The sequence below is a fragment of the Pseudomonas sp. Irchel s3a18 genome (assembly GCF_900187535.1).
GTDB lineage: Bacteria > Pseudomonadota > Gammaproteobacteria > Pseudomonadales > Pseudomonadaceae > Aquipseudomonas.
Map to the genome: position 1 here is coordinate 633,597 of NZ_FYDV01000001.1, position 57,303 is coordinate 690,899.

General features: G+C 59.8%; 52 protein-coding genes and 1 pseudogene (2 of these 53 running past the window's edge). 31 read left to right on the forward strand and 22 right to left on the reverse strand.

Annotated features, from left to right (window positions below; genetic code table 11):
• The 6 genes from CKW29_RS02605 to CKW29_RS02630 form a co-directional block, all read left to right on the forward strand.
• A protein-coding gene (locus CKW29_RS02605; protein WP_095147872.1) for a sigma-54-dependent transcriptional regulator crosses the window boundary here: on the forward strand, positions 1-589 show its 3' portion. Its footprint begins 947 nt before the window's first position; 589 of the gene's 1,536 nt are visible here — the last part of the coding sequence; its start codon lies off the left edge, out of view; its stop codon occupies positions 587-589.
• A 413-nt stretch (positions 590-1,002) separates the two neighbouring features.
• Positions 1,003-1,386, forward strand: a complete 384-nt coding sequence (gcvH, locus tag CKW29_RS02610; RefSeq protein ID WP_095146599.1) for a glycine cleavage system protein GcvH — start codon at positions 1,003-1,005, stop codon at positions 1,384-1,386.
• Positions 1,387-1,442: 56 nt separating this feature from the next.
• Entirely contained in the window at positions 1,443-2,699 is a 1,257-nt protein-coding gene (gene glyA, locus CKW29_RS02615; RefSeq protein WP_095146650.1) for a serine hydroxymethyltransferase, read from the forward strand.
• An 86-nt stretch (positions 2,700-2,785) separates the two neighbouring features.
• Positions 2,786-3,757, forward strand: coding sequence for a lipoyl synthase (gene lipA, locus CKW29_RS02620; protein ID WP_095146600.1), 972 nt, complete (start codon positions 2,786-2,788; stop codon positions 3,755-3,757).
• Positions 3,758-3,996: 239 nt separating this feature from the next.
• Positions 3,997-5,655 carry an arylsulfatase gene (locus CKW29_RS02625; protein ID WP_095147873.1) on the forward strand — a complete coding sequence of 553 codons (1,659 nt, stop codon included), beginning with the start codon at positions 3,997-3,999 and terminating at the stop codon, positions 5,653-5,655.
• 188 nt (positions 5,656-5,843) lie between these two features.
• On the forward strand, positions 5,844-6,821 hold the full coding sequence (locus tag CKW29_RS02630) for a TerC family protein (RefSeq protein WP_095147874.1): 978 nt from the start codon (positions 5,844-5,846) through the stop codon (positions 6,819-6,821).
• Between the two features lie 66 nt (positions 6,822-6,887).
• Here CKW29_RS02630 and map read toward each other — a convergent pair whose 3' ends face one another.
• Both map and CKW29_RS02640 read right to left on the reverse strand, forming a co-directional pair.
• Positions 6,888-7,682, reverse strand: coding sequence for a type I methionyl aminopeptidase (map, locus tag CKW29_RS02635; RefSeq protein ID WP_095147875.1), 795 nt, complete (start codon positions 7,680-7,682; stop codon positions 6,888-6,890).
• Positions 7,679-7,912 carry a ParD-like family protein gene (locus CKW29_RS02640; RefSeq protein WP_095147876.1) on the reverse strand — a complete coding sequence of 78 codons (234 nt, stop codon included), beginning with the start codon at positions 7,910-7,912 and terminating at the stop codon, positions 7,679-7,681. The genes map and CKW29_RS02640 overlap by 4 nt, the downstream gene beginning before the upstream one ends.
• 323 nt (positions 7,913-8,235) lie before the next feature.
• Between CKW29_RS02640 and CKW29_RS02645 the strand changes: the two genes are divergently transcribed.
• The 6 genes from CKW29_RS02645 to CKW29_RS25710 all read left to right on the forward strand — a co-directional run bounded on the left by CKW29_RS02645 (position 8,236) and on the right by CKW29_RS25710 (position 14,810).
• Positions 8,236-8,739, forward strand: a complete 504-nt coding sequence (locus CKW29_RS02645) for a fimbrial protein (protein ID WP_095147877.1) — start codon at positions 8,236-8,238, stop codon at positions 8,737-8,739.
• Between the two features lie 90 nt (positions 8,740-8,829).
• Positions 8,830-9,579, forward strand: a complete 750-nt coding sequence (locus tag CKW29_RS02650; RefSeq protein WP_095147878.1) for a molecular chaperone — start codon at positions 8,830-8,832, stop codon at positions 9,577-9,579.
• A gap of 180 nt (positions 9,580-9,759) precedes the next feature.
• Complete coding sequence (locus CKW29_RS02655) at positions 9,760-12,309, forward strand: fimbria/pilus outer membrane usher protein (RefSeq protein ID WP_256584820.1); 2,550 nt, start codon at positions 9,760-9,762, stop codon at positions 12,307-12,309.
• A 740-nt stretch (positions 12,310-13,049) separates the two neighbouring features.
• Positions 13,050-13,454 (forward strand): fimbrial protein, encoded by a 405-nt coding sequence (locus tag CKW29_RS25705; protein ID WP_159950228.1) that lies wholly within the window; start codon positions 13,050-13,052, stop codon positions 13,452-13,454.
• A 28-nt stretch (positions 13,455-13,482) separates the two neighbouring features.
• Positions 13,483-13,689 carry a FimD/PapC C-terminal domain-containing protein gene (locus CKW29_RS02665; RefSeq protein ID WP_095147881.1) on the forward strand — a complete coding sequence of 69 codons (207 nt, stop codon included), beginning with the start codon at positions 13,483-13,485 and terminating at the stop codon, positions 13,687-13,689.
• A gap of 716 nt (positions 13,690-14,405) precedes the next feature.
• On the forward strand, positions 14,406-14,810 hold the full coding sequence (locus CKW29_RS25710; RefSeq protein WP_159950231.1) for a fimbrial protein: 405 nt from the start codon (positions 14,406-14,408) through the stop codon (positions 14,808-14,810).
• Between the two features lie 141 nt (positions 14,811-14,951).
• Here CKW29_RS25710 and CKW29_RS02675 read toward each other — a convergent pair whose 3' ends face one another.
• Positions 14,952-18,557, reverse strand: a complete 3,606-nt coding sequence (locus tag CKW29_RS02675; RefSeq protein WP_256584824.1) for a transporter substrate-binding domain-containing protein — start codon at positions 18,555-18,557, stop codon at positions 14,952-14,954.
• Positions 18,558-19,252: 695 nt separating this feature from the next.
• Complete coding sequence (locus CKW29_RS02680) at positions 19,253-19,879, reverse strand: response regulator transcription factor (protein ID WP_143496835.1); 627 nt, start codon at positions 19,877-19,879, stop codon at positions 19,253-19,255.
• 449 nt (positions 19,880-20,328) lie between these two features.
• Between CKW29_RS02680 and CKW29_RS02685 the strand changes: the two genes are divergently transcribed.
• Both CKW29_RS02685 and yghX read left to right on the forward strand, forming a co-directional pair.
• Positions 20,329-20,829 (forward strand): PaaI family thioesterase, encoded by a 501-nt coding sequence (locus CKW29_RS02685; protein WP_095146604.1) that lies wholly within the window; start codon positions 20,329-20,331, stop codon positions 20,827-20,829.
• Between the two features lie 156 nt (positions 20,830-20,985).
• Positions 20,986-21,873: a YghX family hydrolase gene (yghX, locus tag CKW29_RS02690; RefSeq protein WP_095147885.1), complete on the forward strand. Its 888-nt coding sequence runs from the start codon at positions 20,986-20,988 to the stop codon at positions 21,871-21,873.
• Positions 21,874-21,900: 27 nt separating this feature from the next.
• Here the strand turns inward: yghX and CKW29_RS02695 are convergent, their stop codons facing one another.
• The 4 genes from CKW29_RS02695 to CKW29_RS02710 form a co-directional block, all read right to left on the reverse strand.
• A complete protein-coding gene (locus tag CKW29_RS02695; RefSeq protein ID WP_095077179.1) occupies positions 21,901-22,083 on the reverse strand; it encodes a DUF1289 domain-containing protein in 183 nt (60 codons plus the stop codon).
• Between the two features lie 3 nt (positions 22,084-22,086).
• Positions 22,087-22,458 carry a hypothetical protein gene (locus CKW29_RS02700; protein WP_095146606.1) on the reverse strand — a complete coding sequence of 124 codons (372 nt, stop codon included), beginning with the start codon at positions 22,456-22,458 and terminating at the stop codon, positions 22,087-22,089.
• A gap of 76 nt (positions 22,459-22,534) precedes the next feature.
• Complete coding sequence (locus tag CKW29_RS02705; protein ID WP_095147886.1) at positions 22,535-23,623, reverse strand: polyamine ABC transporter substrate-binding protein; 1,089 nt, start codon at positions 23,621-23,623, stop codon at positions 22,535-22,537.
• A 45-nt stretch (positions 23,624-23,668) separates the two neighbouring features.
• Positions 23,669-24,970, reverse strand: coding sequence for an FAD-binding oxidoreductase (locus tag CKW29_RS02710; RefSeq protein ID WP_095147887.1), 1,302 nt, complete (start codon positions 24,968-24,970; stop codon positions 23,669-23,671).
• 144 nt (positions 24,971-25,114) lie between these two features.
• Between CKW29_RS02710 and CKW29_RS02715 the strand changes: the two genes are divergently transcribed.
• The gene (locus CKW29_RS02715) at positions 25,115-25,996 is read left to right on the forward strand and encodes a LysR substrate-binding domain-containing protein (protein ID WP_095147888.1); all 882 of its coding nucleotides are present in this window, start codon (positions 25,115-25,117) and stop codon (positions 25,994-25,996) included.
• A gap of 295 nt (positions 25,997-26,291) precedes the next feature.
• On the opposite strand, the gene mqo is transcribed toward CKW29_RS02715, so the two are convergent.
• On the reverse strand, positions 26,292-27,938 hold the full coding sequence (gene mqo, locus CKW29_RS02720) for a malate dehydrogenase (quinone) (protein WP_095147889.1): 1,647 nt from the start codon (positions 27,936-27,938) through the stop codon (positions 26,292-26,294).
• Positions 27,939-28,396: 458 nt separating this feature from the next.
• Positions 28,397-29,017, reverse strand: coding sequence for a cell wall hydrolase (locus tag CKW29_RS02725; RefSeq protein WP_095147890.1), 621 nt, complete (start codon positions 29,015-29,017; stop codon positions 28,397-28,399).
• A 200-nt stretch (positions 29,018-29,217) separates the two neighbouring features.
• Here CKW29_RS02725 and CKW29_RS02730 point away from each other — a divergent pair, with 200 nt between their 5' ends.
• Both CKW29_RS02730 and arsN2 read left to right on the forward strand, forming a co-directional pair.
• Entirely contained in the window at positions 29,218-30,072 is an 855-nt protein-coding gene (locus CKW29_RS02730; protein ID WP_095147891.1) for a CAP domain-containing protein, read from the forward strand.
• Between the two features lie 178 nt (positions 30,073-30,250).
• On the forward strand, positions 30,251-30,691 hold the full coding sequence (gene arsN2 / locus CKW29_RS02735; protein ID WP_095147892.1) for an arsenic resistance N-acetyltransferase ArsN2: 441 nt from the start codon (positions 30,251-30,253) through the stop codon (positions 30,689-30,691).
• A gap of 83 nt (positions 30,692-30,774) precedes the next feature.
• On the opposite strand, the gene arsJ is transcribed toward arsN2, so the two are convergent.
• From arsJ to CKW29_RS02750, 3 genes are all read right to left on the reverse strand, one after another.
• Complete coding sequence (arsJ, locus tag CKW29_RS02740; RefSeq protein WP_095147893.1) at positions 30,775-31,995, reverse strand: organoarsenical effux MFS transporter ArsJ; 1,221 nt, start codon at positions 31,993-31,995, stop codon at positions 30,775-30,777.
• 12 nt (positions 31,996-32,007) lie between these two features.
• Positions 32,008-33,012: an ArsJ-associated glyceraldehyde-3-phosphate dehydrogenase gene (locus tag CKW29_RS02745; protein ID WP_095147894.1), complete on the reverse strand. Its 1,005-nt coding sequence runs from the start codon at positions 33,010-33,012 to the stop codon at positions 32,008-32,010.
• 88 nt (positions 33,013-33,100) lie between these two features.
• Entirely contained in the window at positions 33,101-33,457 is a 357-nt protein-coding gene (locus CKW29_RS02750) for a metalloregulator ArsR/SmtB family transcription factor (RefSeq protein ID WP_095147895.1), read from the reverse strand.
• A 433-nt stretch (positions 33,458-33,890) separates the two neighbouring features.
• Between CKW29_RS02750 and CKW29_RS02755 the strand changes: the two genes are divergently transcribed.
• From CKW29_RS02755 to CKW29_RS02770, 4 genes are all read left to right on the forward strand, one after another.
• Positions 33,891-34,238 carry a helix-turn-helix transcriptional regulator gene (locus CKW29_RS02755; RefSeq protein WP_095147896.1) on the forward strand — a complete coding sequence of 116 codons (348 nt, stop codon included), beginning with the start codon at positions 33,891-33,893 and terminating at the stop codon, positions 34,236-34,238.
• 36 nt (positions 34,239-34,274) lie between these two features.
• Positions 34,275-35,360 carry an NAD(P)-binding domain-containing protein gene (locus tag CKW29_RS02760; RefSeq protein ID WP_095147897.1) on the forward strand — a complete coding sequence of 362 codons (1,086 nt, stop codon included), beginning with the start codon at positions 34,275-34,277 and terminating at the stop codon, positions 35,358-35,360.
• Positions 35,361-35,499: 139 nt separating this feature from the next.
• Complete coding sequence (locus CKW29_RS02765; protein WP_177452377.1) at positions 35,500-36,117, forward strand: hypothetical protein; 618 nt, start codon at positions 35,500-35,502, stop codon at positions 36,115-36,117.
• A 223-nt stretch (positions 36,118-36,340) separates the two neighbouring features.
• Entirely contained in the window at positions 36,341-36,994 is a 654-nt protein-coding gene (locus CKW29_RS02770; protein WP_095147898.1) for a peroxiredoxin, read from the forward strand.
• A 67-nt stretch (positions 36,995-37,061) separates the two neighbouring features.
• Here the strand turns inward: CKW29_RS02770 and CKW29_RS02775 are convergent, their stop codons facing one another.
• Together CKW29_RS02775 and CKW29_RS02780 are read right to left on the reverse strand one after the other, a co-directional pair.
• Positions 37,062-38,420 carry an MATE family efflux transporter gene (locus CKW29_RS02775; RefSeq protein WP_095147899.1) on the reverse strand — a complete coding sequence of 453 codons (1,359 nt, stop codon included), beginning with the start codon at positions 38,418-38,420 and terminating at the stop codon, positions 37,062-37,064.
• A 169-nt stretch (positions 38,421-38,589) separates the two neighbouring features.
• Positions 38,590-39,252: a hypothetical protein gene (locus tag CKW29_RS02780; protein WP_095146620.1), complete on the reverse strand. Its 663-nt coding sequence runs from the start codon at positions 39,250-39,252 to the stop codon at positions 38,590-38,592.
• Positions 39,253-39,491: 239 nt separating this feature from the next.
• On the opposite strand from CKW29_RS02780, the gene CKW29_RS02785 reads away from it, so the two are divergent.
• Complete coding sequence (locus tag CKW29_RS02785; protein WP_095146621.1) at positions 39,492-40,391, forward strand: bile acid:sodium symporter family protein; 900 nt, start codon at positions 39,492-39,494, stop codon at positions 40,389-40,391.
• A gap of 248 nt (positions 40,392-40,639) precedes the next feature.
• Here the strand turns inward: CKW29_RS02785 and CKW29_RS02790 are convergent, their stop codons facing one another.
• Both CKW29_RS02790 and CKW29_RS02795 read right to left on the reverse strand, forming a co-directional pair.
• On the reverse strand, positions 40,640-42,085 hold the full coding sequence (locus tag CKW29_RS02790) for a SulP family inorganic anion transporter (protein ID WP_095146622.1): 1,446 nt from the start codon (positions 42,083-42,085) through the stop codon (positions 40,640-40,642).
• Positions 42,086-42,275: 190 nt separating this feature from the next.
• A complete protein-coding gene (locus CKW29_RS02795; protein WP_095147900.1) occupies positions 42,276-42,731 on the reverse strand; it encodes a YMGG-like glycine zipper-containing protein in 456 nt (151 codons plus the stop codon).
• 194 nt (positions 42,732-42,925) lie between these two features.
• Here CKW29_RS02795 and CKW29_RS02800 point away from each other — a divergent pair, with 194 nt between their 5' ends.
• Positions 42,926-43,723 carry an alpha/beta fold hydrolase gene (locus CKW29_RS02800; protein ID WP_095147901.1) on the forward strand — a complete coding sequence of 266 codons (798 nt, stop codon included), beginning with the start codon at positions 42,926-42,928 and terminating at the stop codon, positions 43,721-43,723.
• Here the strand turns inward: CKW29_RS02800 and CKW29_RS02805 are convergent.
• Positions 43,720-44,049 (reverse strand): hypothetical protein, encoded by a 330-nt coding sequence (locus tag CKW29_RS02805; protein ID WP_095147902.1) that lies wholly within the window; start codon positions 44,047-44,049, stop codon positions 43,720-43,722. The two genes, CKW29_RS02800 and CKW29_RS02805, sit on opposite strands and share 4 nt — an antisense overlap.
• Before the next feature lie 144 nt (positions 44,050-44,193).
• A pseudogene (locus CKW29_RS02810) lies at positions 44,194-44,505 on the reverse strand (fatty acid--CoA ligase); the annotation flags it as partial.
• Between the two features lie 327 nt (positions 44,506-44,832).
• Between CKW29_RS02810 and CKW29_RS02815 the strand changes: the two are divergent.
• The 4 genes from CKW29_RS02815 to CKW29_RS02830 all read left to right on the forward strand — a co-directional run bounded on the left by CKW29_RS02815 (position 44,833) and on the right by CKW29_RS02830 (position 50,281).
• Positions 44,833-46,335 carry a PLP-dependent aminotransferase family protein gene (locus tag CKW29_RS02815; protein ID WP_095146627.1) on the forward strand — a complete coding sequence of 501 codons (1,503 nt, stop codon included), beginning with the start codon at positions 44,833-44,835 and terminating at the stop codon, positions 46,333-46,335.
• Positions 46,336-46,442: 107 nt separating this feature from the next.
• Entirely contained in the window at positions 46,443-47,513 is a 1,071-nt protein-coding gene (locus CKW29_RS02820; RefSeq protein WP_095147903.1) for a sugar phosphate isomerase/epimerase, read from the forward strand.
• A 51-nt stretch (positions 47,514-47,564) separates the two neighbouring features.
• On the forward strand, positions 47,565-48,827 hold the full coding sequence (locus tag CKW29_RS02825; RefSeq protein ID WP_095147904.1) for a nitrate/nitrite transporter: 1,263 nt from the start codon (positions 47,565-47,567) through the stop codon (positions 48,825-48,827).
• A gap of 248 nt (positions 48,828-49,075) precedes the next feature.
• Positions 49,076-50,281 carry an MFS transporter gene (locus CKW29_RS02830; protein ID WP_095147905.1) on the forward strand — a complete coding sequence of 402 codons (1,206 nt, stop codon included), beginning with the start codon at positions 49,076-49,078 and terminating at the stop codon, positions 50,279-50,281.
• 59 nt (positions 50,282-50,340) lie between these two features.
• Here CKW29_RS02830 and CKW29_RS02835 read toward each other — a convergent pair whose 3' ends face one another.
• On the reverse strand, positions 50,341-51,141 hold the full coding sequence (locus tag CKW29_RS02835) for a hypothetical protein (RefSeq protein ID WP_095147906.1): 801 nt from the start codon (positions 51,139-51,141) through the stop codon (positions 50,341-50,343).
• Positions 51,142-51,282: 141 nt separating this feature from the next.
• A complete protein-coding gene (locus CKW29_RS02840) occupies positions 51,283-51,717 on the reverse strand; it encodes a MerR family transcriptional regulator (protein WP_095147907.1) in 435 nt (144 codons plus the stop codon).
• Positions 51,718-51,841: 124 nt separating this feature from the next.
• Here CKW29_RS02840 and CKW29_RS02845 point away from each other — a divergent pair, with 124 nt between their 5' ends.
• Positions 51,842-53,077: an NADH:flavin oxidoreductase/NADH oxidase family protein gene (locus tag CKW29_RS02845; RefSeq protein WP_095147908.1), complete on the forward strand. Its 1,236-nt coding sequence runs from the start codon at positions 51,842-51,844 to the stop codon at positions 53,075-53,077.
• A gap of 442 nt (positions 53,078-53,519) precedes the next feature.
• Here CKW29_RS02845 and CKW29_RS02855 read toward each other — a convergent pair whose 3' ends face one another.
• Positions 53,520-54,284 (reverse strand): tetratricopeptide repeat protein, encoded by a 765-nt coding sequence (locus CKW29_RS02855; protein ID WP_095147909.1) that lies wholly within the window; start codon positions 54,282-54,284, stop codon positions 53,520-53,522.
• Between the two features lie 286 nt (positions 54,285-54,570).
• Here CKW29_RS02855 and CKW29_RS02860 point away from each other — a divergent pair, with 286 nt between their 5' ends.
• From CKW29_RS02860 to CKW29_RS02870, 3 genes are all read left to right on the forward strand, one after another.
• The gene (locus tag CKW29_RS02860; RefSeq protein ID WP_256577072.1) at positions 54,571-55,242 is read left to right on the forward strand and encodes a DUF4157 domain-containing protein; all 672 of its coding nucleotides are present in this window, start codon (positions 54,571-54,573) and stop codon (positions 55,240-55,242) included.
• Positions 55,243-55,874: 632 nt separating this feature from the next.
• Positions 55,875-56,741 carry a TauD/TfdA family dioxygenase gene (locus CKW29_RS02865; protein ID WP_218192039.1) on the forward strand — a complete coding sequence of 289 codons (867 nt, stop codon included), beginning with the start codon at positions 55,875-55,877 and terminating at the stop codon, positions 56,739-56,741.
• Positions 56,742-56,847: 106 nt separating this feature from the next.
• Positions 56,848-57,303, forward strand: the 5' portion of a protein-coding gene (locus CKW29_RS02870) for a 2,4'-dihydroxyacetophenone dioxygenase family protein (protein ID WP_095146635.1). The gene runs 24 nt beyond the window's last position; 456 of the gene's 480 nt are visible here — the first part of the coding sequence; its start codon is at positions 56,848-56,850; its stop codon lies beyond the right edge, outside the window.

Consider the following 57,303-nt stretch of genomic DNA (forward strand, 5'->3'; position numbering starts at 1 on the left):
GCGTTTTCTCAGCGATGGCTGTTTCCGGCGCATCGGCGGTGATCGTGAGGTCAGGGTCAACGTGCGCGTCCTCAGCGCAACCCACCGCGACCTGGAAAAAATGGTCAGTGAAGGCAGCTTTCGCGAAGACCTGTTCTACCGCCTGAATGTGCTCAACCTGCAAGTGCCGCCGCTGCGCGAGCGTGGGCATGACATCCTGTTGATGGCCCAGCACTTCATGCAGCAAGCCTGCGCGCAGATCCAGCGCCCCCCTTGTCGACTGGCCCCTGCCACCTTCCCGGCGCTGCTGGGCAACCGCTGGCCGGGCAACGTACGGCAACTGCAGAACGTGATCTTCCGTGCCGCCGCCATTTGCGAGAACCCCCTGGTGGACATCGACGACCTGGACATCGCCAGGACCGCCGTCGCGCGCCAGAACGCCGACGAAGTCGGGAGCCTGGGCGATGCCGTCGAAGGCTTTGAACGCAATCTGCTGCAACAGCTCTACCGCAGCTACCCCTCCAGCCGGCTATTGGCTACCCGCCTGCAAACCTCCCACAGCGCGATCGCCACTCGCTTGCGCAAATACGGCATTCCAGAAAAACACTGACTATCGTCTGCAAATCGATACAGCGTAGCGAATTCGACACGCAGGCGACGACCTGTCTCGGCCCCGTGAAAACGGACTGGGCTTGGAGAGCTGTATTGATTTCGCTACAAAGCAGGTCGATACGCTTCCGAACAGAAGACATATCTCATTGTTTTATAACGAATAAACAGAATTGGCATCACCCTTGCTCTTAATCCTCAAACCAGGCGGGTCTTCCAGGCCAAGTCAGTTAAGCGAACGCCGACCTCTGTAGGAACGAGCGTGCTCGCGATGGACTCAAGGGCAACGCGTTTAATCAGAAAGCACGCGTTATCGTTAACGTCCATCGCGAGCACGCTCGCTCCTACCAGGACCAGCCTGGCAATTGCCGTCCGCCATACGCAGCGGGCGAGTCAGAACAATGGGGAGTGGATATGAGCAACCTGCGTTTTACCGTCGATCACGAATGGCTGCGTCTTGAGTCCGATGGCTCGATCACCGTCGGCATCACCCCGTTTGCCCAGCAGGCACTCGGCGATGTGGTCTTCGTCCAGGTGCCCGAGTTGCGGGCCTACCGTGCCGGCGAAGAAGTGGCCGTGCTGGAATCGGTGAAAGCCGCCAGCAACATCGGCATGCCGCTGGACGGGCGAGTGGTGGATGTCAACGCCACCCTGGAAACCTCCCCGGAGTTGGTCAACGAGGACGCACTGGGGGCTGGCTGGTTCTTCCGCCTGCACCCCGACGACACCGACGCCATGCACCACCTGCTCGACCAGAGCGCCTACGAGCGTCTGATCAACGACCAGGACCACGGCTAAAGGCATTGATTGCCCGCCACATCGGCCATCCAACACGCACCATCGAGGACCGCACCATGTTCAGTAAACACGACCGGCTCACTGGCTACGACGACGAACTGCTGGCGGCAATGAATGCCGAGGAGGCGCGGCAAGAGCAGCACATCGAATTGATCGCCTCGGAAAACTACACCAGCCAGCGCGTCATGCAGGCCCAAGGCAGCGGCCTGACCAACAAGTACGCCGAAGGTTATCCGGGCAAGCGCTACTACGGTGGTTGCGAGCACGTCGATGTGGTCGAGCAGTTGGCCATCGACCGCGCCAAGCAACTGTTCGGCGCCGACTACGCCAACGTCCAGCCACACTCCGGCAGCCAGGCCAACGCAGCGGTCTATCTGGCCTTGCTCAATGCCGGCGATACCGTGCTGGGCATGAGCTTGGCCCACGGCGGGCACCTGACCCACGGTGCCAAGGTCAGCTTCTCCGGCAAGCTCTACAACGCGGTGCAATACGGCATCGACACCGACACCGGCCTGATCGACTACGACGAAGTCGAACGCCTGGCGGTGGAGCACCAGCCGAAAATGATCATTGCCGGCTTCTCCGCTTACTCCAAGACCCTGGATTTCCCGCGCTTCCGTCAGATCGCTGACAAAGTCGGCGCTTATCTTTTTGTTGATATGGCCCACGTCGCCGGTCTGGTCGCTGCCGGCTTGTACCCGAATCCGATTCCGTTCGCCGACGTGGTCACCACCACCACTCACAAGACCCTGCGCGGTCCTCGGGGTGGCTTGATCCTGGCCAGGTCGAACCCGGAGCTGGAGAAAAAGCTCAACGCCGCGGTGTTCCCCGGAGGCCAGGGCGGCCCGCTGATGCATGTGATCGCCGCCAAGGCCGTGTGCTTCAAGGAAGCGCTAGAGTCAGGCTTCAAGGTGTATCAGCAACACGTCATCGACAACGCCCAGGCGATGGCCAGGGTGTTTATCGAACGCGGCTACGATGTCGTGTCCGGTGGCACCGACAACCACCTGTTCCTGGTCAGCCTGATCCGCCAGGGCCTGACCGGCAAGGATGCCGACGCGGCACTGGGCCGTGCCGGCATCACCGTGAACAAGAACGCCGTACCGAACGACCCGCAGTCGCCGTTCGTCACCTCAGGCCTGCGCATCGGCACCCCGGCCGTGACCTCGCGTGGTTTCAAGGTGGCCCAGTGCGTTGAGCTGGCCGGCTGGATCTGCGACATCCTCGATCACCTCGGCGATGCCGATGTCGAGGCACAGGTTGCCAGGCAGGCCGCCGCAATGTGCATGGACTTCCCCGTCTACCGCAGCTGATCGGCAGCGGGAGGCTCTCGCCTCCCGCATTGCCCCCGACAGATTGCCCCTCTCATCTATCAAGGACACCGCACAGGAGAGCGCTTGTGGACTCATCAGGCAACAGCCCGGCAACCGTGCAAGTGGGCATCAAACTGCGCGGCGCCGACAAGGTGGCGCGGATCCCGGTGAAGATCATCCCCACCGATGAACTGCCACGCAAACCCGACTGGATTCGCGTGCGCATCCCGGCGTCCCCGGAAGTCGACCGGATCAAGGCCCTGCTGCGCAAACACAAGCTGCACAGCGTCTGCGAAGAAGCCTCCTGCCCGAACCTGGGCGAGTGTTTCTCCGGCGGTACCGCGACCTTCATGATCATGGGCGACATCTGCACCCGTCGCTGCCCGTTCTGCGACGTCGGCCACGGCCGTCCGAAGCCACTGGACGTCAACGAACCGGAAAGCCTGGCCATCGCCATTGCTGACCTGCGCCTGAAGTACGTGGTGATCACCTCGGTGGACCGCGACGACCTGCGTGACGGCGGCGCCCAGCACTTCGCCGACTGCATCCGCGAAATCCGCAAGCTGTCGCCGAACGTGCAGCTCGAGACCCTGGTGCCGGACTACCGTGGCCGCATGGACATCGCGCTGGAAATTACCGCCGCCGAGCCGCCGGATGTGTTCAACCACAACCTGGAAACCGTGCCACGCCTGTACAAGGCGGCGCGTCCGGGTTCGGACTACCAGTGGTCGCTGACCCTGCTGCAACGCTTCAAGCAGATGATGCCGCACATCCCGACCAAATCCGGGCTGATGCTGGGCCTGGGCGAGACCGACGAGGAAGTCATCGACGTCATGCAGCGCATGCGCGAGCACGACATCGACATGCTGACCCTGGGCCAGTACCTGCAACCGTCCCGCAGCCACTTGCCGGTGCAGCGTTTCGTGCACCCTGACACCTTCGCCTGGTTCGCCGAGGAAGGGTACAAGATGGGCTTCAAGAACGTCGCGTCCGGCCCGCTGGTACGCTCCTCCTACCACGCCGACCAACAGGTTCAAGGAACCCTGACACAAGCGTAACGGCCCGCCCCGTTCTACGAGCGATGTTGAAATCCACCGCCGGAATCGCACGCAATGAAAAACCGTACTAGGCTTTCGCGGGCGCCTTGAGTAGTGAACGGGAGTTCTATCGAGTGGTTGGTCTCCTCGCACTGTCCAGGCTCATGGTCAGGGGTCACTCACCAGGATTCCTGGTCGTTGTGCCGACGAGATTTGCGTCGCCAGCCACCCGGATCGACACTCGTTAAAGGAAGGCCACCATGCAAAGGCTCCCACATCGCTTCAGGTACTACGCTGCCTGTTCATTGCTGATCGCGCTTAACGGTTTTGCCCAAGCCGCGCAAACCGAAAAACCCAACATCCTGTTTATCGTCTCCGACGACACCGGCTACGGTGACCTGGGCCCCTATGGCGGGGGTGTCGGCCGAGGCATGCCGACCCCCAGCATCGACGAGCTGGCCGCAGAAGGCACAACCTTTTACTCGTTCTACGCCCAACCCAGCTGCACCCCCGGCCGGGCGGCGATGCAGACCGGGCGCATCCCCAATCGCAGCGGTATGACCACCGTGGCCTTCCAGGGCCAGGGCGGCGGTTTGCCGGCGGCGGAGTGGACACTGGCCTCGGTGCTCAAGACCGGTGGCTACGACACCTACTTCACCGGCAAATGGCACCTGGGCGAGGCCGACTATGCGTTGCCCAATGCCCAGGGTTATGACGTGATGAAGTACGTCGGCCTCTATCACCTCAATGCCTACACCTATGCCGACCCGCAATGGTTCCCCGACATGGACCCGGACACCCGGGCGATGTTCGCCAAAGTGACCAAGGGGGCGCTCTCGGGCAAAGCCGGGGAAAAGGCCGTCGAAGAGTTCAAGATCAATGGCCAGTACGTGGACACGCCGGTGATCGATGGCAAGCCAGGGGTGGTCGGGATTCCCTTCTTTGACGGTTATGTCGAGAAAGCCGCGCTGGAGTTCCTCGACACGGCCGCCAAGTCGGACAAGCCGTTCTTTATCAACGTCAATTTCATGAAAGTGCACCAACCGAACCTGCCGGCCCCCGAGTTCGTCCACAAGTCAATCTCCAAGTCCAAGTACGCCGACTCCGTGGTTGAGCTCGATACCCGTATTGGCCGCATCATGGCCAAGCTCAAGGCGCTGGGGATGGATAAAAATACCCTGGTGGTCTACACCACCGACAACGGTGCCTGGCAGGACGTCTACCCGGACGCCGGCTACACGCCGTTCCGGGGTACCAAGGGCACCGTGCGCGAGGGGGGTAACCGGGTCCCCGCGATCATGACCTGGCCAGGTAAAATCAAGGAGAACGCGAAAAACCACGACATCCTTGGCGGCCTCGACCTGATGGCCACATTTGCCTCGGTTGCCGGCGTGAAGCTGCCAGAGAAAGATCGCGAAGGTCAGCCAATCTATTTCGACAGTTACGACATGACCCCGGTGATAACCGGTACTGGCCCCGACCCACGTAAAGAGTGGTTCTACTTCACCGAAAACGAGTTGTCGCCGGGGGCGGCCCGCGTAGGCAACTACAAGGCCGTGTTCAACCTGCGTGGCGACAATGGTGTGGCGACCGGCGGCCTGGCCGTGGACACCAACCTGGGCTGGAAAGGGGAGTCGAAGTACGTGGCGGTCGTACCGCAAGTCTTCGACTTGCTGCAAGATCCCCAGGAGCGCTACGACATCTTCATGAGTAACGTCACCGAGCGCACCTGGACCATGGTGCCGATCAGCCTGGCGATCAACGCGCTCATGAAGACCTATGTCAAATACCCGCCGCGCAAACTGCAAAGCATGGGTTATGACGGGCCGATCGAGTTGTCCAAGTACCAGAAATTCCAGTCGGTACGCGAGGACCTGCAAAAAGAAGGCATCAACCTGCAATTGCCTACCGGTAACTAGCCCTGCGGTGGCAGCCTCCCGTGAGGCTGCCACTTGCCGCCAAGTGCCCCTGGCGGCCGGGCAACAGGCCAACACCTCGTAAAACCCGAAGCGTTCGCAAAAAATAAACGATTTTTCCTGATCCGGCAGGCCCGATAGGATGACGGAGTCCCTGGTGAACACTGCACCTGCCAGACCGGGAGAATGGCATGTCCCCCCTCAATGTCGGCGAACCCTGGATGTGGGCGGCCTTCATCGCCTTCATCGTTTCCATGCTGGCGCTCGACCTGTTTGTCCTGGGCGGGCGCAAGGCCCATCGGGTGTCCGCCCGTGAGGCGCTGTCCTGGGTCATTGCCTGGAGCGGCCTGGCCCTGACCTTCGCCGCGCTGCTGTGGTGGTACCTGCACGGGCAGTTCGGCGCGCAAGATGCCCAACGCATCACCCTTGAATTCCTCACGGGGTATCTGATCGAGCAGTCACTGTCGATCGACAACATGTTCGTCTTCGTGATGATCTTCGGCTACTTCGCCGTACCACCGTCCTTGCAGCGCCGTGTCCTGCTGTATGGCGTGCTCGGTGCCATCGTGATGCGCGCCTGCATGATTTTTGCTGGCGTCTGGCTGGTGTCGCAGTTTGCCTGGGTGCTCTACGTCTTCGGCGCCTTTCTCATCCTCACCGGGATCAAGATGCTGGTCTTCGCCGAGCACAAGCCCGATCTCGCCAAGAACCCCTTGCTGCGCTGGTTGCGACGCCACCTGCGGATCACCGACAGGTTTCACGGCCAGCGGTTTTTCGTGCGGCGCAACGGCGTGCGCTGGGCGACGCCGATGTTCCTGGTGATGGTGCTGATCGAAGCCAGCGACCTGGTGTTCGCGATCGACAGCATCCCGGCGATCTTCGCCGTCACCACCGACCCCTTCATTGTCTTCACCTCCAACATCTTCGCCATCATGGGCCTGCGCGCCCTGTACTTCCTGCTCGCCGACATGGCCGAGCGCTTCCACCTGCTCAAATATGGCCTGGCCATCGTGCTGGTGTTCATTGGCACCAAAATGTCGCTGATGCCGTGGTTCCACGTGCCGATCCAATGGTCGCTGGCGCTGGTCGCCAGCATCATCCTGGGCTCGGTGCTGCTGAGCCTGTTCCTGACTCAGGACAAAGCGCCAGCGAGGGAAGAGGATCGATGAGCGCAGCACACCGCGCCCTCATCGCTCCCCTGCCATTGCCAGCGAACCGCAATGACCTTGAGGCGTTCAAACAATGGCGAGATAGTCGTCGACACTGTCCGGCCAAGGGGTCAACACCTGGAAACCGTCGTCCGTCACGGCGACCATGTGCTCCCACTGGGCCGACAGTGACTGATCCTTGGTGACCACCGTCCAGCGATCGGCGAGGGTTTTCACATGACGCTTGCCGGCGTTGAGCATGGGCTCGATGGTGAAGATCATACCGGCCTTGAGCTTCAGGCCCTGGCCTGGATAACCGTAATGCAGGACCTGCGGTTCGTCGTGGTAAACCTTGCCGATCCCGTGGCCGCAGTACTCACGCACCACACTGAACCCCGCTGTCTCGGCCACCGACTGGATGGCATGCCCAACGTCGCCCAGCGTAGCGCTGGGACGAACCTGGCGGATGCCGGCGCACATGGCGTCGTAGGTGGTCTTGACCAGGTGTCGAGCCTGCGGGGTGGGCTCGCCCACGAAGTACATGCGACTGGTGTCGCCGTACCAGCCGTCCTTGATCACGGCGATGTCGATGTTGACGATGTCGCCATCGCGCAGTGCCCTGGCCGACGGAATGCCATGGCAGACCACGTCATTGACCGACGCACACACGGTTTTCGGGAAGCCGTGATACCCCACGTTGCCGGGTATGGCTTTCTGCACGTTGACGATGTAGTCGTGACACAGCCGGTCGAGTTCATCGGTGGTGACCCCGGCCTTGACGTGAGGGGTAATCATCGCCAGCACCTCGGCGGCCAGCTTGCCCGCCGTGGCGGACTGGGCGATTTGTGCCGGGTTATGGATCACAACACTATTCGCCTTCATGGCCTGGCTCCCGATGCAGGTTCGCATAGCTGTTTCAAATCAAGGCCTCCGGCCTGTTCGGCGCGAATCAGCAAGCGGCTGATTTCGCTGTGGTCCAGGTTGGGATGCAGTTCCGCCAGCATCCCGATGCGCATCCAGTGCTCGGCCTGGGCATTGATTGAGCGGCTCAGCGCCGCGCTGGCAATGCGCAGATGCTCGTGCATGCCTTCTGAAATTTTTACGATTCCCACGGGGTTGACCTATATGAAATGCATATGAATCGTATATTAGCCGATCCTGAGCCGAGTTAGCAATTCCTGGGACCGGGCCTCATCACGCTCGTCGTCCCGAGCCGTCAAAGCACTCAATAGCAGTAACGCCAACAGTGCCTTGATCACCCTTTCGTCTCCTGCCATGAACTGACTTCGGCTGACGTGAAGAGATTCCGGTTTTCCTGAAGGGGACAGAAGGATTCCCTTACATGCATGGGCTGTGCGGGCAACTACGATAGCCAGGATGTCGCGCAAACGGTTTGGCGACTTCCCCCGCAACTTCCAATCACAGAGTGTTCCAAATGAAAAAGCTTTTCGTAGCCATGCTGCTGTCCACCGCCTCTGCCGGCGCTTTCGCCTATGATACCCAAGTGAATTTCGACGGCGAAGTCACTGATCAAACCTGCCAAATCAGCGGTCCGGGGGGGTTGGGGGGCAGCATCAATGTCGCCCTGGACACCATTGGCGTCAGCGCGCTGACCACCGTTGGCAGCTGGGCTGGTAACAAGAAATTCACCATTCAGCTGACCAACTGCACCGCTGCTACCACCACCGTCAAGTGGGAGCAAATGGTCAACGTGGACGCCACCACCGGCGCCCTGAAAAACACCGCAGCCGGTGGTAGCAACGCTTTGATCCGCGTCCTGAACGACGACCAAACCCCCGTTAACATGGCCGCCGACACCGGTCGCACCTTCACTACCGCTGCCGCCGATCTGGACTACTACGCCCAGTACTATGCCTCGGTTGTTCCGGTCACTGCCGGCCTGGTCAGCACCTTCGGTTACGTCACCCTGACCTACTAATCCAGGCGCGGCCATCGGGCCGCCCCGGGAGTACGCAATACTCGGAGGTGCACCTGCGTCCCTCCGAACCTGTTCAAAGGTTGGTGTGTGATGGCAAATTTTTATTCCAAATCTCTCTGGCTCGTTGGCTGCCTCAGCTCCGCCGTTCTCTGGGCCGCTCAGGCTCAAGCCGGCATCATCATCCAGGGCTCCCGCGTGGTTTATCCGGCCAAAGACAGAGAAGTTTCAGTCAAGATGACCAACGTGGCGAAAGAGCCTTCGCTGGTGCAGGCCTGGGTCGACAAGGGCAATGACAAGCAGACCCCTGACAAGGCCGACGGTCCGTTCCTCATCACCCCGCCCATTACTCGGGTCGAGGCCAACAAGGGCCAAACCCTGCGCCTGGTCTACACCGGCGACGAAGCCGCTGCCAAGAAACAGGAAACCGTATTCTGGTTGAACGTCATCGACGTTCCACCCATGCCGATGACCGAGGGCACCAACTTCCTTCAGGTGGCCGTTCGTTCACGCTTGAAAATTTTCTTCCGCCCCGAGGGGCTGCCGGGCAATCCGACCAAGGCCGCCGAGGACTTGAGTTGGTCCGTCGTCCCGTCTGGCCAAGGCTTTGCCATACGCACCCGGAACGATTCGGCGTTTCACGTATCACTGGCCAACGTCAGCCTCGACGTCGGCGGCAAGTCACACAAGGTCAAGACCGAAGACGTCAAGATGGTTGCCCCGGGTGCGACCCAGGACTTCGCCCTGCCGGGCTTGAGCGCAATGCCAGGTGCCGGTGCGAAGGTCAGCTATGAATGGGTGAGTGACTACGGTGCGGTGATCAAGCAGGACGCCAAGTTCTAGCGCTATCTGTCTGTTACCAGTCGCGCATCCGCTGCGGCTGGTTTCACAACGCAATAACCGTCTTTTCAGGCCACGGGGCGATTCGCTCGGTGCGCATCTATTTGTCTTGAATAAAATTTGCGAGTAGCTGTGATGAATTCAATACGACTGCCGTGCTGCCTGATATACGGCGCCATGCTCATGTCGGGTAGCGCAATGGCGGTAACCAACCCATCAACAGACAACCATCGTACTTCCAATACCCCGGAGTACGCCGCCTTCAACCCCTCATTCTTCAATCATGGCGGCACCGAACCCAGTGTCGATGTGAGTCGTTTCGAGAAGGGTACCCCCGTCGAGCCGGGTGTGTACCGTCTGGATGTGTACGTCAATGAGACCTGGATCGGCCGCCAGCCCATTACGGCCGTCTCCACCGGCAGTGGCAAGGAGGCTATTTCGCGCTTCTGCATCAAGAGCTCGCAGTTCGCCGAACTGGGCGTCGATAAAAGCAAACTGCCGGCGGAAAATCAGCTGAAGATCGTGGGTGATTGCGTGGATTTCGCCGCCGCTGTGCCGGATGGCAAGATCGACGTGGACTTGTCCTCGTTGACCGCCTCGATATCCATTCCGCAGTTGTACATGGGGCGCAAGGTTGCCGGCTATGTGGACCCGTCCGAGTGGGACCGTGGCGTCAATGCCGGCTTCGCCATGTACGACACCAACCTGTACAAGAGCGATGCCAATGGCACCAGTTCCACTCAGTTCTATGGCAGCCTCAACAGTGGCTTGAACGTGGCTGACTGGCGCCTGCGCTACAACGCTTCATACAACCACAGCGAAAGCGACGACAGCGAATCGACGAGCGAGTACCAGTCGATCAGTACCTACGCACAACGCGACATCACCCCACTCAAATCCCAGCTCACCATGGGCGAGTACTTCACCCCCAGTGAAGTGTTCGACAGTGTGCCGTTCACCGGCGCCCAACTGGCCAGCGACGATCGCATGCTGCCCGACTCCCAGCGTGGTTTCGCCCCGGATATCCGTGGTGTGGCCGAGACCAACGCCAGGGTGCGGGTCAAGCAGAACAACAATGTGATCTATGAAACCAGCGTGGCGCCCGGCCCCTTCGAGATCAACGACCTCTACAACACCGGTTATGCCGGTGACCTGAACGTGGAAATCACCGAGGCGGATGGCCGGGTCAAATCTTTCCTCGTGCCCTATGCCTCGGTCAGCCAGTTGGTGCGCCCTGGGGTTTCGCGCTACAGCGTCACCGCTGGCCAGTACCGTGACGAGGACCTGGAAAAGGAACCCAGCTTCGTTCAGGGCACTTACCAGTACGGTATCAACAATGTCGTCACCGCCTACACCGGCAGCATTATCGCCGACAATTACCTGTCCGGCCTGGGTGGCATGGCCTTCAGCACCCCGGTGGGCGCACTGGCTCTGGACGTGACCCTGTCCCACGCCAGCGATCTGCCCGATGACCTGTACGGCGTTCAGAGCAGCATGAGCGGCCAGAGTTATCGGTTGACCTACAGCAAGCTGTTGGAGGCCACCGCCACCAACATGACCTTGGCCGCCTATCGCTTCAACAGCGAGGACTACTTGAGCCTGCAGGACTTCGCGCAAATCTGGGGTGGCAGTGATCGCTACCTCGACGACTCCCGTCAGCGCAACCGCTATCAGCTCAGCGTCAATCAGCCGCTGGGTGAACGTGGCTCGCTGTTCTTCTCTGGCTCCAAGCAGAACTACTGGAACCGCAGTGCCAGCGACACCAGCTATCAGGCGGGCTACAACACTGGCTTGAGCTGGGGCACCCTGGGGCTCTCGGCGTCCCGTACCCAAGATGAGGACGGTGATTACGACAGCACTTACCTGCTCAGCGCCAGCGTCCCCATCGGCCAGGGAAGCGGACGTTCGATGTCTCTGAGCACCAACATCAACTACTCCGACAGCCAAAACAACAACCTCCAGACCAACCTCAGTGGCACCGCTGGCGAGCAGAGAGAGGTGTCCTACAGCGTATATGGCTCGGGCTCTCAATCCGACGGCGATCGCTCCAGCAACACCGGTGGCAGTGTCACCTACAACTCGCCACACGCGGTCTATTCCGCCAGCGGCAGCCGTGGCGACGGCTACAAGCAAGGGAGCGTCGGTGCACGCGGCAGCCTGGTCGCGCACCCCGGCGGTATCAACTTCAGTCAGAACCAGAGCGAGACCATGGCCATTGTCGAGGCCAGGGGCGCACAAGGGGCGGCGGTCGCCTCCAGCATCGGCGCCGCGGTGGCCGACAATGGTTACGCCGTGGTGGGTGGCCTGACCCCGTACCGCCAGAACGAAATCGAGCTCGATCCCAAGGGCACGTCCAAGGACGTCGAACTGCAAGTGACCTCGCAATCCGTGGCGCCACGGGCTGGCGCGGTGGTGATGCTCAAGTACCCGACCACGACGGGGGCGCCGGTGCTGATGCAGGTGCTGCGTGACGATGGCGAGCTCGTGCCGCTGGGGGCAGAAGTGCTCGATAGCAAGGGCAACAACCTGACGATGGTTGGTCAGGGCGGCAAGATCTTCCTGCGTGGCCTGGAGCCCAAGGGCGAACTGATAGCCAAGTGGGGCGATGGCTCCGGCCAGCGCTGTCGGATCGAATACCAATTGCCCGAGCAGGCAGAGAAGGATGCGCCGTTCATGAAGGCGTCCGCCACTTGCCGTGCCGTGCTGGAAAAACCCCAGGTTGCTCAGAATTGAGGTGTTGTTTTATGCGTATTTGCACTGATCGTTACGCTGCGTCCTTATCGGCAGGGACGGGATGTGAAAAGCATCTGCAGGGACAGGGAGCACCATGTGCCAAGGGTGCGGGCAGCCGTCAACGCAACTGGCTTGTGAGCGGCCTGCTTTTGCTACTGACCCTGTTTGACAGCCATCAGGCCATGGCCGGCGACTGTACGGGTAATCCGCCTGCGGATATCTACACCTTCCCATCACCGATTAGTATCCCGCGTGACCGAAACACCTACGGCATACCGTTGACCAACTGGGTCGAGGGCCCCGCCAACACTAACTGGTGGACGTGTTTAACCATAGACGCGGGCGTTCAATTCATGTCGGAGACCCCTAGTAGTATGAAATATACCGAGGCAGGCCTAACGTACAACGTATTCAACACAGGCCTGCCTGGCGTAGGATTAGTTGTTGCCTTCAGGGGACACGTAGGAAACGGAGATTTATGCGGTTGGTACAACTATCTGCCTTGGAATAATCCTGAGAACATGGCCGGCTGGGTTTGCGGTACCCAAAGCCCTGGTAGTTGGACTGTTGGTGGCCAGGTTAAAATGCGCCTGATACAGATCGGGCAGATTAGTGCCGGTACGACTTCTGCCCTTACTCCGATACAAGCCACCACCTACTCTACAGAGCCCATCGGATCTAGAAAGTATTTCACTGTCAACCCGGTAACCTTCAACACGTTGTCCTGCTTAGCCGAAGGCATGAATGTAACCCTGCCCTCGGTGCAGAAGAGCGAGTTCAACACCAGTATTACGCCCAGGGTAACCCCGTTCCAATTCACCCTGCGTAATTGTCCGGCAGGCATGGACAGTGTTTCCTATCAGGTCACCCCCATGAGCCCCATCATTACCAGTGCCGATGGCACGTTTGCCAATAACACCGGCACAGGAATGGCGCTCGGTGTGGGCCTGCGTATCACTGACAGCACCAACACCGCGGCGGTCAACTTTGCCACGACCTACCCCGTGGCCGATTACAGCCCAACATCGGGCAACTCGGCCCTGCCCATTCCAATGAACGTGTCCTACTTCCGTACCGACACGGCTGACGCTGTCACCCCGGGGCGGGTGCAAGGCGCCCTGCAAATGACCGTGTTTTACAACTGACGGTTGGGCAATCGGGTCAAGGGCATCGATGGATGCCCTTCCTGATCAACGCCCCCCCATCGATTGTGGCCTGGAGCCCAAGGGCGAACTGATTGCCAAGTGGGGCAATGGCTCCGGCCAGCGCTGCCGGATCAATTACCAATTGCCAGAGCAGGCAGAGAAGGATGCACCGTTCATGAGGGCATCTGCCACTTGCCGTGCCGTACTGGACAAACCCCAGGTTGCGCAGAATTGAGGTGCTATTTGATGCAAGGGTGTACTGATCGTTACGCTTCGTCCGTCCAGGCAAGGCACGGGGTTGATAAGCCTCTGCAAGGTCAGGGAGCGCCACGTGCCAAGAGGACGGGCGGCCTCGTGAGCGGCCTGCTTTTGCTACTGTCCCTGTGCGGCAGCCATCAGGCCATCGCTGGCGACTGTACGGGTAATCCGGCTGCGGATTTCTATACGTTCCCATCACCGATTAGCATCCCGCGAGACCGAAACACCTTCGGCATACCGTTGACCAGTTGGGTCGAGGGCCCCGCCAACACTAACTGGTGGACGTGTTCCGGCGCAGACCCGGGCGTTATATACACATCGGAGTCTCCTGGCGGTATGCGATATACCGAGGCAGGCAAAACTTACAATGTATTCAACACAGGCCTGCCTGGCGTAGGATTGGTTATGGCCACCCGGGCATACACAGGATCTAAATGCGGTTGGTACGACTATGAGCCGTGGAGCAGCTCCAATAATTCGGCGGGTTGGATTTGCAGCGCCGTCGGTGGTAATTGGCAAGTGGGTGGCCAGGTTAAAATGCGGCTGATACAAACCGGGCAGATCAGTGCCGGTACTACTTCCGCCCTTACTCCGTTACAAGCCGACGCCTACCTCAACACGGGTACCGCAACTACCAAATATTTCACTGTCCCCCCTGTAACCTTCAACACACTGTCCTGCTTAGCCGAAGGCATGAATGTAACCCTGCCGTCGGTGCAGAAGAGCGAGTTCAACACCAGTATTACGCCCAAGGTAACCCCGTTCCAGTTCACCCTGCGCAATTGTCCGGCAGGCATGGACAGTGTGACCTATCAGGTCACCCCCATGAGTCCCATCATAACCAGTGCCGATGGCACGTTTGCCAACAACACCGGCACAGGGATGGCGCTCGGTGTGGGCCTGCGTATCACCAACAGCACCAACACGGCGGCGGTCGACTTTGCCACGACTTACCCCGTGGCCGATTACAGCCCGACATCGGGCAACTCGGCCCTGCCCATTCCAATGAACGTTTCCTACTTCCGTACCGACACGGCTGACGCTGTCACCCCGGGGCGGGTGCAAGGCGCACTGCAATTGACCGTGTTTTACAACTGACCGCAGGGCAATTGGGTCAAGGGCCTCTACGGATGCCCTTGCTGATCAACGCCACCCATCGATTGCAGCCTGAAGAGCAAACTCAGTTGCGCGTCGGACTACATCCTCCACTGCGCACTCCCACCATTCTCCTCCATTGCCTCAGCCTGACGCCGTCATCCAGCTCTTCACAGACGACTGCAACTGCGCAACGGCATCAAGCACCGCCATGGCGCGCAAATGAGCATCGTCATCTTCCAAGGCCTGAGCCAACCCCTCTTCATAGACCCTGGACGCATCGATGAGCTGCTGCGCCCCGACCATTTGGGCAGCCCCTTTAAGCCGGTGCACGACCTGTCCCAGGTCTCGCCACCGCCGGGCACTCAGCAACTCATTGAGGCGCCGCACATCCACTTCATTGGTTGAGTACACCTCACTTAATAACAGGTGCATTACCTGCTGATCACCCGCAGTCAGGGACTGTAGCAACGCCAGATCGAATGAAGTCGTTCCCGGCTTTCCAGGGGCAGCGGCTTGCGTGATCCGACCTTGTACTTTGTTCAGCTCAACATGCTGGACTACCTTACCCAGGCAGCTTCGAAGCATACTCAATCCAACCGGCTTGAACAGACAGTCATCCATATCCACCTCAAGACAGCGTAGACGGGCCTCCACTTGAGCGTTTGCGGTGAATCCGATAATCAGGCACGGAGCAAGCAAGCCTTCACGTTCAGCGGATCGAACATGCCTGGCTAATTCGTAGCCATCCATGATCGGCATATTACAGTCAGTGAATACCACATCGAACGCCTGCTCGCGCAGGACTTCAATGGCCTGCTGCCCATTGGCGGCTTCGCGCACGTGATGCCCAAGAAACAACAACTGCTGGCGCAGGAGAAGACGATTGGGTAGATGATCGTCAACCACCAACACATTCAATGATGCTCCCCCAATAGGATCGGACAGGGATACGACTTCCTCTGAAACCACATCCTCCAGGATCGGCGCCAGCAACTCGACAGTAACTCGTGTCCCTACAGTTAGTTCACTGTATAGATTCACCCTCCCGCCCATCATTTCGAGCAATTGGTAACAAATGACCAAGCCCAATCCACTGCCACCCCGCTGGCCCGATGACCCGCGAACCTGACTGAATGGTTGGAACAAAATCGCTTGATCTTCAGCGCAGATGCCAATCCCGCTGTCTTGCACGACAAACTCCATGCTCAGGTCACTACCAACCTCATGAGCGCGCACGGACAGCTTGATACTGCCGCGGTCGGTAAACTTGATCGCATTGCTCAGCAAATTGGAAAGTACCTGCTTCAGCCTACCGCCATCGACGAGCACATCACATGTCGAGCCCAACTGCATGTCCAGTTCCAGATGCAGGCCTTTTTGCGTCGCCACCCCATAAAATACCCGATAGACCGATTCCAGAATCTTTCGTGGATTGTTGCGCTCCGGGTCAAGTGTCAATCTACCTGACTCGATCTTTGCCAAGTCCAGAATGTCGCCAATCAACAACATCAACGCCCCGGAAGACGAATAGGCGATTTCGATGGACTCACGGTCCCAGGCCTCTCCCCGATCGACACGCTCCATGGTCAATTCGAGCAGCCCGACAATGGCGTTCAAGGGGGTACGGATTTCATGACTCATGACCGCAAGAAAACGACTTTTTGCTTCGCTAGCCTCTACGGCTCGATCTCGTGCCTCTTGCAACTTCTGCAACAGGAACTGCACATCCGTGATATCGACCCACCCTGTCAGCCCCCCCACAACCTGCCCATTAACGCCATAATGGAGCACCGTCCATTGACGAAACGTGTAGGTGTCACCTTGAACGCTCACCTCTATCTGCTGTACATCAATCGTTTCCTGGCCAGCCAGCAAGGCAGCCAAAGCTCGCTGTTGGGCACCTTCCTGGGCCGGGTCCAAGCCGTTAACCTCACCCCAGGTTCTTCCAATTACACTCTCTGGATGAACCCTGAATACAGTGAAGAATGTCTGATTACACAAGACAAAGCGCCCGTGTAGGTCGAGGACCGCGACAGACTGAGGGATGCCATCAAGCAGCGTACTTCGAAAGAGTTGGCGGGCCTTTTCAGCTCGCTTGCGAGAACGATTGATAAACCAATACCCCAGCCAAATCAGCAGCAACAGCAGCACGGCGCCATTCAGCAGAAATACCCAGCGTAACTTTCGCTGATAACCTGCCCACACGCTGCTCTTGGCTGGAAGACTGGTGTGCCAGCGCCCCAGGAGTTTGCCGATAAGACGCGGCTCAAGCTGAGCGACAGACGCTTGCATCACGCCATACAGCATAGGATTATCCTTGGCCACGGCAAACGGCAGGGCTGCCTGCAACTGCGGCAGGGGCATGACCACCCGCAAGTCTTCGGTAAAGTATTGATTGATTAAGTAACGCGCGACCGGTAGAAAAAGGACAGCCCCTTCGGCACTGCCGTCGGCCACTTTCATCAAGTTTTCCAGGTTACTGTCCGTCAGCACCAATTCAGTTCGTGGATAGAACTCTTGCATGTATTGAACAACTGCACCGCTCTTTGTTGTCGCTACGCGCTGCCCTTCCAGATCGAGCAGTTTTTTCACGCTACTGTTACGTGGAGCAACCAGCGCAAAACTGCTTTGCAGATAAGGCTCAGTGAAATCCAGGAAGGCCTTGCGCTCTGGAGTCGCTAATAACATGCTGGCGATATCCGCGTCACCGGCACGCATGATACCCAACACCTCCCCCAAGGTATTGCTCTGCACAAATTGAAAACGTATGCCCGTACGCAGAGCTATCTCCGCTAGCAAATCGGCTTGCAGCCCACTAAAACGACCATCGTCATCAAAAAAACTGTAGGGGGGCGTGCCTCCATCGACTACAACCTTGACTTTCGGCCTGGTCGCCAGCCAGTCAAGTTGTTCCTGGGTAAAGACGGAAGGCCGTTCAGAATCGAAACGCGCACTCACTACCCAATGCCCGAGTATGTCGGCCTCTGCCAATTGCGGGATAGTGTCTAATACGCGATTAAACAACTCGCTAAGCGCCACATCATCCGCACGAAAGACAAACGAGTAACCCACAGGCCTCCACTTGGTCAGCGGTCGCATTCGCAAACTGGGGAATTCACCTAGCGCCAGCTGGTAGGCCGCACTGGCTGCATCACAGACTACCCAACCTGCATTTTTATCCTCTACCGCGTACAAGGCTTCACGAACCGTTTCGTACACGTCCAGCTTCGCCTGCGGAAAGTGATCAGCCAGTTCAGTCAACGGCGCATAGCCATCCACCACTGCCATCCGCCGGTCGCCGACGAGTAATTTTTCATCCTCCAGATCACCAATGCGCCCAACCAGGACCGGCTGATTGTCTGCATAAGGATGGGACAACAGCATGCCAGGGAGCTGCTGTTCATATGAAGAACCACGCCCCAAGACATCGATCTCTCGTGCACTTAACGCAGCCAGTGCGGCTGTCCAATCAGGGTAGACTCGAACCTCTGTTTTAAGCCCCAGACTCGAGCTTATAATCTTCAAAAAGTCCGCCGTAATCCCTCTAACCGATTGGCCACGTACCAGTTCCAACGGTTCATGACTGGCGGCGGCTACCCCCAGACGGAGTATCTGATGCTTTTGCAACAGGCGTCGTTCTTCAGGCCCAAGTGAAATAGCGACCCGAGGCAGACCAACTTGACCCTCCAGATGCATCTGCTCCAGTGCACGAGCGGGAAAGCTGAAGAACATGCTGGCACACAGCATATACGACAAGAATACTCCCCCCTCCCCCGAGAACGACGAAAATCTTCCTAAATACCGCATCGTGATGCCCCCGCCGATTCGCCTTGATTAATTCACACGCATGCAAGCACGAACGACACTAGTTCGTCATAAACACTCAGCTCGCCAACTAATGACCTCCCCACAGTAACTCTACGACAGTAAGTACTACTCACCCTGTCATCCGTAGTTTTCTCTAACAGGTATTGAGCTTGCGTGCACAGCACAGTACTTGGGCCCTCGACTTTGCTAATCGTTTGAAAAAACGCGCTGTGCCTGAATTGTTTTTAATGAAGGGCAATCATGCCAAGAGCACCAACAATACGGCTGCAGAGGGAAAACAAAAAACAAGTCGACCGCACCTGAAGTCATCATCCAGACGCTGAGGCACGCTCTAGTGGCGCCGATCAACGTAACCAGCCTCAGAAATACTCAGCACTCCCTCAGGGACTGACTTTATAGTCACACTACAACTGAACGCGAGCGCACGCTGATCTTGTATGACTACCCAGTCGAGGCCGTGGGAAAAGTTATGCGCCAGGCTTTGATCCCATTACAAAAAAGAAACCGTATTGCACCAACCCCTACATCTGACCAGGCAGGGCGTCAATTCGGACGCGGATTAGCATCAGGATGCTTGCCCTTTAGCTGTGCTAAACAAGACAGAAGCGCATCCACTAAAGCAAATGATTGCGCTTTACCAGATCTACCAACTCGAGAAAGTTCTTGACCTTAAGCTTTTCAATCAGTCTAGCCTTGTAAGTGCTTATCGTTTTCTCGCTAATCATCAGGAGCTGGGCAATTTCCTTTATTCGATATCCTCGACTAAGATGCCTAAGTACAGCGATTTCCCGGTCCGAAAGCATTTTGAGCAACTGTTCCTCGGAGGCCATTCCACTAGAGCTACCCACCGAAGAAAACTCCGTTGAAGGGAACAATACATATCCTGTCAACACAATCTTCACCGCACTCAACAGCTCATCCAGATTAGAGTTCTTGCTCACAAAGGCATGCGCACCGGCTCGGGAGCATCGAATTGCATAACGCTCGGTATCAAGACCAGAAAAAACCACGGTCTTGACACCCCCTCCCCCCGCAGACAATCGCTGCAGCACCGAAAAACCATCAAGTTTCGGCATATCGATATCAAGAATCAATAAGTCCGGTTCAAGACGGCGAACCAAAGCAACGACATCTAACCCACTACCAGCCTCACCCACTATTTGGTGCCCGGCTTTTTTCAGTAAAATTGATACCGCCATCCGGACCACCGAATGATCGTCTGCAATTAATATCTTAGACAACTCATCACCCCATCAGCCAATGTAGAGCATACCCCAACCAAATCACGATACAGCCCGACTGACTGAAGCACAGCCTCTAAAGGCTAGCAGTCAGATCGGAAAAACCATGTAAGCAAATCCTTATTTACAGGCGAGGATTACCTTACAAACAACTCCAGCCACCACACTTATAAACTCGAATCCCTCGCTAGACGCGGCCGAGCCAAACCACAGGTAACACCCCATGTGCCTACCCTGCGCTAGCAGTGGACGAGAAAAGACTTAACGTCGTTTCCGGGATCGGTTGAGCACTACACAACGCCTCTATCTCGTTTTTTCACTTTCGTTTCTATTGGAACAAATCGCTGGGGATTGGTCGTTTTCCCTTGGGACATACAACGCTCGACGGTTCTGGTCCGACGTAAAATCCGCTAGGCTAGGTTTTTTCATTTCCCAGGACGGACCCAGGCATGCCCACGCTCCACACCTCCCTGCAAGACACCGCTGCGCCGCAAGGCGTTTGTTTTGGCTGCGGCAGCCGCAACCCGCACGGGCTGCACATCAAGAGCACCTGGCATGAAGACGGTGTGCACGTCGTGGCCGAGCATCTGCCAGAGGCCAAGTACTGCGGCTGGCCCGATCTGGTGTACGGCGGGCTGATCGCGATGCTGGTCGATTGCCATTCGAACTGGACGGTGATGGCCTATCACTACCGGGCAGAGCAGCGCAGCCCCGGCAGCCTGCCGCGCATCGACTGCGTGACCGGCAACCTGGGCATCAAGTTCATCAAACCCACGCCCATGGGCGTTCCACTCACTTTGCGGGCCAGGGTGGAAGGTGAGGTCGGGCGCAAGACCCGGGTGATCTGCGAGGTGTACGCAGCCGATGTGCTCACGGCAGTGGGCGACTCCATTTTTGTGCGCGTCGATACCGGGCAACTGGCGGCCGCCGCCCATGGTCGTGAAGACTGAGGCGGGGCCTGTCAGGTTGACGCGGTGCGTGCCCGGCCCTACCGCCGGGAAGCGTGCCTTCGGCCGGCGTTGAAAGCTGCTTTAATGGTTCAACGCCAGCCGTGCCCGTCAGCCCCTGCCAGCGGGGCAATCCGAAGCCTGAATGGGAGCGCACCGATGAACCGTCTCACAGCGAATGACTTTGCCCCTGAACTGCTGGAACTCTACGACTACTACGCCCACGGCAAGATCAACCGCCGTGAGTTTCTCGACCGTGCGGCACTGTTCGCACTGGGCGGTCTGACCGCGTCCGCCCTCCTCGCCGCCTTGAGCCCGAACTACGCCCTCGCCGAGCAAGTGGAATTTACCGATCCGGACATCCTCGCCGAGTACGTCACTTACCCCTCGCCCAAGGGGCACGGGCAGGTGCGGGGTTATCTGGTGCGCCCGGCGAAGGCCACCGGCAAGGTGCCGGCGGTGGTGGTCGTGCATGAAAACCGCGGGCTCAATCCCTACATCGAAGATGTCGCCCGGCGCTTGGCCAAGGCCGGCTTCGTCGCCCTCGCACCGGATGGCCTGACCTCGGTGGGCGGCTACCCCGGCAACGATGACAAAGGCCGGGCGCTGCAGCAGACCGTCGACCCCGCCAAACTGATGAACGACTTCTTCGCCGCCATCGAGTGGATGATGAAACACCCGACCAGCACCGGAAAAGTGGGGATTACCGGGTTCTGTTATGGCGGTGGCGTCGCCAATGCGGCGGCCGTGGCCTATCCGGAACTGGGGGCCGCCGTGCCCTTCTATGGCCGGCAACCGGCCGCCGCGGATGTGCCGAAAATCAAGGCCCCGCTGCTGCTCCACTATGGCGAACTGGACAAGGCCATCAACGAAGGCTGGCCCGCCTATGAACAGGCGTTGAAAGCGGCGGGCAAGACCTACGAGGCTTATATCTACCCCGGTGCCAACCATGGCTTCCACAACGATTCCACACCGCGCTACGACGAGGCTGCCGCCAAGCTGGCATGGAGCAGGACACTGGACTGGTTCAAGCGTCACCTGAGTTAAGCCGGCGTCGAGCGTAACCTCGGGGTATCAGGCATTCTTTTTCTGCAGGCTCTTCAAGCGCTGGGTAGCGCGCTGTGCGGCGGCCATTTTTTCCGGGCGCTTCATGCGCTTCCATTTGCGGATGTCTTCCTTGCTGCGCCCGCAACTCACACACAGTTCACCGCTCAACTGGCACACGGCGATGCACGGGTTTTCAATGTCCTTGGCCATGCCTCAACCCCGCCCCGAACGCTTGCGCGCCAGGCGCTGCTGCCAGTTGCCGCCGTGGCTGCGTTGGCACTGTTCTTCACTGTCGAACTGCACATGGGCCGCCACCGGACTGACGGGCACATCCGCCTCGCGTAATGCCATGGCCGTCAGCTCGACCATGCGCGCATCCTGCCCGGCGGCCAGTGCCCGGTCCTGATGGACCTGGGTATCGAAGACCCAGACGACCCTCAGGCTCGAAGGAAACTGCTCATAGTCCAGTTCATGGGTGAGCCAGGAGAACCCCGGAATTTCTGCCTTGGCCGTTTCGCAGGCTTCGGTCAGGGTGGCGATCAGGCGGCGTTCGATACGGGCCTGATCGCGTTTGCTCAACGACATGGGGGATCCTTGAATGGGGGTGGCGATCTAAGGTGCCCATCATACGATACCTCCCCGCGCCCTTGAACGACCCGGCTCAGAGTCCGCTGACCACCTTGGTCCAGAGGCGGGTGACCTGGCGCATGACCTTGGGCTGCAAGGCCTTCAGTGGGAACAGGGTGCTCATGACCTCTGGCGCCGGGTAGATCGCCGGATCATTGCGCAGGCCCGGCTCCAGAAAATCCGTGGCCGCACTGTTGCCGTTCGGATAGTGGATCGAATTGCTGATGTCGGCGATCACCTTGGGCTCCATCAGGTAGTTCATGTAGGCGTAGCCGTTGTCCTGGTTGGGGGCATTGCGGGGCATGACCACCATATCGACGGCCAGGGTCGAGCCTTCCCGCGGGATCGAATACGCCAGCTCGACACCGTTCTTCGCCTCACGGGCAATGGCGGTGGCCTGGGCAATGTCGCCACTGAAGCCAATGGCCACGCAGAGGTTGCCATTGGCCAGGTCGCTGACGTACTTGGACTGATGGAAGTACTGAATGTAGGGCTTGATCTTCAGCAAGGCGGCCTCGGCCTTGAGGTAGTCGGCCGGGTCCTCGCTGTCGTGCTTGAGCCCCAGGTAGTTGAGGGTGATCGGCAACATCTGCGTCGAGTTGTCGATGAACGCGACGCCGCATTGCTTGAGTTTCTCGATGTTCTGCGGATCGAACAGCAGGCTCCAGCTGTGAGTGACATCGGTGTTGCCAAAGATCGCCTTGATCTTCTCGACGTTGTAGCCGATGCCAACGGTCACCCACATGTAGGGAAAGCCGTACTGATTACCGGGATCGTTGACCTCAAGCATTTTCAGCAATTGCGGGTCGAGGTTCTTCCAGTTGGCCAGCTTGTCCTTGTCCAGCTTCTGCAAGGCGCCGGCCTTGATCAATTGCGCCAGGAAGTGGTTTGACGGGCTGACCACGTCGTAGCCGCTGCTGCCGGTGATCAGCTTGGCCTCGAGCATCTCGTTGCTGTCGATCAAATCGTAGGTAGTCTGGATACCCGTTTGCCGGGTGAAGTTACTCAGGGTGTCGCTAGCGATGTAGCTGCTCCAGTTGGAGATGCGTACGGCTTCAGCGGCCACCGCCGCCCCGCTTGAGGCCGCGCAGAGTGCAAGTACGATGTATTTGGGCGTAATCATTATTGTTGTTCCTGGCAAGGCGCCGACGTGGGTAATGGGTGTGGATCAGGACTCTGATTTGGCGCGACAGGCCTCGTAGCGCAGGCGGACCGAGGCACCGATATCGAAAAATGGCGTCGGTGGCAGCCAGCCCGGCTCGGCCTGGGCGAGCACGTTGTCGAGCAGGGGCGATTGGCTGCCAGACGCCATCTCTGCCAGCAAACGCCCCCATAACGTGCCGCGCGCGACACCGGAGCCATTGCAGCCGGCCACGGTGTGGATACCCCGCTCCAGCCTGGCGAAACGTGGTTCCCCAGAGCGCGTGGCACTCAGGTGACCGGTCCAGCTGTACTGAAAATGCTGCTCGGTGATCCAGGGGAGTCGGCGCTGCAAACCCCGCAGGTGGGTTTGTCGACGCGCGCCCAGGGCTGCGCCATCGAGGTCGCGGGAGCGGAACTCCACGGTGTTGCGGATCAGCAGCCGGCGATCGACCGTCAGCCGCAACGTCGCGCCGGCAGGCCGGGTGGACAGTACCCCCCAGGGCTGCGGATTGCCCATCCGGGCGAACTCCTCATCGCTCAATGGATGGGTCAGCGAGGCACTGAGTTCAAGGGGGAACACCGGCTCACGGACACCAACACGGGGCAAAAAGGGCCCGACGCAAATCAGCACCTGGGGCGCTTCCACGCGGCCCTGGGCTGACGAAGCGCTGAGGTTGCCATTGGCCAGGCGCGTGAGGGCGGTGATGTCGGTGTACTCATAGACCGAGACCGATTCCGGCAGGGTATCGCGCAAGCCCTTGGCGTACTTCGCCGGTTGCAACAAGGCATTGCCTCCTCGACACCAGATCCCCGCCCGATAGAACTCCGTGCCCAGGCACCGGCTCAAGGCCTGCCCCTGCAGTAACAGTGCATCGGCCCCGGCGTTGCGCAAGGTCTGCACGCGCAATGCAGCGTCTTCCAGCTTGGCCGGGTCGTGCACCGCAAAGAAGTAACCCTGCTCCTGCAGATCACAAGCAATGCCCAGGCTACTCACGCGGCGGCGCACTTCTTCGCTGGCCGCGCGGCTGATTTGCGTACTGGCCTGGTAGTAGTCGTGCCCCGGACGACCGAGCAGATCGTCACCGGCCGGGTTTTCATGGGCCACCACAAACCCGGAGTTTCTCGCCGACGCCCCCTGGGCGGCACGCTGGCGATCGACGATGACAATCCGCGCCTGGGGATGCAGCTCGGCCAGGGTATGGGCTGCCGATAGCCCGGTGAACCCACCGCCAATGATCAGCCAGTCCGCCGTCTGCCTCCCATGCAAGGGCGGTTGCGCAGCAGACGGTGGTGTCTGCGCAATCCAGCCGCAGGTATTTTCAGTCATCTATTCACCTCATACCGTTGAATGCTATAGCCATGAGCAATTAGCATGAGTACATGCCTGCCAATTGACGACCACCACCAGAATTTATGGGGATACGGATGGGCAATCCAACGTTATTAATGCATCCATTCATTCGGTTTTCGCATGGATAAATTCTTTCGACCGCCCTCGTTGCAAGCCCTTCAGGCCTTTGTCGAAGTGGCGACCGCCAGCAACTTCACCGAAGCGGCGGCACGGCTGTGCCTGACCCAGAGCGCGGTCAGCAGAAAGATTCAACAACTGGAGAGCCACTACGGCGTTGCGCTGCTGATTCGCAGCAGCCGCAGCGTGTCGCTGACCGTCGAAGGCAAGGAAGTGCTTGAAACCGCACGCAAGATGCTGGACGACTTGCAGGCCCTGGAAAAGCGCTTGGCACCGCGGGATTCGCCGTTTCGCCTGCGGGTCCACGTGTCGCTCGCCGTGCGCTGGCTCTTGCCCCGCCTGACCGATTTTTATGCGCGCTACCCTGACCTGGCACTGTCGATTGAAACCGTGGCCACCGAGCGGGTCGACCCGTCAGGGGAATGCGACGCCTGCATTCTCTACCTGCCCGCCGTGCCGGACGATGGGACGCACCACGTGCTGTTCGAAGAGTTTCTGGTACCGGTGTGCGCGCCAACTTCGGTCAACGGCAAACCGCCCCCCTCCTCCCGCGAAGCACTGGGTGGCTATCCATTGATTCATGCTTCAACGGGGCAGCTGGAATGGGCAACCTGGTTCAAGGCGCAATCGCTGGAACCCGCCAAGGATTGCAAGCACATCACCTTCAACCTCGACGAACTGGCCCTGGATGCCGCCGCGCGCGGGCTGGGCATTGCCATGACCGACCAGACACTGGCGCAGGAGCACATCCATCGCGGCGAACTGATCATTCCCTTCGGCCCCGCCCTGAGAACCGGTGGTGCCTACACCTTGTACCTGCAACCTTCCAGCGCCTTACACCCGACGCGCCAGGCGGTACTGGACTGGTTTTTCCAGCAGCCCTGAGAACACCACAGAAATCTGTGGGATCCAGAAGATAAAAAAACCCCGGCACTGGCCGCAATGCTGTTCAATTAAGCGTACGCCGACCTTTGTAGGAGCGAGCGCGCTCGCGATGAACTCAAGAACTACGTGATTACTCAGAAAGTACGCGTAATCGTTAACGTCCATCGCGAGCTAGCTCGCTCCTACAATTGCGACCTCATCACTTTAACTGAACAGCATTACGTCACTGGCCGGGGTTCTTTCACATCAGCTTGAAGCCTGCGCCCCAACCAACCGTGTTGGCCGGGGCAATGACTTACAGGGCCATGTCAGCAGCCGGGTTGCTCGGCTGTGGCTTGGCCGGGGCAGCAGGTGCCGTGGTCGGAGCCAGTGCCGGGTTGATTGCCGGTGGTGGGTCCAGTTCCAGGACCTTGCTGGTGTAAGCCCATTCCTGGGCTACACGGGCCGGATCATTGTTGAGCTTGGTGCCATAGCTCGGAACGATCTGGCGCAGCTTTTCCTGCCAGGCCGGGGTTGCGACCTTGTCCTTGAAGACCTTCTCAAGCACGGTCAGCATGATCGGCGCTGCGGTGGATGCACCGGGCGATGCGCCAAGCAAGCCGGCAATGCTGCCGTCTTCGGAAGCCACGATCTCGGTGCCCAGTTTCAGCACGCCACCGGCGGCTTCATCACGCTTGATGATCTGCACGCGCTGGCCGGCTTGCCACAGGCGCCAGTCTTCAGCCTTGGCGTTCGGGAAGTACTCTTTCAAGGCGTTGAGGCGGTCTTCGTCAGACAGCATCAGCTGGCCAGCAAGGTACTCGACCAGCGGGTATTCCTTGATACCGACCTTGGTCATCGGCCAGACGTTGTGGGTGGTCGTGGTGGTCAGCAGGTCCAGGTACGAGCCTTCTTTCAGGAACTTGGTCGAGAAGGTCGCGAACGGGCCAAACAGGATCACGCGCTTGCCATCCAGCACGCGGGTGTCCAGGTGGGGAACCGACATCGGCGGCGCACCAACCGAGGCCTTGCCGTAGGCCTTGGCCAGGTGCTGCTCGGCGATGGTCGGGTTCTCGGTCACCAGGAACGAGCCACCTACCGGGAAACCGGCATATTCACGCGCTTCAGGAATGCCCGACTTCTGCAGCAGGTGCAGTGCACCGCCACCGGCGCCGATGAACACGAACTTGGCGTCGGTCTGGGTCTCGGTACCGTCTTTCAGGTTCTTGTAGGTAACGCGCCAGCCGCCGTCTTCGTTGCGGACGATGTCTTCGACTTCGCTCGACAGCTTCAGGGAGAAGTTCGGCTTGGTTTGCAGGTAGCTGGCGAACTGACGGGTGATCTCACCGAAGTTCACGTCGGTACCCAGCGGCGACCAGGTGGCGGCGATCTTCTGGTTCGGATCACGGCCTTCCATCATCAATGGAACCCACTTCTTGATCTGCGCCGGGTCTTCGGAGTACTGCATGCCAGCGAACAGCGGGCTTGCCTGCAGAGCTTCGTAACGCTTCTTCAGGAACTTGATGTTGTCATCGCCCCACACGAAGCTCATGTGCGGTGTGGAGTTGATGAACGAATGCGGGTTCTTCAGGACGCCATTCTTGACCTGCCAGGCCCAGAACTGACGGGAGATCTGGAAGGCTTCATTGATTTCAATGGCCTTGGGGATCTCGACGTTGCCGTTCTTGTCTTGCGGCGTGTAGTTCAGTTCGGCCAGGGCGGAGTGACCAGTACCGGCGTTGTTCCAGCCGTTGGAGCTTTCCAGGGCGACGCCATCGAGACGCTCGACCATTTCCATCGACATGCCCGGCTCGAGCTCATTGAGCCAGACGCCCAGTGTCGAACTCATGATGCCGCCACCGATCAGCAGGACATCGACTTTCTTGGTTTCGGCTGCATGCACAGGCATAAGGGCCATCGACATGGCCAGGCCGAGTAGCCCCTTGTTCATTTTCTTCAACATACGGTAATACCTAGGATAGAACGCCATTCACCCGCGTTCGTCTCCATGAGGCGCCCTGGCTCACCGCATGCAAGGCTGCATGCCGTCGAACCCCGCTCTCAGAAAGACTGTTGGGTGAACATATAAGGTCGACAAACTCGATCGACCTCACGTTTAGGCCCCTCCTGCGCTGACTTTTTGTTAGTCATTGGCTTCAGCTACTTGGGTGACACTAATACTTGTGGGTACATCATCGAACACAGTGAATAAACAGCTTAGACCCGCTTACCCACCTGCGCCCGTCAACTGCTTCGCGGCGCTCACACAGGTAGGCGCATCAACACACCGAACCTGTGATCCCCAACGCCGCGAGCCTCCTTGCCGCGACATTCTACCTCAGGTGTCGCGCTCAACGAAGGCGCTTCTGTTTCTCATTTCCTGACTGGATGACCACCCGGCAAGACCTGATGCACTTGGATTCAGCGGGCCGTGCCACCTCGGGGTTTATAGAACAGGAATTTCCGGGTCTCGGCGGTCTTGACGTACACCCTCACCCACTCCGGTTTTACCGTCCTGTCATGGAAATACAGGGCGCCACGGGTGCGGTCCCTGAGTTGCTGGTTGAGGGCCTTGCGGGCGATTTCCTTGGCTGTCGCGTAGGGCGCCTCCTCCTCTACCTGATCCGGACGCCCGTCACACCACCAGGAAAACTGGCAGGTCCGCGTCTCGACCCCTTGCTTGACCACGGCGCACACCGTATCGGGGAAACCCTCATGACCCAGGCGGTTCATCACTATGTTGGCGACCCCTTCCATATCGGCCGCACCAATCCCTTTGGCCTCCCAGTAAATGGTCCGCGACAGGCAGGTAATGGCATCGTCCAGCGGCGCGCGGCCTGCCGGATCGACCACCTGCACTTCCGCGGGCGTTATGGTTTCAACCTTGGGTCGCGGTGTCGCACCGTCCTTGTCGGCGGCCTTCTCCTCCAGGACCTGGGCCTTGCCCTCGACCGCGGCCGGGTTTCGCACAGCATCAGCGGCGAACACTTGAGCGCCCAGTAACGCGATAACAAGACCACTGGCTATCCACACCGGGCGCATCGTCGGACCTTCTACCTGAACTCGGGTTGAGCCGCCGGCCACCCTGGGTGAGTCGCAGCCCTCTAATGAGTCGACACGGTGGGCGGCAAAACATTCCCGTCCACCAATGGACAACCCATTGCCCATCAGCCAGAAAAGCCATTGCGCGGCGGGAGGCAAAATCGCGCATCATGTGCCCAGTCAGTTCAAGGGAGAACCCCATGCACGTCCTGTCATCCGTTATCCGTCTTGCCGCGTTGTCGCTGGGCGTGATGTGCGCTGCCACCGCCGTGGCCAGCGATGCAACGCAATTGATCGATTCGATCAACAGCTACCGCAGCCAGGTCCAGCGCTGTGCGGGCCAGGCGTCCCTGGAACTGCCGCCGCTGGCGGCCGAACCGCGGCTGGTGCTGCCCGCGGCGAGCAACATCGGCGACCTGCAGCAAGCCATGGCACGCGCGGCTTACCCGATGGTCAACGTGCAGATGATCAGCCTCAAGGGTCCCAATGACCCTCAGGCCGCCATGAAAGCGGTACAGGAAAGTTTTTGCCAGGTGGTGCTGGACCCGCAGTTCGTCGATATCGGCGTCAGCCGAGCCGGACGCGAGTGGCGCATCGTCCTGGCCCGCCCCTTGCTGACCGGAGGCCTTGGAGACTGGCAGGCCGAAGGACAGAAGCTGCTCACGATGATCAACAGCGCCCGCCAGCAGCCACGCCAGTGCGGCGCCCAGGCCTTTGTCGCGGCCACGCCGCTGGCCTGGAGCCCGACACTGGCAACCGCGGCCGAAACCCACACCCGCGCCATGGCCAACAACAACTTCCTGGATCACAAGGACCGCGACGGCCGTACCCCCGGAGACCGGGCAGAACTGGCGGGCTACAGTGGCCAGCAGATCGGCGAGAACATCGCCGCCGGCCAGGACACCCCGCGCAAAGTGATCGATGGCTGGCTGGCCAGCCCCGGCCACTGCGCCAACCTGATGAACCCGCAGTACCGTGAACTGGGCGCCGCCTATGCGGTTGATCCCAAGAGCGATGCGGGCATCTACTGGACGGCGATGTTCGGCACGCCATGAAGTCGTCGCTCGACCGCGACCAGCCTGGCAACGTAACGCGTTGGACTCAGTGAACGTAAATGCCCCAGACCGTAACGGCAACGACGACCCAGGCCAAAACAACGAATACCGCCGCCAGCCTGTTCACCTGGCGCTGCGGATTGAGTCTATAAATTGTTGGTCGCCAGAGGAGACAAGCATGCTCATGAAACCCGTTGAGGGGGCTGAACTCGAAAAACTTCGCCTTGCATTAAGCGGTTCAGGGTTGCCGTTTGACGACGTGGGGCAACCGGGCCAGCAATTCTTCCGTTTCGAGTTGGATGGGGATTGGATTGCGTATGGGGGGTTAGAAGGCGAAGGCCCAGATCGGCTGCTGCGCTCAATGGTTGTTGCTGACTCCAGGCGTGGCCAAGGAATTGGGACACGCATGCTTGCTGCCCTGGAGCGTTACGCCTGTGGCCATAACGTGCTTGCGCTGCATCTGCTGACCAATAGTGCTGCAGACTTCTTCAGTGCTCATGGGTACTCACGCCTGGATCGCTGCGCTGCACCGGACTCGATCAGCCAAACGGCTCAATTCTCAACACTATGCGGCTCCTCAGCGATCTATCTGTGCAAAACGCTTAGCGTCGGTGATTGACACCGATAAAAGCTCGCATTACCGGCAACCGCCATCGCGCTGGGTATGCGCGAGGTCGAGCCAAGCCACTGCCCTCCAGGCGCTCAAGCCTGGGTGGCGTGCCTGGGCAAGGCAATGGATATCAACGCGGCGAGCAACACAAAGCCAGAGGAAATCCACAGGCAAGCCATCAGTCCATGGGACTGATAAACCCAGCCTGAAAGGATCGTGCCGATCAGCCGGCCCAGTGCGTTGGACATGTAGTAGAAACCTACATCCAGCGACACCCCATCCTCCTTCGCGTAGGAAACGATCAGATAGCTGTGCAGGGATGAGTTCACCGCAAACAACGCGCCAAACACCATCAGCCCACCCAACAGCACAATCTGAGGCGACCAGCCCGCTGAGAGACCCACTGCAATGGCAGCAGGCAGTCCGGCCAGCAACGCGGCCCAAACCGAGGCCGCTCGCCCATCGGGAACGTGAGCACGCTTTTTCCCGGTGATGTTCGGGGCCAATGACTGCACGATGCCATAGCCGATGACCCAAGCGGCCATGAAGCCACCCACCCGCCAGAAGCTCCAGGCAAACACGGTGCTCAGGTAGACCGGCAACGCCACCACGAACCACACATCACGGGCACCGAAGAGAAACATCCGCGCCGCCGAGAGGATATTGATCGCCCGGCTCTTGGAGAGGATGTCGCGGAACTTTGGTTTAGCCTTGGCTTTGCCCAGATCCTTCTTCAACAGGAACAGGCTGGCTAACCAGATCAGCGCCAGCACCGCGGCCATTGCCAGCAATGCGCCTGTGAATCCCAGCAAGGCCAACAGCGCACCACCGAGGAAGAAGCCAACCCCTTTCAGGGCGTTCTTCGATCCAGTGAGGATCGCCACCCACTGGTACAACGTGCCTTGCTGATTATTTGGCACCAGCAGCTTGATCGAACTCTTGGCGCTCATCTTATTGAGGTCTTTGGCGATACCCGACATCGCCTGCGCCCCCATGACCCACGGGATGGTCAGCCAGACGGCAGGCACCGTAAGCATCAGCAAGGCGACCACCTGAAGGCCCAAGCCAATGTTCATGATGCGGTTCAGGCCCAGGCGAGCGCCAAGGTAGCCGCCCACCAGATTGGTGATGACACCGAAGATCTCGTAGAACAGGAACAGTGCAGCGATTTGCAGTGGCGTGTAGCCCAGCGTGTGGAAATGCAGCACCACCAACATGCGCAGCGCGCCATCGGTCAGGGTAAAGGCCCAGTAGTTACCGGTGACCACCAGGTACTGGCGCACTGGCGGGGAAAGGGCTGACAACGCCGTCATGATCGCTCCTTGTCAAACGGCCGAGCCGACCAGCCAGGCCAACTCGACAGCACGGTTGGCGTACCCCCATTCGTTGTCGTACCAGGCGTAGATTTTCACTTGGGTGTCATTGACCACCATGGTCGACAGTGCATCAATGATCGAGGAGCGCGGGTCGGTGCGGTAGTCGATGGAGACCAGGGGGCGCTCCTCATAGCCGAGGATATTTTTCAACGGGCCAGCGGCGGCAGCCTTGAACAGCGCATTGACCTCATCGGCCGAAGTGGCGCGCGCCACTTCGAACACACAATCGGTCAGAGAGGCGTTGGCCAGCGGTACGCGCACGGCATGGCCGTTCAGCTTGCCGCGCAACTCGGGGAAGATCTCGGCAATCGCAGTGGCCGAACCCGTGGTAGTCGGGATCAAACTCATGCCCGAGGCACGAGCACGACGCAGATCCTTGTGCGGCTGGTCGAGAATGCTCTGGGTGTTGGTCAGGTCGTGGATGGTCGTAATTGAGCCATGGCGAATGCCCAGGTGCTCATGAATCACCTTGACCACCGGAGCCAGGCAGTTGGTGGTACAGGAAGCAGCGGTGACGATGCGGTGCTGCGCCGGATCGAACAGGTGCTGGTTGACGCCCATGACGACGTTCAGTGCCCCTGCCTCCTTGACGGGCGCACACACCACCACGCGCTTCACGCCCTGATCCAGAAAGGCCTGGAGTACAGCAACGGTTTTCATCTTGCCACTGGCTTCAATAACCAGATCGCAGCCCGACCAATCGGTGTCGACAATCTCTTTGTTAGCGGTCACCTTGATGCGCTTGCCGCCGATCACAACATGATCGCCCTCGGCGCTGGCTTCTTCGTTCCAGCGGCCATGCACCGAGTCGAAGTTGATCAGGTGCGCGTGAGTCGCGGCGTCGCCTGCCGGATCGTTGATCTGCACGAACTCGAACTCCGGCCAGCTCCAGGCTGCACGCAGGGCAAGACGACCGATACGACCGAAACCGTTGATCCCTACTTTGATACTCATGCTCATGCTCTCTTAAGGCCGCTGTCGGCGGGCAATATCGATGGGGTAATGTCGAACTGGCTGATGTCGCTGATAGGCCCGGCGCGACTCAGCAGCAGGCAGCAAGCCGCTGCGGGCGGTCACCCATCTCCTCGAGTCGCTTGGCGTCTGGACTGAGCCAGTGCTGGTTGGCATCCAGAGTGGTTTTCAGAATGGCAACCACCCAGTCAGGCAGACTGGGGTGCAGGCGGTAATAGACCCACTGACCTTGCCGACGGTCCTCCAGCAAGCCGCAAGTGCGCAATTGCGCCAAGTGGCGCGAAATCTTCGGCTGGCTCTCATTGAGTGCGCAGGTCAACTCACACACGCACAATTCATCCTCACGGACGATGAGCAGCATCAGGCGAATACGCGTTTCGTCAGCCAGGCATTTGAATACGGTGGTGGGTGTCAGATGGTCAGTCATAGAGGTCTCATTGTCTGGTTGCCACCAGCACAAGCATCTTGAGGCATTCAGGAATCCGGTAAAGGGTGTAACAGATGCCCTTCCCTCGCCACCCAAACGAACAGCGCGCACGTTCTTCAGGTTATTGCCAAGTATCGTCAAGGCTGTGATGCATGAATATATGATTATACGAATATGATGTAAAGTTTGCTGAATGTATCGCTGGCAGCCAGGATCACTGATTAACCTCTGACTTTGCTCGCATCAGTGCGCTATCAGTGATGAATTTACGAGCAATTCTGGCAATTCACATTCGATTCGTCGTATATCCAAATATTGTTATTCAATCGCTCATCACGGCTGCACTAGACGCTTCCATACCTCAACCTCACAGGAGCAGCTCCGACCCTTTTCAGGCTTTACATGTGCGCCAGCATGCACATATAGTCGCCACATGACTACATCCCTTACCCGAGCCAAAGCCATCGAGGCCGCCATCGAATCGATTGATGGCGCGTTCTTCAAGGCCCTGTGCGAACCACCACGAGTCGCCGTGCTGAAGCGCGTAATGTTGTTAGGCCGAGCAGATGTCACCGAAATTGCGGCTCAATTGCCCCAGGAACGTTCGGTCGTCTCTCGCCATCTCCAGGTGTTACTTGAAGCAGGGATCGTTCGTGCCACGAAGGTTGGCCGGCAGATGTTCTACGAGGTGGATGGCCCCGCCATCATCCAACGCCTGGAAGACATCCTCCGCCACACCAAGAACATGACGCCACTGTGCTGCCCAGGTAGATCGGATTGATGTTATTTGACCAAATAAGTGCATAGGTGCGCACATATGAACACAATAAACCAACCGTTCGATGTTGTTGTCATCGGGGCTGGCCAGGCTGGACTGGCCAGCGGCTGGCACTTTAAGCAGCAGGGGCTCAACGCCCTCATTCTCGACGAGCAATCGCAACCTGGCGGGAACTGGCGTCACTACTACGACAGCCTCGAACTGTTCTCGCCGGCAGCCTATTCCTCGCTACCGGGATTGCCGTTCCCTGGAGCGCCAGGCCACTACCCTGTTCGCGACGAAGTGGTGCGGTACCTGAAGGAGTATGCCGACCTTTTCCAGCTGCCTATTCTCCAAGATACTCAGGTCGTGCGGGTAGATCAGGAAGATGGGGGATTCCAGATAACGGCCGCCAACGGACAGCGCATGTTGGCGAGAGCCGTGGTCGTAGCATCGGGAGCCTTTAGTCGCCCCTATATACCCGATGTTCCAGGACTCGAAAACTTCAGTGGCGCTCACCTTCACAGTGCCGAGTATCGGAATCCAGAGGCTTTCAGCGGGCAGCGCATCGTTGTGATTGGCGCTGCGAACTCGGCCGTGCAGATCGCTCATGATCTAGCCAAAGTGGCCACCGTCACGCTGGCTACCCGAGAGCCGATTCGATTCGTTGCGCAGCGAATTCTGGGAGCGGACTTTCACTTCTGGTTGAAATGGACAGGCCTGGAGAAAACCCGCTGGCTAAGTGACCAAAGTACGCCTGTGCTCGACGATGGCACCTACAAAAAGGCGTTGAAAGCCGGATACTTCACGCAACAGGCGATGTTCACACAGACCACTTCAACAGGTGTGATCTGGACGAATGGTCAGCATGAGCGTGTAGACACTTTAGTGTTTGCGACAGGGTTCCGTCCGAATCTGCCATTTCTCGAAGGTTTGCCCGTGATGGATGACCGCGGACGAGTCATGCAGCGTGATGGACTCGCTACGCACGTCCCCGGTTTGTACTTTGTAGGGCTGCCAAAACAGCGCAACTTTGCGTCGGCCACCCTCAGAGGAGTGGGCGCTGACTCCGGATACATCTTGCCGCATCTATTGCACTACCTGCGTACCTATGATGCAGAGTGGCTGCCCGCAGTGCGGCCTTGACCCTGTTGCTTCGATCGGTGCAACCCACAGCCACAAGCCGACCATCAGCCCCTGTTCATGCCATCGCACGTGCCGCTCCTTCTCTGGGCCCTGTGTCGCGGTTTCTGCCGCTACACTCAAGCAGAACAGGGCATTGCACATGAACATGGCGCGTTATCAGATACAAATTGCGCAAAACATGACGCCGTTTATAGCGCCTACTTATAGTGAGTCGCTCATGAACTTTCGATTGCTCACCGCTCTCATCGCGATGTCTTTTTCATGGTCCAGTGTGTATGCCGGCTACTGGATGGATTCAAATGGCAATCCATCCCCCGACACGGCATCAAGACGATCCATCGGAGAGTTTGGTGGCTGGCTGTTAACCACTTCCGATCCCGATTGGGAGAAAAAGTGGAATACTCCACCCGAAACCGCTCCCGTGTTTAACGAAGCACGAATGGTTACCTTGGGTGAAAGAATCTTCACGCTGACCTTCTTTGCTAATCCGGAGCTGGATGCCAATCACGAAGCGAACATAACGTGCGATTTGAAAGTCATCAGGCCGGACGGTACAGAATCGATCAATCAACGAGATGTCGTTTGTTTTCAAGGACACCTCAAGGAGGAGCCGAGCAATATATACCTCGCCGCCCCCGTGATCGATTTCCTCGCAGAGCCTGGCGATCCCGTAGGCATCTGGACAATAGAAATCACTCTTAAGGACAACGTGCGCAAGGTTGTCATACCGCTCAAAACAGCATTCACGCTGAAGTAAGTTCGTGGCAATCCTGTCGATGCAGAAACAAGTCACCCATCCAACGATTGCGCGAATGACAGCCATGGATCGAAAGCCACCCTCCACGACCGACGACACTTCCTCAGCCCTCCTACACTCACATGGCGATACAGTCCTGTTCGATTCACACGCCCACAGCCAGGCAAATCCGGGCTAGGCTGTTCCAGGCTTGCAATTCACGCACCCTCAGAAGGAGACTCCCATGGCATTGCGCATCAATGACCTCGTTCCCGACTTCAACGCCGACACGGACCAGGGCTCCATCGATTTTCACGACTGGATAGGCTCGGGCTGGGCCATTCTCTTTTCTCACCCGAAGGACTTCACTCCCGTGTGCACCACCGAATTCGGTGCCGTTGCGCAACTGGCCGACGAATGGGCCAAGCGTGGCGCCAAGGTCATCGGTGTGTCGGTAGACGGTGTGGAGGCCCACAAGAAATGGAAGGCTGACATAGAAGGCGTTTGCCGCACCAAGGCCGATTTCCCGATCATTGCCGATGAAGGGTTGGCCGTGTCCAAGGCGTTCGACATGCTCCCGGCCGAAGCCTACCTGCCCGATGGCCGTACTGCCGCCGATACCGCCACTGTGCGCTCGGTGTTCATCATCGGCCCGGACAAGAAGCTCAAGCTCTCGATGACCTACCCCATGTCCGTGGGTCGCAACTTTGCCGAAGTGCTGCGTGCCCTGGACGCACTGCAGTTGACCTACAACGTGCCACTGGCTACTCCGGCCAACTGGTTGGCGGGCCAGGATGTGATCGTCGCCCTGACCCTCAATGATGATCAGGCCCGCGAGAAGTACGGCAACTTCGACGCCAAACTGCCTTACTTGCGCACCATCCCGGCGCCGAAGTAAGGAAACAGCAAAACGCCCGGGCTGTCGCCACAGCACCGGGCGTTTTTGCTCCATGGGCAGAGCTGCCCTATACCAGTCGCTCGATTTTCTGATACTGCCAGACCCGTTTGTAGTAGGTGGTCTGCAGCGCCAGCATGCTCAGGTAAGCCACTGAAAACGCCATCCACACCCCTTGCAGCCCGAAGCGCGCATCCAGCAGGTATGCCACCGGCAACTCCACGCCAAGGATGCAGAACACCGAGATCGCCATCGGCACCATCACCGTTCCGCTGCCGCGCATCACGCCGCCAATCACCGCCTGGAAACCGAATACCAGCATACTCCAGAGCATGATGTGCAACAGGTGTGCCGCCTGGGCCCGGGTCGCAGGCTCGGTGATGAACAACCCCAGCAACCAGTGCGACAGCAAGTAGCCCAACAGCACCAAACCACCGGTCAGCCCCAGGTTGATCAGCAACCCGGTGCGCAGGATCGGCCCAATACGCTCGATTCGCCCGGCGCCGATGGCCTGGGCACCCAGGATCGATGCGGCGATCGCAATCGACAGGGCCGGGAACTGCACGTAGTTGACGATCTGCGTGACCGCCCCATAGGCGGCCGTGGCCTGGGAACCGTGCTGGTTGACCAGGGCCAGGATCACCAACTCCGACAGGGAAATCACCACCATCTGCAACCCCGTCGGCAACCCGATGCGCAGTACCTTGGCCAGGATTGCCCGGTCCAGACGCATCGCCGCCAACAGCGCGCGATCCAGCGCCAGGGCATGGCCCTTGCGATTCAAGCGCCACGCCAGCATCGCCATGGCCGCCAGGTTACCCGCCAGGCCCGCCAGCGCAGCGCTCTGGATGCCCATTTGCGGCAAGCCGAACCAACCGCGAATCAACGCTGGCGTCAGCAACAGCCCGACGCAGGTCGACACCACCAGCGCCAACAAGGGCGAGAGCGTATCGCTGACCCCACGCAGCAACTGGGTAAACAGCACAAACACCAGCAACGGCGGCATGATCCACATCATCACCCGCGCATAGGCCACCGCCTCTTCGAGCACATCCGCCGGGGTTCCCAACCCTTGCAACGCGTGACGCGCAAACACACTGCCCAGCACGGCGGCGACCAGCCCGATCATCGCCCCCAGCAACAAGGTGCTGCCGGCAATCGCCTTCACCAAAGCTGGCTCTCGAGCCCCCCAGGCCTGACCGATCAACACCCCTGCCCCGGCACCGAGGCCGATGACCAGGGCAATGAAGAAGAACACGATGGGGAACATCCCGGACACGGCTGCCAGCGCCTGGGTGCCGAGCATTTGCCCGATATAGATACTGTTGACTGTGCCCGACATGGACTGGAGGAAGTTGGACAGGACCATCGGGGCGAGGAACAGCAGGTAGGTTTTCCAGAGGGGGCGTTGGGTGACGGGGGTTTGCATGGAGGATCCATCTCGGCTGGGGATGTGGCGAACGGAACCAATGAGACTGAGCTCAAGGTGCGGGTCACTGTACAGGTCCGGGACATAGACGAGTGCAGCGGTTCTATCCCCTCACCCCCGTCCTCGTCAATGCCCATCACCGGCATGGCTTGCCCGGCGCGGTTCGCCCTTATCCGCCGAGCGCAATGATCGCGGCGATCAGCACGGCACCGGTCACGGCCAGTGCCACAGCGCCAAACAAGGGTTTTGCACCGGCGTATTTCGACAGGATCCACCCGGCGATGAACAGCACGCACAGGCCCACCAGATTGGACAGGCGCACCGCGAGTGCGGTCTCCTCCAGCAACAGGAACGGTACCACCAGCGGGAACGTCGACAACACCACCAGCAGGAACACGCCCAACGCGCCCTTGAAATCCTCCAGGTGCAAGCCCGACTTCAGCGGCAGGCCCGGGTTGTCGATCAGCCGCTGGCGCAACAGTTCAAGGCCATCGCTGCCGGCGGCGGTGGCCAGGCGTGGCGACAGCGCATCGGCGATGAGCGCCTGGCCGGTGGTGGCGTCCGCGCCACCGCGCAGGGTCGTCAGCAACGTGTGGTTGCGGGTGCGCTCGATGACGCTGCGCAGCACGTACATCACCGCGTCAGCCAACCCCCACGCCAGGTTGCAGCCCAGCGCCGCGATCATCATGGTGCGCTCGGCCTCCTGCCCCGCCGTTGCCACGCTGATGGTGCCGGTGAACGTCATGGCCATCAGCAGGCCGAAGATCACCTCCGTGACACGCTCGACCGGATCGAGCACCCGGACCCGCTTTTGCTCGCCAGCACCTTGCATACGCCTTACCTCATGAAAATCAGTGGAATGATGCGTGTCGATTGTGCCTCAGGGGCATAGCCGCCCGTACTTCAGTGTAGTAACAAACCACGGATCGGCTGCCGGGCAATGAAGCAGCCCCTTGGTGATGTCGCTGGCAACGATGAGTGCCTGAACGCAGGTTCCGCACGCAGGCGCTGTCTATTTTCGCCCTGCGTGCTACACCTTTGTGGGCGCCCCTTCTCGAGTGGAACAACCAAATGACTGCCAGCCCCTTGCTGACCGCGTTTCTTCCCATTGCCCTGGGCATCATCATGCTGGGCCTGGGCCTGTCGTTGACCCCGGCCGATTTCGCGCGGGTGGTGAAGTACCCCAAGCCGGTATTGATCGGCCTGATCTGCCAACTGCTGGTGTTGCCGTTCTTCTGTTTCCTGATCGCCAACGGTTTTCGCCTGGAGCCAGCCCTGGCCGTCGGCCTGATGCTGCTGGCAGCGTCCCCCGGAGGTACCACGGCCAACCTCTACAGCCACCTGGCCCACGGCGATGTGGCACTGAACGTGACCCTGACCGCGGTCAACTCGGTGATCGCGATACTCAGCATGCCGTTGGTGGTCAATCTGTCGCTGCTGTATTTCATGTCGGCTGACCAAGCCATTCCCCTGCAATTTGCCAAGGTCTTGCAGGTGTTCGCCATTGTCCTGGTCCCGGTGTGCCTGGGGATGCTGGTGCGCCACTTCGCACCGCGCTTTGCCGCGCGCATGGAGCGGCCGATGAAGGTCGTTTCCGCGCTGTTCCTGCTCGGCACGGTGGCCCTGGCGTTTATCAAGGACTGGCAAACCGTGCTCGACTACGCCCCGGTGGTGGGCCTGGCGGCCCTGCTGTTCAATCTGCTGAGCCTGGCCATCGGTTACGGCGTGCCGCGCCTGCTGCGCCTGCCGCAACGCCAGGCCGTGGCCATCGGCATGGAAATCGGCATCCACAACGGCACCCTGGCCATCGCCCTGGCACTGAGCCCGAGCCTGCTGAACAGCCCGACCATGGCCATTCCGGCGGCCATCTACAGCTTCATCATGTTCTTCACGGCGGCAGGCTTCGGTTGGTGGGTCAACCGGGTCCACGGCCGGCAACTGGCGCTCGAGGCGCGGGAAACGGCTGGCTGATCGCACGGATAGCGGCCTGTGCAAGGCCCCACGAAAAACAGCGTTTTTCCAGTTAAGCGAACGCGGCCCCCTGTAGGAGCGAGCGAGCTCGCGATGGACGTTAACGATAACGCATGTTTTCTGACTCAACGCGCTGCCCTTGAGTTCATCGCGAGCACGCTCGCTCCTACAATGCGCCCCGCTCTACTTAACTGACTGGCACGCCCTTTTTTGTTCGTCGGGTCGAAACCGATGGCTACGGCCGCGCCTCAATCGTGACTGACCCGGGCACGCTTGAGCAGCTTCTTGCAGCGCTCGGACAGGTGCAGCACCCGCAGCTGTTTACCGGCCTTGACGTAGCGCTCACGCAAGGTGTCCAGCGCGGCGATGGCCGAGTAGTCGACGAAACTCAGGTGGCGACAGTCAAGGGTCACCCGGGCCGGATCGTTGGCCGGGTCGAACTGGTTGAGAAAGGGTGTAGTCGAGGCAAAGAACAGTGTGCCGTGGACCCGGTAGAGCTTGCTGCCGTCGGCTTCCTGGTGGCTGTCGGCATAAAGCTGGCGAGCCTGCTGCCAGGCGAAATTCAGCGCGGCAACGATGATCCCACAGAGCACGGCGGTGGCCAGGTCGGTGAACACCGTGATCACGGTGACGGCGATGATCACCAGCACATCGTTCAACGGCACCTTGTTGATCACCCGCAGCGAGGCCCAGGCAAAGGTCTGCTGTGACACCACGAACATCACCCCCACCAGCGCCGCCAGCGGGATGCGCTCGATCAGCGGTGACAGGAACAGCACGAACAGCAGGATCAGCACCCCGGCCACCGCACCGCTGAGACGGCCACGGCCACCGGAACTGAGGTTGATCACGGTCTGGCCGATCATGGCGCAGCCACCCATGCCACCGAACACTCCCGACACCATATTGGCCGCCCCCAGCGCCACGCACTCGCGGTCTGGGTAGCCGCGGCTCTCGGTGATCTCGTCGGTCAGGTTCAGGGTCAGCAGGGTTTCCAGCAGGCCGACCAGGGCCATCAATATCGCGTAAGGCGCGACAATGCGCAGGGTTTCCAGGTTCCACGCAATATCGGGCAGCGCGAAGCCGGGCAAGCCGCCGGCAATGTGCGCCATGTCGCCCAGGGTACGGGTCGGCAGGCCCAGCAGGTACACCGCCAGACCGACGCCGAGGATCGCCACCAGCGCCGGCGGCACCGCGCGGGTCAAGCGCGGCAGCACGTAGACGATGGCCATGGTCAGCGCCACCAGGCCGATCATCATGTACAGCGGCGTGCCACTCAGCCAGCCTTCACCGCTCTTGAAGTGCTCCAGCTGGGCCAGGGCGATGATGATCGCCAGGCCGTTGACGAAGCCCAGCATTACCGGGTGCGGCACCATGCGCACCAGCTTGCCCAGGCGCATCAGGCCAAAGGCAATCATGATCAACCCGCCGAGCAACACGGTGGCGAGCAAATACTGCACCCCGTGCTGCACCACCAGGGCGACGATCACCACGGCCATCGAGCCGGCGGCACCGGACACCATGCCCGGCCGGCCACCGAACAGCGCCGTGAGGGTGCAGATGATAAACGCACCGTACAGCCCCATCAGCGGATTGAGGTGGGCCACCAGGGCGAAGGCGATGCACTCGGGCAACAGGGCGAACGAGGTGGTGAGTCCGGCCAGGACATCAGCACGCAGACGAGCAGGCTTCATGGAGTACCTAAACGATGGGCCGGCGAAAGCGGCCGCAGGGAATGGCGGGAAAAGAGGGCTGGGGATGTTACGCAATTGCCGGCCACCCGACCAGTTGCCAGGTCGTGGCAACTGGCGGGCGGCCCCCGGACCCCGACGCTGGCGCAGCGGTTTGATCAGTCTGTTCGGACCGCTGGCCAGTCACCGGGAGTCATGGCGTGACCTGATACCCCTTCCCTTGCAGGCAACTGGTATAGGCCGTCGAGCTAGTCGAGGTGCTGGTCTTTTCTTCCTCGCGGCGCTCCTGACGCTGACGCGAGCCTCCGACCACCATGCCCACCGCCGCTGTTTCCTTGGCTCGATCCTGGCGATACTCCTGCTTGACGTCGTCGTCCACCCGATCGTAAGCCTCGTCACGCTGATTACCCCTGACCTGCGCCCCCGCTGCACCTGCCGCCGCGCCCACTGCGGCGCCCTTGAGCCTGCCGCCTCCTGAAGAAGAGTCCGACGAAGTACTTTGACTGGCCGCCACGTTATGGCACTCGTTGATGTCCAGCTGGGTTTGTTCCGGGCTTTGGCCTTTGGTCGGCACCACCGACTCGGCCCATCCCTGGGTCCAGCAAACCGACAGCGCGACACATAGGCCAAGGGACGACAACCTGTTCATGATGACCTCCAAAACAGTGAGTGAGCGTGCAAAACGCCACGCCCGAGCGAACGACAGGCTCTTATCAGGGCGATGCCGAGCCCGGTGCAGTAGAAACAGTGTAGATCCCGCCGGTCGCCCTTCCCCGGCATCTGACGGACAACACCCCGGGGCGATCTATAGTTATGAGGGGTGAGCAACGGGATGTGATCAACATGAAACCTGTCGAACCCTTCTTCCGGGACACTGGCGCAGGCCCGGGCATCGTCTGCTTCCACGCCAACGCCAGTCACTCGGCACAATGGCGCGAGTTGCAGGATGACCTGGCGGCGAACTTTCGAGTGCTGGCCCTGGACTCATGGGGTGCAGGCAAGAGTCCTCCTTGGCCGACCGACCGGGTCGTCACCCTGAGTGACGAAGTGGCCCTCGCCGAACCCGTGCTGGCCACAGCGGGCCAGCCGCTGATCCTGGTGGGCCATTCCTATGGCGCCGCCGTGGCGCTGGTGGCCGCGGCGCAGAACCCTACCCGGGTGCGCGCCATGGCCCTGTACGAACCGACACTGTTTGCCCTGCTCGATGCCGAGACACCACCGCCCAATGCGGCGGATGCCATTCGTGAGGTGGTGGCCAAGGCAAGGCTGTCCCTCGAGGCGGGCGACCTGGACAGCGCCGCGGAACGGTTCATTGACTATTGGATGGGTGCGGGGGCGTGGGAACAGATTCCGTCGCAACGCAAACCCGCCATCAGCGCCTCGGTGGTCAATCTGCCGGGCTGGGCCCACGCGCTACTGAACGAGCCGACACCGCTGCAGGTGTTCAGCGCCCTCGAGCTGCCGGTGCTCTATATGGTCGGCAAACACTCACCGGCGTCCTCGCGGGCCGTGGCACGGCTGTTGATCCGTGCACTGCCGAACGTCGAATGCGTGGAGTTCGAGGACCTGGGCCATATGGGCCCCATCACCCACCCGGACCCGGTCAATACCGCGATCATGCAGTTCATCGAGCGTCTTTAACGCTTGGCCAGCTCATGCTGGACGCATTGCTCGTAGTACGTCTGCTTGACGGCCGGTGGCTTGAGACGCGAAGTGCTGTTGTAGGTCTGCTCGGTGATCCCGAAGGCCGTCATGCGCATCCACGGCTGGGGGAACTTGCGGGTCTGCAACTGCTTGCGGGCGCCATACAGCGACATACCGGAAAGCTTCGACTCCTGGGCGCCGGCGGCGATTCCCGAGCCCCAGTTGCACACATAAAGCTCGTTTTTGCTCAGTTCCCTGGCGTGTGCCCCAAGCGAGACCGCCGCCAGGGCGAACGTTGTCAGGGTCAATACAAAAGTCCGCATGGAGCAAACACCTAACCTGCTGAAAAGAAAGCAAGTTTGGCAACGAAGCGACGACCGGGGGGCCAGCAGTTTGCCTCATTTCGAAAAGACTTTCGCGCCGCCTGCGTGCCCTGGCGCACCTGCCCGCCGGGCCAATGCCCGCCCCTACTGGCGGTCGCGCTTGCCAGCACCGGCTTGAGGGATCTGCGTGACAAACTTGAATTGCTTGGGGATCGCCCATGGGTTGATCCGCCCACGCTCGACAAACGCTTGCAGATGCGCCTCCAGGATCTTGCGGTCCAGGTACTGGCCGGGCTCGCACACCACCAGCGCCATGGGCCGCTCGCCCCATTGCCGGTCGGCAATGCCGACGACCGCGACCGAGCGGACGGCCGCGTGCTCGTTGATCAGGCGCTCCAGGTCCTGGGGACGGATCCACTCCGTACCGGCCTTGACCCTGTCCTTGATTCGATCCTTGCCCTGCCTCTCGGCGCTGGCGTTGATAGCACGACCCATTGTTGTTGTTCTCCCCTGCGCACTGTTGGCGGGCTGCGTCGAATTGCGCTGGCTGGACTGTAGGTCCCGGGTCGCTGGGGTGCTTCTCATCAAACGACAATGGCTTGGCATTTCATGACAGGTGCGACGCCTGCACGCAACGCTCGCACAATCCTCAAACACCTCGGCACAGGGGCCCGCGCAACGTCTGCGGTGGGTGACTTCTGCGTTGCCGCTCGCTACCCTTGCGCTACCCGGGGCTTGAAATCATTCCAGGCCAACCCCCTACTCCATTCAGACGAGCATGTCATGAAATCCCCTGCCGGCTTGCTGCTGACGGGTATTGAGCTGGACCGTGCCAGCTCCATTCCCCTTTACCGTCAACTCTATTTGCAGATCCGCAAACAGGTGCTGTCCGGACGGTTGCAAGGAGGCGTACGCCTGCCCTCTACCCGCACCTTGAGCAAAGAGCTGGCGCTGTCGCGGATCACCATTCTCAATGCCTTCGACCAGTTGATTGCCGAAGGCTTCCTGGCCTCGCGCACCGGGGCCGGGACGTATGTCGGCAACGAGTGGGAAAACCGTGGCATCGCCGATGAGGATCGCCAGCGCCAGCCACCGCGCCTGTCCGACCTGAGCCAGTCGATGCTGTCGCTGCGCAGCAGTCATTTTCGCGGGGTGTCCTATGCCGACTGGGACCCCGCGAGCCCCACCTCGTTCCTGCCCAGCCACAGCACGTACGACGCGTTCCCGCAGCATATCTGGAAGCGCTTGATGAACCGCCACCTGCACAAGCCGACCAAGGCCATGCTCGGCTATGGCGAACTGCAGGGGTTGCTGGCCTTGCGCACGGCGATTGCCGAATACGTCTTCGATGCCCATGGCATCGACTGCAGTGCCGAGCAGGTGGTGATCGTTTCCGGCGCCCAACAGGCCTTCAACCTGCTGGGCATGCTCCTGCTCAACCCGCAGGACAGTGTGTGGATGGAGGATCCCGGACATATCGCGGCGCGCATCGCGTTCCAGGCCCAGGGTGGCCAGGTGGTGCCCTTGCCCATCGACGACCAGGGCATCGATATCGAGCAAGGCCTGGCCCAGTGCCCCGACGCGCGCCTGGTGTTTACCACGCCCTCGCGCCAGCACCCGCTGGGTATCACCATGAGTTATGCGCGGCGCCAGGCGCTCATCGACTGGGCCGCGCACAACCAGAGCTGGATCATCGAGGACGACTGCGACAGTGAGTTTCGCTACAGCGGCCGCCCCCTCCCCGCGCTCTATGCCATGGATCAGTGGGCCCGGGTGATCTATGTCGGCACGTTCAGCAAAGTCCTGTTCCCCTCATTGCGGCTGGGCTACGTGGTCCTGCCACAGGCCTTGATCGAGCCGTTCTGCACCTTGCGGGCGGTCATGGATCGCAGCCCGCCCACCCTCCTGCAGGCGGTGACCGCCGACTTCATGGTCGAGGGTCACTTCCTGGGGCATATCCGCCGCATGCGCACGCTCTACCAGGCTCGCCAGCAAGCACTGGTCGAGCACCTGCAACAACGCCTGGGCAGTTTCCTGCGCATCACCCCGGTGGAAGCCGGCATGCACCTGATCGCCTGGCTGCCAGCGGAAACGGATGACGATGCCATCGCCAAGGAACTGGCCCGGCACAATATCCACACCTATGCCCTGAGCGACTATTGCCTGCAGCACAGGTTGCCTCCGGCGCTGTTGATCGGCTTCGCCGGCACGCCCGTGGACAAGGCCCAGGAGCGCGTCGAGGCACTGGCCCGGGCACTGATCAGCATGGGCTACCTGCACCCGTGAACCGAGTGGTCTTATCAATTAACGAATAATGGATCTATCGAGAGTTCCCGACTGGCGCGATAAAGGCTGCGCCGGTAGACCCGGCGTCTGAACCAGGAACGACTCGAATGAACAATAAGATCCAAGAGCGATTCAATACCTTGCTCAGCCACAAGGCTGTCGAGGCCGGGGCCCCTCCCGTACTCACGCAGGCACTGGCCCGCCAGTTGCTCGATCGACTCGCGCAGCTGCGCCTGTTTGCCCATGCCTACCCGTTGCTGACCAACCTCACCCATGGTCGCGTCACCCCGGCCGACCTGCTGGACTTCGCCTATCGCCACGAACTGCAGGGCCTGAGCCTGCACCTGCTCGATGGCGAGGAAAACAGCCTGAGCCAGATGACTCCCGCGCAGCTGCAAGCGTTCGCCGACAAGGCCAAGGCCCTGGGGCTGGATGTACACCTGGAAATCAGCAGCACCCTGAAAAAAGACGTCGATCAAGTGATCGCCATTGCCAGGGCCGTGGGCACCCGCAACATCCGCGTCTACTCACGCTATGAAGGGGCGCTGTCCCGGGTCATGGACGTGATCGAGTCCGACCTGCACTACCTGGCGCAACAGGCCGACGAGCACGACCTGTTCTTCGACTTCGAACAGCACGAGGAACTCAAGAGCGACGAAATCGCCCAACTGCTGAGCCGGCTCAACCACCCCCGCCTGCACGCCTTGTTCGACTTCGGTAACATGATCAATGCCTGCGAACAGCCCCTGCAGGCCCTGCGCAACCTGGCCCCGCACATTCGCCAGACCCACCTCAAGGGTGTGCGCGTGGTGCCCGAGCAAAACGGCTTCGGCCATTACGGCGTGCTGCAGGGCAGTGACGAAGACGACCTGCCCAATGCCCGCATGCTGTTCGAACTGCTGATGCTCGGCGAAACAACGCCGCAAGTGATCGCGTTCATCCTTGAGCAGGAGAACCACTATGTCGCCCCGGCGTTCCGCCAGACCGGCGAGGCCGCCGACCCGTTCATTGCCTACCGGGAAATGAGTGAAACAGCGCTGCCCGACGGCTTCTCACTGGAGCGAATGCTGGCCGATGAACACCGCTGGGCGAACAACCAGGTCGCCTATGTACGAAGCCTGCTGGCCGAATTCCGCACCCTGGCCCAGTTGACCCTGGACTACCACGCGAACGCCTGACCCTGACGTGACAACCGGCACTGCCGACTCAATGATGCCTGGAGAACAATAATGACAACTCGTGACAAGGCCAAATGGCTCAGATTCCTGATTCTCATCCTCGGTGGCGGCACCATCTACAAGCTGGCGAACCTCAAGGACGCCTTCTATGTGCCCATGCAAGAATTCATGGGATTGACCCACACTGAAATCGGCCTGCTGCTCAGCGCCAATGCGATCATCGCCACCGCACTGTTTGTCGTCGGCGGCATGCTCGCGGACCGTTTCGACACGCGCAAGCTGATCCCCATCGGCCTGATCGGCACTGGTGGCCTGGGCCTCTACCTGGCGACCTTCCCGCCGTTCAGCAATCTGCTGATCGTGTTCAGCCTGTTGGCGGTCTGTGCCGACTGCCTGTTCTGGCCTTCGCTGCTCAAGGCCATTCGCAACCTGGGCGACGACAAGGAACAAGGCCGCCTGTTCGGCCTGCTGGAAGGCGGGCGTGGCGTGGTGGATACCCTGGTCGCGTTTGCCGCCCTGGGTGTCTTCGTGGCCATGGGCTCCGGTGAAGCGGGCCTGAAATCGGCGATCCTGTTCTACTCGGTCATCGACATCCTGGCCGGGACACTGACCTGGTTCCTGCTCAAGGGCGGCACCACGCAGTCGGTCGCCAAGCCGAAAAACAGCCTGGCAAACCTGCTCGAAGCCATCAAGGTACCCGGTATCTGGCTGGTCAGCCTCAACGTGTTCATGGTCTACATCGTCTACTGCGGCCTGACCTATTTCATTCCCTACCTCAAGGAAATGTATGGCCTGCCCGTGGCACTGGTCGGCGCCTACGGCATCATCAACCAGTACTTCCTGAAGATCCTGGGCGGGCCGGCCGGTGGTTTTATTGCCGACAAGCAGTTCAAGAGCCCGAGCCGCTACCTGAAGTGGGCGTTCCTGGCGCTGTTGCCGGCCATGGCGTTGATCATGCTGATCCCGAAAAACCCGAGCTTCATCTACGCCGGTATGGCGGCCACCCTGTCCTTCGCGCTGATTGTGTTCTCCATGCGCGGTGTCTTCTGGGCGCCCATGGGTGAAGTCGGCATTCCCCAGCACATCACCGGCTCGGCCTTCGGCATCGGTTGCCTGATCGGTTATGCGCCGGGCATGTTCGCCTATGTGATCTATGGCGCCATCCTCGACCACTTCCCGGGCGAGCTGGGTTACAACTATGTCTTCAGCCTGATGAGCGTGCTGGCCATTATCGGCTTCATGGTCTCGAGCCTGATGTACAGGGCGGTACGCAACAACGCCACGGCCACTGGCGGGGTCGCCGCCCAGGCTTGAGTGCCTGTCACTTGATCGGGAAGAGGCGCTGGACCAGGCCTCTTCCTGGCGGGGACCGGTAGCGACCACTCGATAATCGCCCGGAAGAAAACAGGGACGCTCCCTGTTCATGAATTCAGCTCCAGACATCGGCTAAAAATCATCATGAATCAGTACGGTATTTCCCAGTAAGCTGGCTGCCACGCATCGATCAACGATGTGCGACTGGCGAACACCCTGGAAACCACCTGTTGAATGATGAGGCAAGGATGCTGACCACGCTTAAGCGCTACCCGAGAGCCGTCAAATTACTGCTGTCGGCGCCCCTGATATTGACCCTGGCGCGGGGGATCACCCTGCCTTATCTGGTCATCTACCTTGCCAGCCGTTTCGGCCTCAGCATCGCCGACACCGGTCTGGTCATTGGCAGCACACTGATCATCGGCTCGCTGCTGAGCCTCTACGGTGGTTTTCTGGTGGACCGGATGCCCAGCTACCGGTTGATTCTGGGCTGTTGCGCGGTGTTCACCCTGGGGTTTCTCGGCGCCTTTCTTGCGCCCGATCTCTGGCTGTTCTACCTCTGCCTGGTGCTGATCAACCTGGCGTATGCGGTGATCGATATCGCGGTCAAGGCAGGGTTTGCCAGCCTGCTCCCCGTCACCGAACGCAGCGAAGTGTTCTCGATCAAATACACCCTGACCAATATCGGCTATGCCATTGGCCCGTTTATCGGGGCCGCCATGGCCAAGCTGGATATCAGCCTGCCATTCCTGTTGTCCGCCGGGCTCGGCACAGGGTTCTTCTGCCTCTATTTCGTCTGGGGCGACAGAGACCTGAGCAGCGCCGATGGGGCTCACCCTTCCACACCGTTCCTGGCCGTGGGGAAACTGCTGCTGCAGGACTATCGGTTAGTCTGCTTCACCCTCGGCGGGCTGCTCAGCGCCGTGGTCTTTGGCCAGTTCGCGGCCTACCTGTCGCAGTACCTGGTGGTCACGACGACGCCCGAGACCACTTACCGGATCATCAGTGCCGCGCTGGCGACCAATGCGCTGACGGTGATCGGCTTGCAGTACGCCATTGGCAGAAGGATTTCCCACCGGCACCTGAGTCGGTGGCTGGCGGCGGGGCTGAGCATGTTCATACTAGGTCTGGCGGGCTTTGCCCTGTCGACCACGGTGGTGCTCTGGGTGATTTCCATGGTCATTTTCACGATCGGCGAAATTATCGTGTTCCCGGCTGAATACATGTTCATCGACAAGATCGCCCCCGACCACCTGCGCGGCATGTATTACGGCGCGCAAAACCTGGCCAGCCTCGGCGCGGCACTGGGCCCGGTGCTGTGCGGCATCGTATTGGCGAGCCAGCCCCCCCACTACATTTTCTACATGCTCGCCCTGTTCATTGTTGCGGGGGGATTGTTCTACTGCCTGGGGGCTTCCAGCCTGAGTCATGCCAAGGTTCAGGAAGCTGATTGAGGATCGGCGTCCGACAGTCGCACCTTGCGTGATTCATTTGGCGCGGATAACACTCACGCTCAGGGATTCGGTACAGCGTTATGGCCCCGCGAGCCCTGCGCCACCGGACCTGGGTTCACGTCAATCAACTCGACCGGCACAGGTGTTTCATTGTAGACCGTTGGACGTGCTTCCTTGCCGCGTGCACCTTGACGCAAGCGATACTCAATGGCCAGTTTTTCCCCGTTCCAGTACATGCGAACAATGTCTGTCCGATTCATGTTCACCGCGATTGTAAAATTGGCGGGGAGAATAGAGGCGGCAGGAACCACGGTGATTTTGAGTTGCGGTTCAATCGCCCTGGACGAAAGGTGCGGCGCGCAGTGGCGATTGTAAGCGAATGCCGTAAGCCCCCTCCTTTCGTTGGTCGTCTTCAGGACAACACTGTTCTCACAAGTAAAATCCTGGAAGTGTTTGACGAGGCCTAGTGTCAATGCCAGAAAAAACAGCACCCATCCGGTCTTTCGCGAAATCGCCTCGAATCGCGTGTACCGCCCTTCATTGTTTCGTGTGTCGTAATGATCGATGACGGCAGCCGCCAGGTTGGCCACCAGACACAACAGCGCCCCATACATGATCCACGCTGGGTAGCCATACAAGATTAATGAGCCACGTTTCCCGGGAACCACAAAGTGGTCGGTGACCACACCAAAGGTTCCATAGGCCAACAAGACGACTGACAGCGTGACATTCCACAAGCGAACCTTGAACGGGACCGTATTCGGAACGTAAGCCGATGCAGAGTACATGTCGCTTGCGTTACTGGATGTGCGGGTTTGTTCCTCCGGAGGAGTCTGCCTTGGCTGTTTGTGATGGTCCATCGCTGACTCTCCGCACATGACGTTGAGCTAAAAGACGACAATTTTTGCACCCAAGGGAAATTTCATACTCGGCAACTCGAGTGTTCTGCGTGCGAGTTGAGGATAGGTTATTTGTGGCGGGCCGCTTTGCGCCTGCGCGCCCTACCGTTCGGCCTCGTCCGCGCCCTTCCCTCCCGGCTGCCGCCACCCGGCCAGCATCCGCTGAGCATTCTCCTCGCAGCCCATGCCTTCGGGCTTGCCTTCGATGCCGGCGATTATCTCCAGCAGCCGCGCGCGGTTCTGTGCCAGGCGCTGTTGCATGGCGTCGATCTCGGTGACCTTGCGCTGCAGGCTTTCCAGCAGGCGGTCGTGGTTGTCGATGCGCTGGGCTGGGTCAGGCATGAGGTTGCGCATCTCATCCAGGCTGAAGCCGGCCTGTTGACCACAGCCGATGATTTCCAGCGCGTGCAGCGTCTGCTCGGAATAGTCGCGATAACCATTACCCAGGCGCCGGGCACTGATCAGGCCACTGGCTTCGTAGAAGCGGATGCGTGAGGCGGCCAGGCCACTGCGCCGGGCGAGTTCGCCGATCTTCATTTAATTGGGGCTCCCCTATTGACCTTAAAGTTGACTTTAACCTTAGGCTTTGTCGTATCAAAGCCCCGCCGCCGTCCGGCTATCCACAAGCCGACGCACGGCACCCAACCTTCCGGAGAGCCCCATGTCCCCTTTCGAGCCCCTGCAGTTGCCCAATGGCGCCGTCATTCCCAACCGGATCGCCAAGGCGGCGATGGAGGAAAATCTCGCCAATCAGGACCAGACCCCATCGGACCCGTTGCTGCGCCTCTACCAGGCCTGGGCCGAGGGCGGCGCAGGGTTGCTGCTGACCGGCAACGTGATGGTCGACGCCCGCGCCATGACCGGTCCCGGTGGTGTTGTGCTGGAGGAAGGGCAGCGGCTGGAGCGCTTCCGCGAATGGGCACGCATCGGCCGGGCACAGGGGGCGCAGTTCTGGATGCAGATCAACCACCCCGGCCGGCAGATGCAGGCCAATCTCGGCCAGCCCACCGTGGCACCCTCCGCCGTGGCGCTGGAGATGGGCGGATTGTCGAAACTGTTCCCGGTGCCCAAGGCGCTCGACGAAGCGCAGATCGCCGCGCTGATCCAGCGCTTCGCCCGCACCGCAGCCTTGGCCGAACAGGCCGGCTTCAGCGGGGTGCAGGTGCATGCCGCCCACGGCTACCTGCTGAGCCAATTCCTTTCGCCCCTGAGCAACCGCCGCGAGGACCGCTGGGGTGGCTCCCTGGAGAACCGCGCGCGCTTGCTGCTGGAGGTGATAAAGGCGGTGCGCGCCCAAGTGTCGCCGGGCTTCTGCGTGGCGGTGAAGCTGAACTCGGCGGACTTCCAGCGTGGCGGCTTCGAGCCGAGCGACGCACGCCAGGTGGTGCGCTGGCTCAACGAGCTTGCGGTGGACCTGGTGGAACTCTCCGGCGGCAGCTACGAGGCGCCGGCCATGCAGGGCGATGCCCGTGATGGCCGTACCCTGAAACGCGAAGCTTACTTCCTCGAGTTTGCCCAGGAGATTGCCGCCATCGCGCGCATGCCGGTCATGGTCACCGGTGGCATTCGCCGCCTGCCGGTGGTGGAACAGGTGCTAGCCGGCGGCGTGGCCATGGCCGGCATCGCCACCGCGCTGGCAGTCAACCCGGCACTACCGCGCCACTGGCAAGCGGGCCAGGTTCAGGCCAGCGCCGAGCTGCCGCCAATCCGCTGGAAGCGCAAGGCCCTGGCCGCATTGGCCTATATGGCCCTGGTGAAGTTCCAGATGCGCCATCTGGCACACGGCAACCCGCCGGCCCCGAACGCCTCACCGCTGTGGGCATTACTGCAGGAACAGTGGGCAAGCCTACGTCGCGCACGGCAGTATCGCCAGCTGATGAGCCGCCGGGCGGGCTGATACTTTGAGTGGGGCCCCGCAGTTCAGTGGACCACGCCCTTCGCAGAGCTGACCAACAAAGTAATTCTCGGTAATGCCGGTAGCGGCAAATCTACCCGCGCCCGCGCCCTCGGCAAACGCCTGGGCCTGCCCGTGGTGCACCTGGACACACTGTTCTGGGAGCCCGGCTGGGTCGAACCCGACGCTCAGCAGTTCCGCGCACGGGTCAGCGAAGCGATCGGACCGGGCCTGGATTTGTGAGGGCAACTATGCCCGGCGTACATTCGACCTTCGCCTGCCACGTGCCGACCTGATCATCTGGCTCGACACGCTCAATGAAGTGGCCAGGCAGCTAAATAGCCGCCCTCGGAAAACACTAGACTACGAAACACCCGCTGAACGATTTAGCCAATCTGTTGCGTCGACCGGCTGAATCCACAGCCAGAAGTGGACTCTCAGAAACTTAACCACGCACCAAGTAGGCCCCTAACGGAACCCGATGTCGCAGCTTCTTGCATTTGCCGGGTGCGGGTTGATGCCCCGGCGAGCGATCAGGAAACCAGATTCGGCATTTACCCGGAGGTGGCAAATGGCCGCGGGGAATCTCAACCTTATCGTACGCGGGCTCTGGCTCGACGGAAGCCATTTGCAATTCTCCTTCGGGCCGAGGTCTGCCAGCCGTCGGTGAATCCGATACCCAATCTGCCTTTGCGCGAGCGAAGTTGCCAGCGTCGCGCCCAGTGTCCTGAGTGGATTGCTCAGCAACGGCCATTTCTGCTTCGCGGCGTCTTTGGGTCTCCTCTTCCAGCCCCTTCTGTACTGCGACCAGGTCCTCTTTGGCGTTGAGTGGGGTACCCGAAGACTGGGCCCGCTGCGCCGCCTGGATCAATTGGAAGTTGCGGTTGCGTAACTCGACGTTGCGACCAACCCGCATGTTGGAGCGCGCCGCCAACGTTTCAGCCTGCTGGTACTGCCCCTGCTGAAGACGCAACACACCGAGATAATGCAGCGTCGCGGGATTGTTCGGCTGGATATGCAGGGCACGCTCCAGCGTGGCAGCGGCTTGGTCCAACTGGCCACTTTCATACTGCCGCGAGGCGGTTTCGATCAGGGTGGTTGATGCGCTGTTACTTTGTGAGGCCGCTCTTCGCTCGGCAGCAACCGAACAAAGCGACGCGACGGCGCAGAAGGCCAGGATGAGACCCGGCAGAAAACTCTTGGTTGACATCAGGGGGGCGGACTCGGCTGATCTCGGACGGCACTGCCGTAAAACAGGCCACAGCGCTGCTCGGCATCTCCGATACAGGGCCCCTATTGACCTGGCCAGTACCCTGAAGTTCCCGCTGCAACGGCCACAGTAACTACACCGATGAGTTCAAGACTCAGACCGTCGCCTTCCGGCCAGGCGCAGCCTTTCAGGCAATGTTGGAAATGGCCTGAAAAAGTTTTGTGGAACTCAGGGAATCGAACGACAGTCGCAGCGGTCCAACACATGGCAGGACAACGGGCGCGAGATGCCCAAAGTATCGCCTGCCGACCGCCATTGCCTTCGGGAGAACCCATTGTTAACTGTCTTTCTGCGTCAAGTTTTCCGGTTAGCGATACTGCTTTCTTCCGTTGGCATTTCGTCCTCTGTTTTCGCCTGCCCAGTAGGGCAGCGCCAAGTCTGCGTGGTCGCTTGTTTTTGTGCTCCTGGCTCCGAAGAGGAAATGGGGGAGATCTTCGAAAACATGAACCAAATGGCGGCCTCTGGATTACAGAATTGGATTGTGCAATCTCGCAACACCGCGGCAGCGGGCGATACTCGGACAATCCCGCTGAATATCCGAGCCCAACTCGAACCCTACTATGACATTCAGGTGCTCGATTCGGCTCGCTACAAGATAGGCGATGATGTGGAGCTGAACGCCGCACACACCATGCTGCAAAATCCCGATGTAAATGCAGTCACCCTCATAGATATCATCGTCTTTCGCAGTCCCGATGATGCACTTAACAATGTCGCGCTGTGGGCGCATGAATTGAAGCACGTGCAGCAGTACCTGCAATGGGGTGTTCGCGAGTTTGCCACTCGCTATACCCGTGATTACACAGCCGTCGAGGCCCCTGCTTACGAGATTCAAACCCAGGTAGCTAGAGCGCTAAGAGCCAGCCTGGCCCATCCAGAGCCTCCTCGACAGCCTTGAGTTCAAAGGGTTGAACCTAGTCGGCTAATCATGGGTGAGTGACTTGAAACGCCCCTTTGTAGACGTCTTTGAACGTCCGTAAAGGGCGATAGCTGCCCTTGGCGACAGACAACAATCGGCCAGAAGCGGACATATCAAACACCTCAATTACCAATAGCTAGTGCGGTAGTTTCCGGACAACCGTTTCAGGGCCAATCAGGTGGGTGTCGCATATGTGTTAGGCCAAGACGCAACGGTCAGCGTGTCGACGAGGATCTTTTTGCATAACCCTAGATGTTCCTGACGTTTCAGATTCCGACCAGTTACCCCTATTGCTGGATTTTCCGCCCAGGCAACACCGCCGCGCATTTCACTTTCCGCCCTCCCGTAATGACCTCGCGACCCTTCGTCCCAATATGCGAACAAACTGTCCCACCACGCCCATAGTATCGCGCCCGCGATACCTACTATAGGGCCGGGACCTCTGCCCAACTGGCAGGGGCCAATTACCTCTACCGGATGCACATTTTGCGCACCGTCGTATAAGTAGATTGGAGACAACAATGACAAAAGTCGCCGCAGCCCAAGACACTCCTTCACCAACCTCCCCCTCGGCACCCGCCATTATCCGGTCGTCGGTGCGCCAGCATTCGATCAAGGTGGAGCTTTGCACGCCCGCCATCGGCGCCGAGCTCAGTAACATCAGCCTGGCCGACGCTGCCCAGGACCCCGAATTGATCGCGCAAATCCGGACCCTGTGGCTCAAGCACAAAGTGCTGTTCTTTCGCGACCAGAACATCACTGCAATGGAGCAGCAGCATTTCGCGGCGCAATTTGGTGAGCTGGAAGCCCATCCTCTTGCTCCGAGCCATCCAGAAGCGGACAAGCTACTGATGCTGTACCGCAACCTCGGCTCGAAACCCAATTACGTCGAAAAGGCCAGCCGCGAAAACCTCTGGCATGCCGATGTCACCTACAAGAAGGCGCCGCCCCGCGGAGCGGTACTGCGCTGCGAAATGGGTCCGGAGACTGGTGGCGACACCATGTGGTCCAACATGGTGATGGCTTACGAAAAACTGCCACAGGCCATCAAGCAACGGATCGACGGCCTGTACGCAAAACACGGTGCCGAGCAGACCTTTGGTGCCCAGTTGCCACTCGAAGAACGTCATGCGATGGCCGCGAAGAACCCTGCCGCTGAACACCCGGTAGTGCTTACCCATCCGGAAACGGGCGAAAAAGTGCTGTTCGTCAACTCCGCGTTCACCACCCATTTCTCGAATTTCTTCAACTTCGAGGATATCCGCTACGGCCAGGACTTTATGCCGGAGGCTCATCATCTGATGAACTATCTGATGTCTCAGGCTGCGGTTCCGGAGTACCAGGTACGTCTGAAATGGCGAACCAACACGGTTGCCATGTGGGACAACCTACAGGTTCAGCACTACGCGGTGGCTGACTACGGCAATGCGCCAAGAAAGATGCTGCGCGCCACCCTGGCGGGCACCCCGCTCACCTGATCCTGACAGTCCCCCAAAGAATCCAGGACATCCGACCATCAGAGATGGTCGGGCGGCCTTGGTTGCCGGCAAATACTCGATCTGAACCGCATCAAAGGAGATAGATATGCTCTACGAACACGTCGACACCGCAGTCATCGATGGCGAATCACTGCCGTGGATACCGTTTACGCCCTATGCGGAAAACGTCCTGCTGAAGTACTTCAAGCTTGACCCGATCCGCGGTGAATGGATCGTCATGATGAAGGCGCCGCTCGACATGCAACTCCCCAAGCACCACCACACGGGGACGGTCATGGTCTACACGATCGAAGGCCAGTGGAAATACAAGGAGCATGACTGGATCGCCGGCCCCGGCAGCATCGTGTACGAGACGGCTGCATCGACTCACACACCTGAAGTCGTCAGCACGGGAACCGCAGACGGGTATTCGCTCATGCTGGTTCAAGTGACTGGCGATCTCGCGTTCCTGGACGGGAACGACAACATCGTCGCGCTCGAAAACTGGAAGTCCGGGTTGCAGCGCTATCTTGCCTATTGCGAGCAGCATGACATCGCACCG

Bases quoted from the DNA above. Each gene is read 5' to 3' on its own strand.
- gcvH (WP_095146599.1), top strand. From the start codon at position 1,003: ATGAGCAACCTGCGTTTTACCGTCGATCACGAATGGCTGCGTCTTGAG.
- glyA (WP_095146650.1), top strand. From the start codon at position 1,443: ATGTTCAGTAAACACGACCGGCTCACTGGCTACGACGACGAACTGCTG.
- CKW29_RS02625 (WP_095147873.1), top strand. From the start codon at position 3,997: ATGCAAAGGCTCCCACATCGCTTCAGGTACTACGCTGCCTGTTCATTG.
- CKW29_RS02630 (WP_095147874.1), top strand. From the start codon at position 5,844: ATGTCCCCCCTCAATGTCGGCGAACCCTGGATGTGGGCGGCCTTCATC.
- map (WP_095147875.1), bottom strand. From the start codon at position 7,682: ATGAAGGCGAATAGTGTTGTGATCCATAACCCGGCACAAATCGCCCAG.
- CKW29_RS02645 (WP_095147877.1), top strand. From the start codon at position 8,236: ATGAAAAAGCTTTTCGTAGCCATGCTGCTGTCCACCGCCTCTGCCGGC.
- CKW29_RS02650 (WP_095147878.1), top strand. From the start codon at position 8,830: ATGGCAAATTTTTATTCCAAATCTCTCTGGCTCGTTGGCTGCCTCAGC.
- CKW29_RS02655 (WP_256584820.1), top strand. From the start codon at position 9,760: ATGTCGGGTAGCGCAATGGCGGTAACCAACCCATCAACAGACAACCAT.
- CKW29_RS25705 (WP_159950228.1), top strand. From the start codon at position 13,050: ATGAATGTAACCCTGCCCTCGGTGCAGAAGAGCGAGTTCAACACCAGT.
- CKW29_RS02665 (WP_095147881.1), top strand. From the start codon at position 13,483: ATGGATGCCCTTCCTGATCAACGCCCCCCCATCGATTGTGGCCTGGAG.
- CKW29_RS25710 (WP_159950231.1), top strand. From the start codon at position 14,406: ATGAATGTAACCCTGCCGTCGGTGCAGAAGAGCGAGTTCAACACCAGT.
- CKW29_RS02675 (WP_256584824.1), bottom strand. From the start codon at position 18,557: ATGCTGTGTGCCAGCATGTTCTTCAGCTTTCCCGCTCGTGCACTGGAG.
- CKW29_RS02685 (WP_095146604.1), top strand. From the start codon at position 20,329: ATGCCCACGCTCCACACCTCCCTGCAAGACACCGCTGCGCCGCAAGGC.
- yghX (WP_095147885.1), top strand. From the start codon at position 20,986: ATGAACCGTCTCACAGCGAATGACTTTGCCCCTGAACTGCTGGAACTC.
- CKW29_RS02695 (WP_095077179.1), bottom strand. From the start codon at position 22,083: ATGGCCAAGGACATTGAAAACCCGTGCATCGCCGTGTGCCAGTTGAGC.
- CKW29_RS02700 (WP_095146606.1), bottom strand. From the start codon at position 22,458: ATGTCGTTGAGCAAACGCGATCAGGCCCGTATCGAACGCCGCCTGATC.
- CKW29_RS02705 (WP_095147886.1), bottom strand. From the start codon at position 23,623: ATGATTACGCCCAAATACATCGTACTTGCACTCTGCGCGGCCTCAAGC.
- CKW29_RS02710 (WP_095147887.1), bottom strand. From the start codon at position 24,970: ATGACTGAAAATACCTGCGGCTGGATTGCGCAGACACCACCGTCTGCT.
- CKW29_RS02715 (WP_095147888.1), top strand. From the start codon at position 25,115: ATGGATAAATTCTTTCGACCGCCCTCGTTGCAAGCCCTTCAGGCCTTT.
- mqo (WP_095147889.1), bottom strand. From the start codon at position 27,938: ATGTTGAAGAAAATGAACAAGGGGCTACTCGGCCTGGCCATGTCGATG.
- CKW29_RS02725 (WP_095147890.1), bottom strand. From the start codon at position 29,017: ATGCGCCCGGTGTGGATAGCCAGTGGTCTTGTTATCGCGTTACTGGGC.
- CKW29_RS02730 (WP_095147891.1), top strand. From the start codon at position 29,218: ATGCACGTCCTGTCATCCGTTATCCGTCTTGCCGCGTTGTCGCTGGGC.
- arsN2 (WP_095147892.1), top strand. From the start codon at position 30,251: ATGCTCATGAAACCCGTTGAGGGGGCTGAACTCGAAAAACTTCGCCTT.
- arsJ (WP_095147893.1), bottom strand. From the start codon at position 31,995: ATGACGGCGTTGTCAGCCCTTTCCCCGCCAGTGCGCCAGTACCTGGTG.
- CKW29_RS02745 (WP_095147894.1), bottom strand. From the start codon at position 33,012: ATGAGTATCAAAGTAGGGATCAACGGTTTCGGTCGTATCGGTCGTCTT.
- CKW29_RS02750 (WP_095147895.1), bottom strand. From the start codon at position 33,457: ATGACTGACCATCTGACACCCACCACCGTATTCAAATGCCTGGCTGAC.
- CKW29_RS02755 (WP_095147896.1), top strand. From the start codon at position 33,891: ATGACTACATCCCTTACCCGAGCCAAAGCCATCGAGGCCGCCATCGAA.
- CKW29_RS02760 (WP_095147897.1), top strand. From the start codon at position 34,275: ATGAACACAATAAACCAACCGTTCGATGTTGTTGTCATCGGGGCTGGC.
- CKW29_RS02765 (WP_177452377.1), top strand. From the start codon at position 35,500: ATGAACATGGCGCGTTATCAGATACAAATTGCGCAAAACATGACGCCG.
- CKW29_RS02770 (WP_095147898.1), top strand. From the start codon at position 36,341: ATGGCATTGCGCATCAATGACCTCGTTCCCGACTTCAACGCCGACACG.
- CKW29_RS02775 (WP_095147899.1), bottom strand. From the start codon at position 38,420: ATGCAAACCCCCGTCACCCAACGCCCCCTCTGGAAAACCTACCTGCTG.
- CKW29_RS02780 (WP_095146620.1), bottom strand. From the start codon at position 39,252: ATGCAAGGTGCTGGCGAGCAAAAGCGGGTCCGGGTGCTCGATCCGGTC.
- CKW29_RS02785 (WP_095146621.1), top strand. From the start codon at position 39,492: ATGACTGCCAGCCCCTTGCTGACCGCGTTTCTTCCCATTGCCCTGGGC.
- CKW29_RS02790 (WP_095146622.1), bottom strand. From the start codon at position 42,085: ATGAAGCCTGCTCGTCTGCGTGCTGATGTCCTGGCCGGACTCACCACC.
- CKW29_RS02795 (WP_095147900.1), bottom strand. From the start codon at position 42,731: ATGAACAGGTTGTCGTCCCTTGGCCTATGTGTCGCGCTGTCGGTTTGC.
- CKW29_RS02800 (WP_095147901.1), top strand. From the start codon at position 42,926: ATGAAACCTGTCGAACCCTTCTTCCGGGACACTGGCGCAGGCCCGGGC.
- CKW29_RS02805 (WP_095147902.1), bottom strand. From the start codon at position 44,049: ATGCGGACTTTTGTATTGACCCTGACAACGTTCGCCCTGGCGGCGGTC.
- CKW29_RS02815 (WP_095146627.1), top strand. From the start codon at position 44,833: ATGAAATCCCCTGCCGGCTTGCTGCTGACGGGTATTGAGCTGGACCGT.
- CKW29_RS02820 (WP_095147903.1), top strand. From the start codon at position 46,443: ATGAACAATAAGATCCAAGAGCGATTCAATACCTTGCTCAGCCACAAG.
- CKW29_RS02825 (WP_095147904.1), top strand. From the start codon at position 47,565: ATGACAACTCGTGACAAGGCCAAATGGCTCAGATTCCTGATTCTCATC.
- CKW29_RS02830 (WP_095147905.1), top strand. From the start codon at position 49,076: ATGCTGACCACGCTTAAGCGCTACCCGAGAGCCGTCAAATTACTGCTG.
- CKW29_RS02835 (WP_095147906.1), bottom strand. From the start codon at position 51,141: ATGGACCATCACAAACAGCCAAGGCAGACTCCTCCGGAGGAACAAACC.
- CKW29_RS02840 (WP_095147907.1), bottom strand. From the start codon at position 51,717: ATGAAGATCGGCGAACTCGCCCGGCGCAGTGGCCTGGCCGCCTCACGC.
- CKW29_RS02845 (WP_095147908.1), top strand. From the start codon at position 51,842: ATGTCCCCTTTCGAGCCCCTGCAGTTGCCCAATGGCGCCGTCATTCCC.
- CKW29_RS02855 (WP_095147909.1), bottom strand. From the start codon at position 54,284: ATGTCAACCAAGAGTTTTCTGCCGGGTCTCATCCTGGCCTTCTGCGCC.
- CKW29_RS02860 (WP_256577072.1), top strand. From the start codon at position 54,571: ATGCCCAAAGTATCGCCTGCCGACCGCCATTGCCTTCGGGAGAACCCA.